The sequence below is a fragment of the Streptomyces sp. NPDC003379 genome (assembly GCF_053589195.1).
In genome coordinates, this window is the sequence record NZ_JBSFRK010000051.1 from 1 (window position 1) to 56,317 (window position 56,317).

General features: G+C 70.8%; 50 protein-coding genes and 2 pseudogenes. 26 read left to right on the plus strand and 26 right to left on the minus strand.

Annotated elements, in window-relative coordinates:
• The 3 genes from ACWDVB_RS33905 to glgB form a co-directional block, all read left to right on the plus strand.
• A partial coding sequence (locus tag ACWDVB_RS33905) for an alpha-glucosidase C-terminal domain-containing protein (protein ID WP_451512896.1) occupies positions 1–411 on the plus strand: 411 nt, incomplete at its 5' end.
• Between the two features lie 118 nt (positions 412–529).
• Positions 530–1,972, plus strand: coding sequence for a maltokinase N-terminal cap-like domain-containing protein (locus ACWDVB_RS33910; protein WP_451512895.1), 1,443 nt, complete (start codon positions 530–532; stop codon positions 1,970–1,972).
• A 29-nt stretch (positions 1,973–2,001) separates the two neighbouring features.
• Complete coding sequence (gene glgB / locus ACWDVB_RS33915) at positions 2,002–4,461, plus strand: 1,4-alpha-glucan branching enzyme (protein WP_451512894.1); 2,460 nt, start codon at positions 2,002–2,004, stop codon at positions 4,459–4,461.
• On the opposite strand, the gene ACWDVB_RS33920 is transcribed toward glgB, so the two are convergent.
• The 5 genes from ACWDVB_RS33920 to ACWDVB_RS33940 all read right to left on the minus strand — a co-directional run bounded on the left by ACWDVB_RS33920 (position 4,436) and on the right by ACWDVB_RS33940 (position 9,380).
• Complete coding sequence (locus ACWDVB_RS33920) at positions 4,436–6,700, minus strand: HelD family protein (RefSeq protein WP_451512893.1); 2,265 nt, start codon at positions 6,698–6,700, stop codon at positions 4,436–4,438. The two genes, glgB and ACWDVB_RS33920, sit on opposite strands and share 26 nt — an antisense overlap.
• Before the next feature lie 174 nt (positions 6,701–6,874).
• Positions 6,875–7,207: a thioredoxin gene (gene trxA / locus ACWDVB_RS33925; RefSeq protein WP_451512892.1), complete on the minus strand. Its 333-nt coding sequence runs from the start codon at positions 7,205–7,207 to the stop codon at positions 6,875–6,877.
• A gap of 49 nt (positions 7,208–7,256) precedes the next feature.
• Positions 7,257–7,649, minus strand: coding sequence for a MerR family transcriptional regulator (locus ACWDVB_RS33930; RefSeq protein ID WP_451512891.1), 393 nt, complete (start codon positions 7,647–7,649; stop codon positions 7,257–7,259).
• A gap of 72 nt (positions 7,650–7,721) precedes the next feature.
• A complete protein-coding gene (locus tag ACWDVB_RS33935; RefSeq protein WP_451512890.1) occupies positions 7,722–8,612 on the minus strand; it encodes an NAD(P)-dependent oxidoreductase in 891 nt (296 codons plus the stop codon).
• 141 nt (positions 8,613–8,753) lie between these two features.
• Positions 8,754–9,380 carry a mycothiol-dependent nitroreductase Rv2466c family protein gene (locus ACWDVB_RS33940; RefSeq protein ID WP_451512889.1) on the minus strand — a complete coding sequence of 209 codons (627 nt, stop codon included), beginning with the start codon at positions 9,378–9,380 and terminating at the stop codon, positions 8,754–8,756.
• Between the two features lie 134 nt (positions 9,381–9,514).
• Between ACWDVB_RS33940 and ACWDVB_RS33945 the strand changes: the two are divergent.
• Positions 9,515–10,471 (plus strand): annotated as a pseudogene (locus ACWDVB_RS33945) (glycoside hydrolase family 16 protein); the annotation flags it as partial.
• Positions 10,472–10,532: 61 nt separating this feature from the next.
• Here ACWDVB_RS33945 and ACWDVB_RS33950 read toward each other — a convergent pair.
• Positions 10,533–11,483 (minus strand): MerR family transcriptional regulator, encoded by a 951-nt coding sequence (locus ACWDVB_RS33950; protein ID WP_451512888.1) that lies wholly within the window; start codon positions 11,481–11,483, stop codon positions 10,533–10,535.
• Positions 11,484–11,568: 85 nt separating this feature from the next.
• Here ACWDVB_RS33950 and ACWDVB_RS33955 point away from each other — a divergent pair, with 85 nt between their 5' ends.
• Positions 11,569–12,474 (plus strand): alpha/beta fold hydrolase, encoded by a 906-nt coding sequence (locus ACWDVB_RS33955; protein ID WP_451512887.1) that lies wholly within the window; start codon positions 11,569–11,571, stop codon positions 12,472–12,474.
• On the opposite strand, the gene ACWDVB_RS33960 is transcribed toward ACWDVB_RS33955, so the two are convergent.
• On the minus strand, positions 12,376–12,978 hold the full coding sequence (locus ACWDVB_RS33960; RefSeq protein WP_451512886.1) for a dihydrofolate reductase family protein: 603 nt from the start codon (positions 12,976–12,978) through the stop codon (positions 12,376–12,378). The genes ACWDVB_RS33955 and ACWDVB_RS33960 overlap by 99 nt on opposite strands.
• Positions 12,979–13,294: 316 nt before the next feature.
• Complete coding sequence (locus tag ACWDVB_RS33965; protein ID WP_451512885.1) at positions 13,295–13,732, minus strand: ATP-binding protein; 438 nt, start codon at positions 13,730–13,732, stop codon at positions 13,295–13,297.
• Positions 13,733–14,054: 322 nt separating this feature from the next.
• Here ACWDVB_RS33965 and ACWDVB_RS33970 point away from each other — a divergent pair, with 322 nt between their 5' ends.
• The 3 genes from ACWDVB_RS33970 to ACWDVB_RS33980 all read left to right on the plus strand — a co-directional run bounded on the left by ACWDVB_RS33970 (position 14,055) and on the right by ACWDVB_RS33980 (position 15,516).
• Entirely contained in the window at positions 14,055–14,936 is an 882-nt protein-coding gene (locus ACWDVB_RS33970; RefSeq protein WP_451512884.1) for a helix-turn-helix domain-containing protein, read from the plus strand.
• Positions 14,937–14,940: 4 nt separating this feature from the next.
• Positions 14,941–15,168, plus strand: a complete 228-nt coding sequence (locus ACWDVB_RS33975; protein WP_451512883.1) for a DUF397 domain-containing protein — start codon at positions 14,941–14,943, stop codon at positions 15,166–15,168.
• 117 nt (positions 15,169–15,285) lie between these two features.
• Positions 15,286–15,516 carry a DUF397 domain-containing protein gene (locus tag ACWDVB_RS33980; RefSeq protein ID WP_451512882.1) on the plus strand — a complete coding sequence of 77 codons (231 nt, stop codon included), beginning with the start codon at positions 15,286–15,288 and terminating at the stop codon, positions 15,514–15,516.
• Between the two features lie 52 nt (positions 15,517–15,568).
• Here the strand turns inward: ACWDVB_RS33980 and ACWDVB_RS33985 are convergent, their stop codons facing one another.
• Positions 15,569–16,048 (minus strand): HIT family protein, encoded by a 480-nt coding sequence (locus ACWDVB_RS33985; RefSeq protein ID WP_451512881.1) that lies wholly within the window; start codon positions 16,046–16,048, stop codon positions 15,569–15,571.
• Positions 16,049–16,178: 130 nt separating this feature from the next.
• Entirely contained in the window at positions 16,179–17,855 is a 1,677-nt protein-coding gene (locus ACWDVB_RS33990) for an MFS transporter (RefSeq protein WP_451512923.1), read from the minus strand.
• A 167-nt stretch (positions 17,856–18,022) separates the two neighbouring features.
• Between ACWDVB_RS33990 and ACWDVB_RS33995 the strand changes: the two genes are divergently transcribed.
• On the plus strand, positions 18,023–18,622 hold the full coding sequence (locus ACWDVB_RS33995; RefSeq protein ID WP_451512880.1) for a TetR/AcrR family transcriptional regulator: 600 nt from the start codon (positions 18,023–18,025) through the stop codon (positions 18,620–18,622).
• A 73-nt stretch (positions 18,623–18,695) separates the two neighbouring features.
• Here ACWDVB_RS33995 and ACWDVB_RS34000 read toward each other — a convergent pair whose 3' ends face one another.
• Entirely contained in the window at positions 18,696–18,899 is a 204-nt protein-coding gene (locus tag ACWDVB_RS34000; protein WP_451512879.1) for a hypothetical protein, read from the minus strand.
• A 94-nt stretch (positions 18,900–18,993) separates the two neighbouring features.
• Positions 18,994–20,370, minus strand: a complete 1,377-nt coding sequence (locus tag ACWDVB_RS34005) for a cation:dicarboxylate symporter family transporter (protein WP_451512922.1) — start codon at positions 20,368–20,370, stop codon at positions 18,994–18,996.
• A gap of 375 nt (positions 20,371–20,745) precedes the next feature.
• On the opposite strand from ACWDVB_RS34005, the gene ACWDVB_RS34010 reads away from it, so the two are divergent.
• The 3 genes from ACWDVB_RS34010 (at position 20,746) to ACWDVB_RS34020 (ending at position 24,803) form a co-directional block, all read left to right on the plus strand.
• Positions 20,746–22,581 carry a sensor histidine kinase gene (locus tag ACWDVB_RS34010; RefSeq protein ID WP_451512878.1) on the plus strand — a complete coding sequence of 612 codons (1,836 nt, stop codon included), beginning with the start codon at positions 20,746–20,748 and terminating at the stop codon, positions 22,579–22,581.
• Positions 22,578–23,261 carry a response regulator gene (locus tag ACWDVB_RS34015; protein ID WP_451512877.1) on the plus strand — a complete coding sequence of 228 codons (684 nt, stop codon included), beginning with the start codon at positions 22,578–22,580 and terminating at the stop codon, positions 23,259–23,261. The genes ACWDVB_RS34010 and ACWDVB_RS34015 overlap by 4 nt, the downstream gene beginning before the upstream one ends.
• 168 nt (positions 23,262–23,429) lie before the next feature.
• Entirely contained in the window at positions 23,430–24,803 is a 1,374-nt protein-coding gene (locus tag ACWDVB_RS34020) for an extracellular solute-binding protein (protein WP_451512876.1), read from the plus strand.
• Here ACWDVB_RS34020 and ACWDVB_RS34025 read toward each other — a convergent pair.
• A complete protein-coding gene (locus tag ACWDVB_RS34025; RefSeq protein WP_451512875.1) occupies positions 24,752–24,991 on the minus strand; it encodes a hypothetical protein in 240 nt (79 codons plus the stop codon). The two genes, ACWDVB_RS34020 and ACWDVB_RS34025, sit on opposite strands and share 52 nt — an antisense overlap.
• 50 nt (positions 24,992–25,041) lie before the next feature.
• Between ACWDVB_RS34025 and ACWDVB_RS34030 the strand changes: the two genes are divergently transcribed.
• The 7 genes and pseudogenes from ACWDVB_RS34030 to ACWDVB_RS34060 all read left to right on the plus strand — a co-directional run bounded on the left by ACWDVB_RS34030 (position 25,042) and on the right by ACWDVB_RS34060 (position 30,673).
• Positions 25,042–26,013: a carbohydrate ABC transporter permease gene (locus tag ACWDVB_RS34030; protein WP_451512874.1), complete on the plus strand. Its 972-nt coding sequence runs from the start codon at positions 25,042–25,044 to the stop codon at positions 26,011–26,013.
• Positions 26,014–26,868 (plus strand): carbohydrate ABC transporter permease, encoded by an 855-nt coding sequence (locus tag ACWDVB_RS34035; protein ID WP_451512873.1) that lies wholly within the window; start codon positions 26,014–26,016, stop codon positions 26,866–26,868. It abuts the gene before it with no gap.
• Between the two features lie 137 nt (positions 26,869–27,005).
• Positions 27,006–27,665 carry a hypothetical protein gene (locus ACWDVB_RS34040; protein WP_451512872.1) on the plus strand — a complete coding sequence of 220 codons (660 nt, stop codon included), beginning with the start codon at positions 27,006–27,008 and terminating at the stop codon, positions 27,663–27,665.
• Positions 27,653–28,684, plus strand: coding sequence for a hypothetical protein (locus ACWDVB_RS34045; protein WP_451512871.1), 1,032 nt, complete (start codon positions 27,653–27,655; stop codon positions 28,682–28,684). The genes ACWDVB_RS34040 and ACWDVB_RS34045 overlap by 13 nt, the downstream gene beginning before the upstream one ends.
• Before the next feature lie 17 nt (positions 28,685–28,701).
• Positions 28,702–29,490, plus strand: a pseudogene (locus tag ACWDVB_RS34050) (putative T7SS-secreted protein); the annotation flags it as partial.
• Between the two features lie 118 nt (positions 29,491–29,608).
• Positions 29,609–29,890, plus strand: coding sequence for a hypothetical protein (locus ACWDVB_RS34055; RefSeq protein WP_451512870.1), 282 nt, complete (start codon positions 29,609–29,611; stop codon positions 29,888–29,890).
• Positions 29,891–29,929: 39 nt separating this feature from the next.
• On the plus strand, positions 29,930–30,673 hold the full coding sequence (locus ACWDVB_RS34060) for a helix-turn-helix domain-containing protein (protein ID WP_451512869.1): 744 nt from the start codon (positions 29,930–29,932) through the stop codon (positions 30,671–30,673).
• A gap of 32 nt (positions 30,674–30,705) precedes the next feature.
• On the opposite strand, the gene ACWDVB_RS34065 is transcribed toward ACWDVB_RS34060, so the two are convergent.
• Positions 30,706–31,731 (minus strand): 6-phosphofructokinase, encoded by a 1,026-nt coding sequence (locus tag ACWDVB_RS34065; protein ID WP_451512868.1) that lies wholly within the window; start codon positions 31,729–31,731, stop codon positions 30,706–30,708.
• 265 nt (positions 31,732–31,996) lie between these two features.
• Here ACWDVB_RS34065 and pta point away from each other — a divergent pair, with 265 nt between their 5' ends.
• The 3 genes from pta to pyk all read left to right on the plus strand — a co-directional run bounded on the left by pta (position 31,997) and on the right by pyk (position 36,905).
• Positions 31,997–34,096 carry a phosphate acetyltransferase gene (gene pta / locus ACWDVB_RS34070; RefSeq protein WP_451512867.1) on the plus strand — a complete coding sequence of 700 codons (2,100 nt, stop codon included), beginning with the start codon at positions 31,997–31,999 and terminating at the stop codon, positions 34,094–34,096.
• Positions 34,097–34,150: 54 nt separating this feature from the next.
• Positions 34,151–35,371, plus strand: coding sequence for an acetate kinase (locus tag ACWDVB_RS34075; protein ID WP_451512866.1), 1,221 nt, complete (start codon positions 34,151–34,153; stop codon positions 35,369–35,371).
• A 103-nt stretch (positions 35,372–35,474) separates the two neighbouring features.
• Positions 35,475–36,905: a pyruvate kinase gene (gene pyk / locus ACWDVB_RS34080; protein ID WP_451512865.1), complete on the plus strand. Its 1,431-nt coding sequence runs from the start codon at positions 35,475–35,477 to the stop codon at positions 36,903–36,905.
• Positions 36,906–36,997: 92 nt separating this feature from the next.
• On the opposite strand, the gene ACWDVB_RS34085 is transcribed toward pyk, so the two are convergent.
• The 4 genes from ACWDVB_RS34085 to ACWDVB_RS34100 all read right to left on the minus strand — a co-directional run bounded on the left by ACWDVB_RS34085 (position 36,998) and on the right by ACWDVB_RS34100 (position 41,257).
• On the minus strand, positions 36,998–38,290 hold the full coding sequence (locus tag ACWDVB_RS34085) for a hypothetical protein (protein WP_451512864.1): 1,293 nt from the start codon (positions 38,288–38,290) through the stop codon (positions 36,998–37,000).
• Entirely contained in the window at positions 38,280–38,849 is a 570-nt protein-coding gene (locus ACWDVB_RS34090) for a DUF6114 domain-containing protein (RefSeq protein WP_451512863.1), read from the minus strand. The genes ACWDVB_RS34085 and ACWDVB_RS34090 overlap by 11 nt, the downstream gene beginning before the upstream one ends.
• A 175-nt stretch (positions 38,850–39,024) precedes the next feature.
• Complete coding sequence (locus ACWDVB_RS34095) at positions 39,025–39,642, minus strand: DUF6230 family protein (protein WP_451512862.1); 618 nt, start codon at positions 39,640–39,642, stop codon at positions 39,025–39,027.
• A gap of 622 nt (positions 39,643–40,264) precedes the next feature.
• Positions 40,265–41,257 carry a tetratricopeptide repeat protein gene (locus tag ACWDVB_RS34100; protein WP_451512861.1) on the minus strand — a complete coding sequence of 331 codons (993 nt, stop codon included), beginning with the start codon at positions 41,255–41,257 and terminating at the stop codon, positions 40,265–40,267.
• Positions 41,258–41,558: 301 nt separating this feature from the next.
• Here ACWDVB_RS34100 and ACWDVB_RS34105 point away from each other — a divergent pair, with 301 nt between their 5' ends.
• Entirely contained in the window at positions 41,559–42,203 is a 645-nt protein-coding gene (locus ACWDVB_RS34105) for a TetR/AcrR family transcriptional regulator (protein ID WP_451512921.1), read from the plus strand.
• Position 42,204: 1 nt separating this feature from the next.
• On the opposite strand, the gene ACWDVB_RS34110 is transcribed toward ACWDVB_RS34105, so the two are convergent.
• Positions 42,205–43,203, minus strand: a complete 999-nt coding sequence (locus ACWDVB_RS34110) for an SDR family NAD(P)-dependent oxidoreductase (RefSeq protein ID WP_451512860.1) — start codon at positions 43,201–43,203, stop codon at positions 42,205–42,207.
• Entirely contained in the window at positions 43,200–44,369 is a 1,170-nt protein-coding gene (locus tag ACWDVB_RS34115) for a UDP-N-acetylglucosamine--N-acetylmuramyl-(pentapeptide) pyrophosphoryl-undecaprenol N-acetylglucosamine transferase (RefSeq protein WP_451512859.1), read from the minus strand. Before ACWDVB_RS34115 ends, ACWDVB_RS34110 begins: the two co-directional genes overlap by 4 nt.
• A 64-nt stretch (positions 44,370–44,433) precedes the next feature.
• Between ACWDVB_RS34115 and ACWDVB_RS34120 the strand changes: the two genes are divergently transcribed.
• Together ACWDVB_RS34120 and ACWDVB_RS34125 are read left to right on the plus strand one after the other, a co-directional pair.
• The gene (locus ACWDVB_RS34120; protein ID WP_451512858.1) at positions 44,434–45,186 is read left to right on the plus strand and encodes a response regulator transcription factor; all 753 of its coding nucleotides are present in this window, start codon (positions 44,434–44,436) and stop codon (positions 45,184–45,186) included.
• Positions 45,183–46,580: a sensor histidine kinase gene (locus ACWDVB_RS34125; protein WP_451512857.1), complete on the plus strand. Its 1,398-nt coding sequence runs from the start codon at positions 45,183–45,185 to the stop codon at positions 46,578–46,580. The genes ACWDVB_RS34120 and ACWDVB_RS34125 overlap by 4 nt, the downstream gene beginning before the upstream one ends.
• Here the strand turns inward: ACWDVB_RS34125 and ACWDVB_RS34130 are convergent.
• The 4 genes from ACWDVB_RS34130 to ACWDVB_RS34145 form a co-directional block, all read right to left on the minus strand.
• Positions 46,570–47,661: an alpha/beta fold hydrolase gene (locus tag ACWDVB_RS34130; protein ID WP_451512856.1), complete on the minus strand. Its 1,092-nt coding sequence runs from the start codon at positions 47,659–47,661 to the stop codon at positions 46,570–46,572. The genes ACWDVB_RS34125 and ACWDVB_RS34130 overlap by 11 nt on opposite strands.
• A 144-nt stretch (positions 47,662–47,805) precedes the next feature.
• Positions 47,806–49,506 (minus strand): acyl-CoA mutase large subunit family protein, encoded by a 1,701-nt coding sequence (locus ACWDVB_RS34135; RefSeq protein ID WP_451512855.1) that lies wholly within the window; start codon positions 49,504–49,506, stop codon positions 47,806–47,808.
• A 73-nt stretch (positions 49,507–49,579) separates the two neighbouring features.
• Positions 49,580–49,912, minus strand: coding sequence for a DUF3817 domain-containing protein (locus ACWDVB_RS34140; RefSeq protein ID WP_451512854.1), 333 nt, complete (start codon positions 49,910–49,912; stop codon positions 49,580–49,582).
• 51 nt (positions 49,913–49,963) lie between these two features.
• Positions 49,964–50,476, minus strand: coding sequence for a MarR family winged helix-turn-helix transcriptional regulator (locus ACWDVB_RS34145; RefSeq protein WP_451512853.1), 513 nt, complete (start codon positions 50,474–50,476; stop codon positions 49,964–49,966).
• A 184-nt stretch (positions 50,477–50,660) separates the two neighbouring features.
• Between ACWDVB_RS34145 and ACWDVB_RS34150 the strand changes: the two genes are divergently transcribed.
• On the plus strand, positions 50,661–51,701 hold the full coding sequence (locus tag ACWDVB_RS34150; RefSeq protein ID WP_451512852.1) for a glycoside hydrolase family 6 protein: 1,041 nt from the start codon (positions 50,661–50,663) through the stop codon (positions 51,699–51,701).
• Positions 51,702–51,738: 37 nt separating this feature from the next.
• Here ACWDVB_RS34150 and ACWDVB_RS34155 read toward each other — a convergent pair whose 3' ends face one another.
• Positions 51,739–53,706 (minus strand): galactose oxidase-like domain-containing protein, encoded by a 1,968-nt coding sequence (locus tag ACWDVB_RS34155; protein WP_451512920.1) that lies wholly within the window; start codon positions 53,704–53,706, stop codon positions 51,739–51,741.
• 12 nt (positions 53,707–53,718) lie between these two features.
• Positions 53,719–55,593 carry a glycosyltransferase family 2 protein gene (locus ACWDVB_RS34160; RefSeq protein WP_451512851.1) on the minus strand — a complete coding sequence of 625 codons (1,875 nt, stop codon included), beginning with the start codon at positions 55,591–55,593 and terminating at the stop codon, positions 53,719–53,721.
• Between the last annotated feature and the right edge of the window lie 724 nt (positions 55,594–56,317).

Sequence of the window (56,317 nt, forward strand, 5' to 3'; positions counted from 1 at the left end):
ACGATCATGGACCCCGTCTACGGCTACCAGGTCACCAACGTCGAAGCCTCCATGTCCTCCCCCTCCTCCCTCCTGCACTGGACCCGCAGGATGATCGAGATCCGCAAACAGAACCCCGCCTTCGGCCTCGGCACCTACACCGAACTCCCCTCTTCCAACCCCGCCGTCCTCGCCTTCCTCCGGGAAGCACCCCCGACGGAGAAGGACGCCGACGACGACCTCGTGCTGTGCGTGCACAACTTCTCGCGTTTCGCGCAGCCCACCGAACTCGATCTACAAGCCTTCAACGGACGCCATCCCGTGGAGCTGATCGGCGGGGTGCGTTTCCCGGCCATCGGCGAACTGCCCTACCTCCTCACCCTGGCGGGGCATGGCTTCTACTGGTTCCGGCTGCGCGAGGAACCGTCGTAGGATCCAGCCGCGCGACGCCCTCACGGGGCGGTTTCCGCCGCCCCGCCCTGGGCACTCCTACGCACAGCCGGCACTCCCGCACTCTGCCTTGTCCGCCCCGCGGAAAGGACGCGACGCCATGTCGGAAGCCGCCACCCGCCCCACCGCGCACGCCACGGCGCTGCTCGCCTCGCTGGACCCGCTGCTGCGCGAGTGGCTGCCCCGGCAGCGGTGGTTCGCCGGGAAGGGCCGCCCGATCGGCGCCTTCGAACCGGTGGCGGTTACCGAACTCCTGCCGCGCAGCTCCCCGGCGGGCCTGCTCCACCTGCTGCTGCGGGTCCGCCAGCCGATCGTCCCCGCGCAGGACGCCCCCCTGGGCGGCGCGGCGGCCGAACGGCCCGCCGACTGCTACCAGTTGCTGATCGGCGTACGCCGCACCCTCCCGCCGCAGCTGGCGCCCGCCCTCATCGGGCACGTCACCGAGGGCCCACTCGCCGGTCAGACGGTGTACGAGGCGCTGCACGACCCACGGCTCTCCGCGCTGCTCCTGGAGCGGCTGCGGATGCCGGGCCGGCACGGCCCACTCCGCTTCGAACGCGACATGAGCACGGGCATCCCCTCGGGCCTCGCCCCGCGCCTGCTGGCCTCCGAGCAGTCCAACTCCTCCGTCATATTCGGAGATACGTTCATCCTGAAGCTCTTCCGCCGCGTCGTGCCCGGCGTCAACCCCGACCTGGAACTCCCGCTCCAGCTCGCCCGGCAGGGCTGCGCACGCGTACCCGCCCCCGCCGCGTGGTTCCTCGCCGACCTGGCGTCCGGCGCGGCCACGGCGGACGAAGCCTGCGGTCTCGGCGTGCTCCAGCCCTATCTGGCCGCCGCGGAGGACGGCTGGGAGCTCGCCCTGCGCATGATCGACAAGGGCGAGTCCTTCACCGGCGAGGCGCGGGCGCTCGGCCGCGCCACGGCCGAGGTGCACGCGGCGCTCGCCGCCGCGCTGCCGACCGTCACCCTCGGCCGGGCCCAGGTCGAACTCATCGCCGACGGCATGGCCCAGCGCCTCGCGGCGGCGGCGCAGGCCGTCCCCGCGCTGCGGCCGTACGCCCCGGGGCTGCTCACCGCGTTCGAGGCGCTGGCCGACCTCGGCGGCGAAGGCCAGTCGTGGACCGCGCAGCGCGTCCACGGCGACCTGCACCTCGGGCAGTGCCTGCGCTCGCCCGACGGCCACTGGTCGCTCATCGACTTCGAGGGCGAGCCCGCGCGTCCGCTCGCCGAGCGCCGCCTGCCGCAGCCGCCGGTCCGCGATGTCGCGGGCATGCTGCGCTCCTTCGACTACGCGGCGTGCGCCACCGAACCGTGGGCCTCGCGGTGGGCCGCGGACTGCCGGGCCGCGTACTGCGTCGGGTACGCGGACGTCGCGGGCCGCGACCCGCGCACGGATCCGGTGCTGCTGCGCGCCCACGAGACGGACAAGGCGGTCTACGAGGTGCTCTACGAGGCCCGTCACCGCCCCGACTGGCTCCCCGTCCCCCTGGCCGCGGCCCGGCGTCTCGCCGGGGACGGCTCCGCCGACGCCGCCCACTGACCACCCTCTTCCGGAAGGAGGCCTCTCCTGTGGCCCCCCGTCCCCGCAAGCCGTCTGCCGAAGCCCCCGCCCCCTCCCCGCCCGCGCCCCGCACCCCGGAACCGGACCCCGCCGAACAGACGCCCGCCCCGACGGGCCCGCGGAAGACACCGGCCCAGAAGAAGACGACGGGCGGGACAGCCGAGGCGGCCAAGGCGGCAAAGGCGGCCAAGACCGCGAAGAGCCCGAGGACCACGCGGAAGGCGGCCGCGAAGACGGTCGCGAAAGCGGCCGTGAAGACACCTCCGGCCCCCGCCGTCGCCGCGTCCCCCGTGCCGGAAGAGGACCGCGTCCGCCTCCTGGACGGCACCCACCACGACCCGCACGGCGTCCTCGGCGCCCACCCCGTCCCGGGCGGCACGGCCTTCCGGGCGCTGCGGCCGTACGCCAAGGCGGTCGCCGTGGTCGCAGGGGACCTCCGCGCCGAGCTGCACGACGACGGCGACGGGTTCTTCTCCGCGGTGCTGCCGACGGGGATCGCGCCCGAGGACTACCGGCTCCACCTCACGTACGAGGAGGCGGAGCTGGAGATCCACGACGCGTACCGCTTCCTGCCCTCGCTCGGCGACTTGGACCTGCATCTGATCGGTGAGGGCCGGCACGAGCGGCTGTGGGACGCGCTCGGCGCCCGGCCGATGATCCACCAGGGCGCGACCGGCACCCGCTTCACCGTGTGGGCGCCGAACGCCCGCGGTGTGCGGGTCATCGGCGGCTTCAACTTCTGGGACGGCACCGGCTTCCCGATGCGTTCGCTCGGCGGAACCGGCGTCTGGGAGCTGTTCGCGCCGACCGTCGGCGAGGGCGAGCTGTACAAGTTCGAGATCACGCGGCCCGACGGTTCCAAGACGCTGCGCGCGGACCCGCTGGCCCGCCGCACGGAGGCCCCGCCCGCGAACTCCTCGGTCGTACACGAATCGCACCACGAGTGGCACGACGAGGAGTGGCTGACACGACGCGCCGAACGGCCCGCCCACGAGGCGCCGTTCTCGGTGTACGAGGTCCACCTCGCCTCCTGGCGACCCGGACTGACGTTCCGTCAACTTGCCGAGCAGCTGCCCGCCTACGTCTCCGACCTGGGCTTCACCCACGTCGAGCTGATGCCCGTGGCCGAGCACCCCTTCGGCGGCTCCTGGGGCTACCAGGTCACCGGCTTCTACGCGCCGACGGCCCGCCTCGGCACCCCCGACGACTTCAAGTACCTGGTGGACGCGCTGCACCGCGCCGGGATCGGCGTCCTGATGGACTGGGTGCCCGCGCACTTCCCGCGCGACGACTGGGCACTCGCCGAGTTCGACGGGCGGCCCCTGTACGAGCACGAGGACCCGGGCCGCGCGGCGCACCCCGACTGGGGCACCCTGGAATTCGACTACGGCCGCACGGAGGTACGCAACTTCCTCGTCGCCAACGCCAGTTACTGGTGCGAGGAGTTCCACATCGACGGCCTGCGCGTCGACGCGGTCGCCTCCATGCTCTACCTCGACTACTCCCGCGAGCACGGCCAGTGGACGCCGAACGTGCACGGCGGCCGCGAGAACCTCGACGCCGTCGCCTTCCTCCAGGAGATGAACGCCACCGTCTACCGGCGCAATCCCGGCGTCGTCACCATCGCCGAGGAGTCGACGGCCTGGGACGGCGTGACCCGGGCCACCCACCACGAGGGTCCGGGCGGCTTCGGCGGCCTCGGCTTCGGCCTGAAGTGGAACATGGGCTGGATGCACGACTCGCTCGGCTACGTCTCCAAGGAGCCGGTGCACCGCAAGCACCACCACAACGAGATGACGTTCTCGATGGTGTACGCGTACAGCGAGAACTACGTCCTGCCCATCTCGCACGACGAAGTCGTCCACGGCAAGCGGTCGCTGGTCTCCAAGATGCCCGGCGACTGGTGGCAGCAGCGCGCGAACCTCCGCGCCTATCTCGGCTTCATGTGGGCCCACCCCGGCAAGCAACTCCTCTTCATGGGCCAGGAGTTCGCGCAGGGCGCCGAGTGGTCGGAGGGGCACGGACCCGACTGGTGGCTGCTCGACCCGGCGTACGGCGCGGAGCCCGACCACCGGGGCGTACGGGATCTCGTCCGCGACCTGAACACCGTCTACCGGCGCGAGGGCGCCCTGTGGCAGCGCGACACGGACCCCGGCGGCTTCGCCTGGGTGGACGGCGACGCCGCCCAGGACAACGTCTTCGCCTTCCTGCGCTACGACACGCAAGGGGCCCCGCTGCTCGCCGTCTGCCACTTCTCACCGGTCGTCCGGCACGCCTACCGCCTCGGCGTGCCGGACGAGTTCGCGGCCTGGCAGGAGGTCCTGAACACGGACGAGGCCCGCTACGGCGGCAGCGACATCACCAACCCCGACCCCCTCAAGCCGGAGCCGGTGGCATCGCACGGCCGCCCCGCGTCCCTGCGCCTGACCCTGCCACCGCTGGCTACGGTGTGGCTGCGACCTGTCTGAGCGCGACCTGTTTGAGCGCGGCGGGCAGCTCCTCGGCGTACAGGACGCCGAGCCGCTGCGTGGCCCGGGTCAGGGCCACGTACAGGTCGCTCGCGCCGTAGCGCGCCGGTTCGACGACCAGGACCGTGTCGAACTCCAGGCCCTTCGCCTGACGCGGGTCGATCAGTACGACCGGCCGCGTCAGGTCCGGGGCCTCCCCGGCCGTCACTCCGGGGAGCTGTGCGGCGATCTCCTGGTGGAGGTCGCGCGGGGCGATCACCGCGAGGCGGCCCTCGTCCCGGGTCTCGGCCGCCACCGCGTCCGCCACGGCGGCGGCGAGGTCGTCGGCGCGGCGCCCCCAGGGACGTACGCCCGTGGACCGCACCGAGCTGGGCGGCCGGAAGTGGGGGTCCCCGGCGGCGCGCGGCACCTCGGCGGCCAGGTCCATGATCTCCACCGGGGTGCGGTAGTTGACGGCGAGGCGGGTGTACTCCCAGCGGTCCTCGACGTACGGCCGCAGGATGTTCTCCCACGAGCCGCAGCCGCCCGCCTCGGCGGTCTGCGCCGGGTCGCCGACGAGCGTCATGGAGCGGGTCGGGCAGCGCCGCATGAGCAGCCGCCACGCCATCGCGGAGAGCTCCTGCGCCTCGTCGACGATGATGTGCCCGAAGGCCCAGGTGCGGTCGGCCGCCGCGCGCTCGGCGGCGCTGCGGTGGTCGGCCTCCTCCTGCCGTTCGGCCATCCGCTCGGCGTCGATGATGTTGTGGGCGAGCAGGACCTCGGCGTCGTCCTCGTCCTTGTCCTCGAACTCGTACGTCCGTGAGGCGCGCGAGACGTCGAGGACGCCCTGCGCGTACGCGATCTGCCTGGCCCGCTCGGCCTCGGCCGCCGCCAGCTCGGCGCTGTCGTCGTGCCCGAGCAGTTCGGCCGCCTCGTCGAGCAGCGGGATGTCGGCGGGCGTCCAGGCCGCGCCGCGCGGGCGTCGGATCGTCTCCGCGTCCTCCTCGCTCAGCCGCGTCGGCTCCTGGAGGAAGTCGGTGACGAAGTCCTGCGGGGTCAGCGTCGGCCACAGCTCCTCGATGGCCGCGTGGACCTCGGGGCTGGCCGCGATGGCCTTGCCGAGCTGGGCGATGTCGTCGGGGCCCAGGAAGTTGGGGCCGCCGTAGGGGTCGGCGCCGATGCGCTCGGCTAGCTGACCGGTCAGCGCGTCGATGATCCGGAACGCGAAGTAGGGGCGTCCCAGGTTGTGCGGCACGTCCGCGTCGCGGGCGGCCTCCCGCGCCTCGTAGGCGATCGTCCAGTCCAGGATCAGGTCGCCGTCGTCGTGCGCGATGACCAGCGGCTCGCCCGGCTCGGGGATCTGCTGCCGGTCGCGCACGACATCGGCGAGCACCTCCGCCATCTCGGCGCGGCCCTTCACCTCGGCCGCCGCGGGGCTGTCGGTGCCGGTCGCCGTCACGCCGGGGAACAGCTCGCCGACCGTCGACAGCAGGACGCCCGTCTCGCCGAGCGCGGGCAGCACCTCGCCGATGTAACCGAGGAACGCCGGGTTCGGGCCGACGATCAGCACGGCCCGCTTGGCGAGCAGCTCGCGGTGCGCGTAGAGCAGGAACGCGGCGCGGTGCAGCGCCACGACCGTCTTGCCGGTGCCGGGGCCGCCCTCGACGACGAGGACGCCGCGGTGCGGGGCGCGGATGATGCGGTCCTGCTCGGCCTGGATGGTCCGCACGATGTCGTGCATGCGGCCGGTGCGCGCCGAGTCGAGCGCGGCGAGCAGCACCTCGTCGGCGTCGGCGCCCTCGTGGCCGGTGCGGGTCGTGTCGCCGAGGTCGAGGATCTCGTCGTGCAGATCGGTGACCTCGCGCCCCTTGGTGGTGATGTGCCGGCGCCGGCGAAGACCCATCGGCATATGGCCCGTCGCCAGATAGAAGGGGCGCGCGACATCGGCACGCCAGTCGATCACGAGCGGGGTGCGCTCGGCATCGGCGTCGCGGATTCCGATGCGGCCGATGTGGTGATCACGGCCGTCGCGGAATTCGAGTCTGCCGAAGCAGAGACCGTTCTCCCCCGTGTCGAAGGCGGCGAGCAGGCCGGACTGCTCCGCCACCAGCACATCACGCTCAAGGCGCGCCTGGAGACCGGTGCCCACCTGCGACAACGACGTCTGCACGGCCGCCTCGGCCTCCTCGCGCAGCGCGTCCAGGCGCGCGTACAGCCCGGAGACGAATTGCTGCTCTTCCCGCAATTCCTCGGTTGACAATTCAGCCCCTTGCCAGTTACAGTGCTCGTATAAAGCTTCTCGTGAACCGCCGCCCTGTCTGAATGGCTAAGCGGACAGCCTAAATGGACAAGGCTTCGCGAAAGAATCCAATATACGCAGAGAAATACCCCGGACGTCAATTCGCCCGGGGTATTTCTCTGTGCCGCGCCGGTCTCAGAGCACGTCGGCCAGTTCCGCGAGGAGCTTCCGCTTGGCCCGCGCGCCCACCATCTGCTTCACGGGCTCACCGCCCCGGAACACGATCATGGTCGGTGCGGAGAGCACCTGGTACGCGATGGCGGTCTCCGGGCTGCGGTCCACGTCCAGCTGTACGATCTTCAGCCGGTCCGCCTCCTCGCGGGCCAGCTCACTCAGGACCGGCGCCAGCTGCCGGCACGGGCCGCACCAGTCCGCCGTGAACTCCACGAGCACGGGGCGGTCCGCCTCGCGCAGCACCTCCCCCTCGAAGTCCGCGTCCGTCACCTCGGCCACACCTGCTGCCTTCACTTCACCACTCTCCTCATCCACGTCATCCGGGTCACCCGGTTCATCCAGGTCATCCCGTCATCTCGCAGCGCGGCTCGGGGCCGCCTTCGAGCGTCGCCTCGGCGCGTGTCAACTGCGCGCCGACCTGTGCGCGCACCGCGTTCAACTCGCCGATCAGCGCGTCGAGTTCGGTGAGCTTGCGGCGGTACACGGCGAGCGACGCGGGGCACGAGTCGCCCTCCGGATGGCCGGAGCGCAGACACTCCACGAAGGGCCGGGTCTCCTCCAGGTCGAACCCGAAGTCCTGGAGCGTCCTGATCTGCTCCAGGAGCCGCACGTCGTCCTCGTCGTACGTGCGGTAGCCGTTGCCGGTACGCCGCGCGGGGAGCAGCCCGCGGGACTCGTAGTAGCGCAGCGTCCGCGTGGTCGTCCCCGCGCGCGCCGCGAGCTCGCCGATTCGCATGCCTTGACGGTAATCCTTGACGTCGGCGTGAAGGCCAGGGGTTCTTGGGCGGGGGTTCTTCCGCGGGGGTGGTCAGGCCGGCTTGCGGATGCCCTCGATCGTCGAGGTCCAGGTGTCGGCGCCGTGCCCGAGGTCGACCGCCCTGCGGGCCGCCGTGAGGACCCCGCGCAGCGCGGAGGCGTCCAGGCCGCGGTGCTCGGCGGCGTGGACGATGTGCTCGATGCCCTCGGCCTCCATGGCGAGGTTGTCCAGGACCCCGGGGTAGGTGCCCGCGTCGACCTCGGCGGCCGTGGCCTCGACGACGCTCTCCAGGAGCGCCACGTTGGCCTTCAGGTAGGGGACGAGGGCGGCGGCCTTCACGCCGTCCTCGGCGGCGAGGGCGAACCCGTGCACCAGGCCGTGCATGGCGGTCCAGAAGAAGTCCAGGACGGAGTTGTCGTAGACGGCGGCGAGACCGTGGTCCTCGCCGACGTAGGCGCTCTGCCCGCCGAGCGCCTTGAGCGTCTCCTCGTACTTCTCGTACGCGGCCCGCGCACCGCTGTGGAAGATCAGCCCGTCCGGTGTGCCGATCATCGGCACCGGCACCATGACCGCGCCGTCCAGATAGTCGACGCCGAGGTCCGCGGCGCGGGCGGCTGCCTCTCGGGCGCGCTCCGGGGTGTCGGAGGTGAGGTTCACGAGCAGCCGTCCGGCGAGGTCGGCGGGGGCGACCTGGTCGAGGATCGCCTGGGCGGCGTCGTAATCGAGGACGCAGACGACGATGACCTCACCGGCGCGGACCGCGTCGGCGGGGGTGGCGGCGCGGACGGCCCCGCGGGCGACGAGCTCGTCGCCCTTGCCGGGCGAGCGGTTCCAGACGGTGGTGGGGTGTCCTGCGTTCAGGAAGGCGCCGGCGAGGGCCTGTCCCATGGAGCCGAGGCCGAGGACGGTGACGGAGGGGGGTGTGTGTCGATCAGTGGTCATGCTCCCCATCGTTGGGCCGGGGCCCAACTCCTCACAAGTACCGACTATTTAGTCAGGTACTCACCAGAAGGTAAGCAAGGCGGGCCGGGCGGTGCGGGTGGTGCGGGGTGTCCCGAGGGCGCGGTGACCACGTACGTGACGTCAGCCGAAGTCCAGATCTCCGTACGCCCGTTTGAACTCGTAGAAGCACTCCACTCCGGCCATCAGCACCACGCCGTCCCACAGCCGCCCCGCCGCCTCGCCCCGGGGAGCCGGTGACACGACGGGGCCGAACACCGCCCCGACGCCGTCGACGGCGAGCACCGGCGTGCCGACGTCCTCGCCGACCAGCGCGGTGCCCTCCTCGTGCGAGGCCCGTACCACCGCGTCGTACTCCGTGGTCATCGCCACGGCCTCCAGGTCCGCCGGGAGCCCCGCCTCGGCGAGCGCCGCCGTCATGCCCGTCCAGTCCTGCCGCTCGTGGACGCGCTGTCCGAGGGCGTCGAAGTACCGCCCGAGCGCGTCGTTCCCGTGCCGTTCGCGCACCGCGGCGCACACGCGGCCGTGCGCCTTCATGTACTCCCCGTACAGCCCCCCGGGGTCCTCCGGGTCGACCTCCAGCCCTTCGTTGAGGACGGCCAGGCTCATCACCCGCCACCGCACGGTGACGTCCCGCACCCGCTCCACCTCGCGGAGCCAGCGCGAGGTGATCCAGGTGTACGGACAGACGGGGTCGAACCAGAAGTCGACGCCCACTCCACGGATCCCGCGTTCCTCGGTGCCGGTCATTCAACCACCGTACGCCTTCAGGAAGTTGATGCGCCGATGCCATTGACGCGCTGCCCGGCCACAACTACAAAACCAGCAGCACCACTCTGAGAGCGCTCTCACCGCCACACTCCCGCCCCCCACGGAGGTGCCTGATGAGCACGGCCCGCACCCGTACGGCCCCCACCCGCACGGCCCCCCTCCTGGCCGCTCTGGCCGCTCTGGCCGCCGTCGGCCTGCTCGGGACGCTGATGCTGCCCGGTACGGCGCGCGGCGACGTGCCGCCGTCCGCGCCCGGCTGGTCACTGAAGTGGAGCGACGACTTCAACGGTCCCGCGGGCGCCGGGCCCTCCGCCGACGACTGGCAGGTCGACCTCGGGCACAACTACCCGGGCGGTCCGCCCGATTGGGGCACGGGCGAGATCCAGGAGTACACGAACTCCTCGGACAACCTGAGTACCGACGGAGCAGGCAACCTGAGGATCACCCCGCGCCGGGACGCGTCGGGCAAGTGGACCTCGGCCCGGATCGAGTCGAAGCGCACCGACTTCAAGGCCTCGGAGGGCGGCACGCTGGCCATCGAGGCGCGCATCCGGATGCCGGACGTCACCGGTGACGCGGCGCTCGGCTACTGGCCGGCGTTCTGGGCGCTCGGCTCGCCCTACCGCGGGAACTACCAGAACTGGCCCTCCGTCGGGGAGTTCGACGTCATGGAGAACGTGAACGGCGTCAACGCGGTCTGGGGTGTGCTGCACTGCGGCGTGAACCCGGGCGGCGACTGCGACGAGACCCAGGGCCTGGGCGCCAGCCGTCCCTGCCCGGGCGCAAGCTGCCAGTCGGCGTTCCACACGTACCGCTTCGAGTGGGACCGCTCGGTGACGCCGAACCAGCTGCGCTGGTATGTGGACGGTGAGCGGTTCCACACCCTCAGCCAGGACCGCTTCTCGGCGAGGACGTGGACCGACATCACCTCCCACGAGGGGTACTTCATCCTGCTGAACGTGGCGATGGGCGGCGCGTTCCCGAACGGCGTCGCGGGCCGCGCCACGCCGACGCCCGCGACGGAACCGGGCCACGCCATGGTGATCGACCGCGTGGCGGTGTGGACGCGGCCGTAGCGCGCGGTGCGCGGGCAGCCGGGGGTGGCGGGGGCCAGAGGGTGTCGTACGTGTTTTAAGAGCTGTTCCTGTGTTCGGTGGAGGTGAGCAGGGCTGCCCGGAGCCAGTTGTCCGCGGCGCCCGGCGTCGGCTCGGGCGGTCCCTGCGGTGGGCTGACGACCTCGGCGGTGAGCTGCCAGTAGTGGTCGATGCGGGGCTCGGCGGCGAGCATGCGGCCGAGTCCGCGGCGGAAGTCGGCGGTGTCGCGGGCGTTGAGGGCGGCGGCGTGGGCGGTGACGAAGCAGTCGAGCGCCTCGCCGCGGTGCGGCGCGCGGCCCGCCCGCAGCTGGGCCGAGGCGAGCACGAAGGCGTCGGGGAGACCTTCGTAGAGCACGGCGGGGCGGTACCCCTTGCCGGACAGGTGAACTTCGGGCTGGCCGTGGCGGGTTCCGGTCCGCGGGCCCGAGTCGAAGCAGGAGTCGGAGACGAACGCGTGCAGCCGTGCGAAGGCGAGCACCTGCGCCGGGGCCGGGTCGTCGGGCAGCTGCGGGACCGCCTGTTCGACGACCGCGGAGGCCACCCGGGCCGGCAGCCGCGCGGGCAGCCAGCGCCGCCAGAACCGTGCGAGCGCGGCCGTGCTGGGCGGCGCGGAGAGCGCCCCGACCAGGCGCAGCCGCTCGGCCCGCTCCTCGGCGGAACAGTCGCGCAGCAGGCGCAGCGCGGCCTCCCGCCAGCGCAGGGCGGTCAGCCGCGTACCGACGTCGCGCAACTGCCCCTCGACGACGTCCTCCAGCGCGTCCTGTTGGTCCAGGACCCGGCTGACGTCACGGACCGGCAGGTCGAGGCCGCGCAGGGAACGGATGAGGCGCAGCCGTTCGAGCGCCTCGGGTCCATAGCGGCGGTGCCCGCCGCCGCTGCGGGCGGCTTCGGGCAGCAGCCCGCGGTCGGAGTAGAAGCGGACGGTCTTGACGGTGACGCCGGCCTGCTCGGCGAGCTGCCCGATGCTCCACTTGCCGTCTTCCGGCACGACTTGAACCTCCCTCAGGGGGAGCTCCTAGCGTACGTGCGAGCGCGGCGGGGTGATCGGCCCGGCCTCTCGATCTGGAGGAATCATGGCGGTGTTCGTGCTGGTGTCGGGCGGTCACACGGGCGGCTGGATCTGGCGGGACGTGGCGGCCCGGCTGCGCGAGTCGGGGGCCGAGGTGCACACGGTGACGCTGACCGGCCTGGGGGACCGCCGCCATCTGGCGGGCCCGGGGACGGACCTGGAGACGCACATCGAGGACGTGGTCCAGGCGATCGACCACGTCGACGCGCCCGAGGTCGTCCTCGTCGGCTACTGCTACGGCATCTACCCTTCCGCGGGCGCCGCCGACCGGCGCCCTGAGCGGATCGCCCGCCTGGTCCACCTGGACTCGCCGCTGCCGCAGGACGGTTACTCCATGCTCGACCAGGTGCGGGAGCTGATGCCGGCCGGGGCGGCCCGCGAGCGGATGCTCGGCATGGTGGCGCGGGCCGAGGACGGCTGGCGGGTCCCCGCGCCGACCTCCGAGGAGTGGCGGGCGCACGGGAACCTCGCGGGGGTCTCCCCCGACGGGCTGGCCCGGATCGCCCGCCTGGCCTCGCCGATGCCGCTCGGCACGGCCACGCGGAAGCTGCGCGTCTCGGACGCGGTCGCCGCCCTTCCCACGACCGGCGTCTTCTGCACCACCGGCGGGACGACGGACATCGCCACGCTCGAAGCCCTCGTGGCGTCGGGGCTGCCGCTCGTCCAGCACCTCACCGACCCGAGGGCGACCTTCTTCGAACTGGCGACCGGGCACTGGCCGATGCTGTCCACCCCCGACGAACTGTCCGACGTACTGCTGAGGGCGGCGGCGGGAGAGGGCCGCCGCCTCGGCTCGGCCGACAGCCGTACGTCAGCTCTGCTTGTCGTAGGTGAGGAAGACGGTGCCGCTGTCGAGGAGGACGGCGTCCGTCCGCTCGTAGAGGACCGGGTCGAAGGTGGTCTTCTGTGAGAACAAGGGCGTGCCCGAGCCGAGCGTCAGCGGGCCGATCTTGACGACGAGACGATCGATCTCGTCCCGCAGCACGCCGGCCAGTTCGCCGCCACCGCAGAGCCAGATGTCCTTGCCGTCCTTGCCTTCCTCGCGCTTCAGCTCCCGCACCCTCTCGACCGGGTCGGAGGCGACGAGTTCGATGCCGGGGTCGGGGGCCTCGGTGAGGGTGCGGCTGAAGACCAGGTGCCGCAGGTGCGGGTAGCAGTTGGGCTGCCCGGCATCCACACCGATCATGTACGTCCTGCGGCCCTCCAGGATCGTGTCGAAGTGGGACCCTTCGGCGGTGATGCCGAGGGCCTGCCTGGCCGGGGCCGGCAGGGTCTCGGGGTACGTCTCCGCGAGGTGCTGGACGTAGTCCTGACCGATCGGCCAGAAGCCGTCGGGGCCGGTGGGGTCGGAGCCGTCGGGCCCGGCGATGAACCCGTCGAGGCTGACGGCGATGAAGTAGACGAGCTTTCGCATGGGGGCTCCTGGGAAGCGGTCGTGGTACCGGTTCTGGCGCTGCTTCTGGTTCTGGTTCTGGTTCTGGTCGATCGGGAGGCCTGGGTGGCCGCCGCGGCCGCTCAGCTGCGGCTGCCCGGCTTGGGAAGCGGCCGGGGCCGCGGCACGGAACGGGGCTTGGCGGGCTGCGGGAAGGGGCGGTGGGACGGAGCGTTTCGGGACTGAAGGGCGGCGGACCGGGTTCGCATTCCACTCCTCATCGGGTGCGCCGGGAAGCGCGTCACTCGTTGCACTCTGACTGAAGTGGTTAGAACGTAGTACTTCACCTGGAGTAGTGTCAACGATTTTCCGCAACTACTTCTCGCAGGGCGCGGCATGAAGCGGACGCCGGAGCGGACCCGCCCGCTTCGGCAAGCCGGGCACGCACGGTCTTGCCGCCATCCGCACGCGGAAACCACCCCAACTCCTCGGCGAGCCCCCGCACCACGATCAGGCCCCGCCCGCTCTCCCCGCCGCCATCGGCAGCAGCACCGACGCGCCGCTCGAACCCCGGGAACACCGGCACCGGATCAGAGACATCGACGACAAGTCCCGCCCCCTCGGCCACGGCGAGACGCAGCCATGCGTGGTGGCCGGCGACCCTGCCGTGGCGCACGGCGTTGGCGAGCAACTCGGAGGCGACGAGCACGGCGTCGTCGACATCGCCCGACCACCGCCAGGCCGTGAGCCTCCGACGGGCTTGGAGACGGGCGAGGCGGACGGAAGCGGGGGCCATGGGGTATCCCATGCACCAGTCATGGGTGGGGTGCTGACCGGTTGAGGTGGGATTGGGGGCGGGGGTGGGAGAAGCGTCTGCGTGGGGCATGAGCGGGACCCTCTCAGGGGGCGCGGGGTGGGCCCCTCGCCGGTGTGAGTGTTGCCCAATCACCGTGACGGAGGTCGCCGTTCGACTTCAATCGAAACCCAGCTGATTAATCAGCAAGCTAGAAAACGGACTATGCCCAGATCTGCACAAGGGGCTGCCGGAGCTGCACTCTTGATGCCAGACTCAGCACATGCCACCACGCAACCTGTACGACGGCACATAGGCGGTGCACATGGCGGCCAAACGTGGGCGGACAGCACAACGACTAGAACTCGGTCTCCAACTGCGCCAGTTGCGCGAGAACTGCGCGCTCGGTGACCGAGGGGGCGGCTTCACGCGCCGCCAGGCGGCGCAGGGCTTGCGCATCTCCGAAGCCTCGCTCCAGCGCATCGAGGCAGGCGCCCTGAACTTCCGGAACGTGGGAGACCTACGCAAGCTCCTGGACAGGTACGGAGTCACCGACGAGACCATCATCGAATCGCTGATCAGTCTCAACCGGGAATCCAGCACACAGGATTGGCTTACCCAGTACCGAGGCCTCATGCCAGCGGGGATGCCGGGCTTCGTTGGTCTCGAACCCGAGGCACGCGCCATGAAGGCGTACCACCCGACAGTGGTGTACGGCCTGCTGCAGACCGAGCGATACGCGCGCGCGACGCACGAGCTGCACAAGCCGATCGAGGAGTACACGACCGAGTTCATCCGAAGTAGCGTGGAGCTGCGGATGAAGCGCCAGGAGGTGCTCACCCGGAAGCATCCCGTCAAGCTCCATGTCATCCTCGGCGAGGCCGCACTGCGGTACGTGGTCGGCGACGCCGATGTGATGCGCGAACAGTACGGAAGGATCGAGGAGTTGTCGGGCTGGGACCACGTCACCATCCAAGTTCTGCCGTTCCGCCGGAGCTACCGCTCCACCAATGACTTCGCACTTCTCGACTTCGGCAACGCGCTGCCGCCACGCGTTCAGGCCGACAGCGCTTGGGGTTCTGTCTCCACCTCGGACAAGCCGCGTGAAGTCGACCGGTTCAACCGCCGATTCGACGCCATGGCAGCATCAGCGTTGCCTCCCGAGGACACACCTGAGTATCTGCATCGACTGGAACGAGAGCTGTAGGCCCATGAATACTCACCTCCCCATGGTCGGACTCGCCACCGAGGGCACCTGGTTCAAGTCCTCCTACAGCGACCCCGGCCAGAACTGCGTAGAGATCGCCGACCTCACCGCCACCCCCCACCCCTCCATAGCCGTACGCGACTCCAAAAACCCCCACGGCCCCGCACTGCTCCTCCACCCCTCAACCTGGTCATCATTCGTGACGCACATCAGCCACAACCAGACCACCTGACGACACACGACCGAAGACGACATCGGCAGACCCCCGACCTGGAGCTTCGAAAGGTTGAGGCCCTACCGCCCGAGACGCGCTGATTTCCTGAAGCGACCAGAACGAGAGCTGTAGTCCATGAAAGCTCGTCCCACAGCCTCCAAACTCGCCCCCGATGCCGGGTGGTTCAAGGCGTCGTACAGCGACGGCACCGGCCAGAACTGCGTAGAGGTCGCCGACCTCACCGCCACCCCCCACCCCTCCATAGCCGTACGCGACTCCAAAAACCCCCACGGTCCCGCGCTACTCCTCCACCCCTCGACCTGGTCATCATTCGTGACGCACGTCAGCCACAACCAGACCACCTGACGACCTGACGACACGCGCGACGCGACCGAAGGCGACCTCGACAGAGTGAAGGTCAGGCGAGGGCCTTCCGCACCCGCTCGCAGAACGCCTCCACCGCGTCCGGGTCAGGCCGCTCGCCCGCGTCGAACATCGCCGCCTGGAGCGCGGGCCCGTACGCGCCGCCGTGTCGGTCGATGTCGGCCGTACGGGCGGGCTGTACGACGAAGTGGAGGTGCCCGGGGGTGCGACCGGCGTGGGACCAGAGGCAGACGTACACCTGCTCGCAGTCCTCGACGCAGACGCGGACCGCGGCGGCCGCGCGGGCGAGCAGCGGTCCCGACTCGGCGGCCTCCTCGGGCGTCAGTTCATGCACGCCGGTGACATGCCGCAACGGCTTGACCAGCAACGTCCCGACTCCGAGCGGCCCTACGCAGTGCTCGACGGTCCAGTGGGCGGTACGCAGAAGGGTGCCACCCGGCAGGGGGAGGGAGCCGTCGGCCAGGGCGCAGGCCATGCAGTCGACGGCAGCGGTACGCACCGGCTCGCTCACCATGCCTCATCCCCTTCCTCGCCTCCATCAGCCTCACCGGCATGGGTGACGCCCCGAAGGCCCCGGCAACTTGGACGTTACCGGGGCCTTCGGGGGGTCAGGAAGGGGCAGGGGGCAGCACGACGCAGCGCCTCTACCGGCCGCCGGCCGCGGCCTCCTCGCGCTCAGGCTGCTCCATGGCGGCCGCAGGCTCCGCACCGCCCCGCCTCCTCGGCAGCAGCACCGCCACCAGGACCGTTCCCACGCCCAGGATCACCGCGCCGACCAGGCTCGTGTGGGACACCGCGTCGGAGAACGCGGAGCCCACCGAGTCGGCCATCTGGTGCGCACCCTGGGCGAGTTGCTCGGCCTGCCCCTTGAGCTGGGCCGCCTGCTGCTGCGAGCCCGCGTGGGCCGCCTTCTCCGCCGCCGCGTGCGCCTTGTCGCCGATGCCCTGGGCGACCGCGTAGCCCGCGCCGACCGAGTCCTGGGCGGTGGCCAGCGTGCCGTTCGGCAGTTTCGTCCCGGAGGAGGAAGCCGCGTCCGCGAGGTTCGAGGAGTACGAACTGGCCAGGACCGAGCCGAGGATGGCGATGCCGAGCGAGCCGCCGAGCTCCAGTGACGTGTCGTTGACCGCGCCGCCGACGCCCAGCTCCGACTCGGGGAACGCGCCCATGATCGCGTCGGTGCAGGGCGAGAGCGCGAGGCCGATGGCCAGGCCCAGGATGATCAGCGGGGCCACGAAGTCCGCGTACGAGGACGAGACGTCCACCCGCGTCAGGAGCGCCAGCGCCACCGTGCCCGCGACCATGCCCGCCGTCACAGTGATCTTCATGCCGATGCGCGGCGTCAGGAAACCCGTGAGCGCCGAGCCGACGAAGACGGCGCCGGCGAGCGGCAGCATGCGTACGCCCGTCTCCAGCGGGTTGTAGCCGAGCACGAACTGCAGGTGCTGCGTCAGGTAGTAGAACGCGCCGAAGACCGCGAGGAAGAACAGCGCCACCGCAAGGTTCGAACCGGCGAAGCGGCGGTCGAGGAAGCGGCGGACGTTCAGGATGGGGTGGGGGTGGCGCAGCTCCCAGGCGACGAAGGCCAGCAGGCCCACGCCCGCGACGACCGCCGCGGAGATCGCCTTGGCGTCCCAGCCGAAGTGCGGCCCCTGGATGATCATGTAGACCAGCGCGCCGGTCCAGACGACGGAGAGCAGCCCGCCGACGTAGTCGATCCGGTCGTGGTGCCCGGCCTTGGACGGCGGGATCAGCACGAAGGCGCCGACGATCGCGAGGGCGGCCACCGGCACGTTGATCAGGAAGGTCGACGCCCAGCCGTGGTCCTCCAGGAGCGCGCCCGCGACCAGCGGCCCCGCGGCGATCGCGAGCCCGGCGGTGGCGGTCCACAGCACGATGGCCTTGGCCCGCTCCCCCTTCGGGAACGTCGCGGCGAGCAGCGACAGCGTGGCCGGCATGATCATGGCCGCGCCGAAGCCCATCACGGCGCGGGCCGCGATGACGCCCGTAGAGCTGTCGACCAGGGAGCCCGCGACCGATCCGGCGCCGAAGACGACGAGGCCGAGGACGAGCGCGCCGCGCCGGCTGTACTTGTCGCCGATGGCACCGAGCAGCAGCATCAGCGCCGCGTACGGGACGGTGTAGCCGTCGATGACCCACTGGAGGTCGGAGCTGGAGAGGCCGAGGTCCTTGGTCATGTCGGGCGCGGCGACGGTCAGCGCCGTGTTCGCCATGACGATGATCAGCAGGCTCAGGCAGAGCACCCCCAGCGCCCACCAGCGGCGCGCGTACGGCTGCTTCATCTCCTCGACCGGTTGCTTCATGAGTAGAGCCACCGAAGTCTCACCCTTTCCCTGCTGCTGTACGTCCTGCTCCGCCAGTGCGATGACCATGCACAGCACTGTGCAATTACACACTCGTGTGCAATTTACGTCATTGCACACAGCTGTGCAAAACGGTCGCGGCCTGCCCCCCGTCGCGCGCGTGCAGAATGGAGCCCATGAGCCGAGCCGACGCCAACCGCCGCCGCATCCTGGAGGTCGCCCTCGCCGAGCTCCTCCGCGATCCGGACGCGTCCATGGACCAGATCGCGCGGGCCGCGGGAGTCGTGCGCAGGACCGTGTACGGGCACTTCCCCAGCCGGGAGGCCCTGATCGGCGCGCTCATCGACGGCGCGGTCGAGGCGGTCGCCGCCGCCCACGCCGCCGGGCGGGCGCAGTCGGACGACCCCGCCGAGTCGATCGCCCACTCGATGGTCGCCGTCTGGGAGATCGCCGACGGCTACCGCCTCCTCGTCGGCCTCGCGCAGCGCAGCGTCGCGATGGAGGGCATCAGACAGCGCCTCGCCCCGGTCCGCGAGGAGTGCGTGAATGTGCTGCGCGTCGGCTTGGCAGACGGTTCGTTCACGTCGTCACTGCCGCCCGCCGCCCTCGCGTACGTCCATGAGCAGCAGCTCTTCGGCCTGATGGAGGCCGTGAACGACGGCCTCCTGGACCCGGGGGACGCGGGCCGCGCCGCCGCGTCCACGGCACTGCTCTCGGCGGGCGTCCCCGTGGACCGGACCCGTCAGATCATCGCGGCTCTGCCGTAGCGCCGGTCCTGTCGTAGCACCGGTCCTGCCGTAGCGCCGGTTTGCCGTAGCACCGGCCCGGCCCCCTGTCGACTCAGTCGACGGACAGTCGCTCCGGTAGGAAGAGGTCGAGGCCGGAGACCTGCGGGCAGTTGTAGAGCTCGACGCGCACCCTCTCCAGAGGCGCCAGGGGTGTCAGGTCGAGCGGGCCGCAGGTCCCGAACGTGACTTCGTCCAGCAGCGGCAGCTCGGCGAGCGCCGCGATTCCGTCGGTCCGGTGGACATGACCGACGTACACCTTGGTCAGTCCCTGGTGTACCGCGAGGGCGGACAGCGAGCCGGATACGTCAACTTCGAGCGTAAGAGCAATGACCTGGGGCTGATGGAGTCGGCTAGTGCACCTTCGCCGGCTCCTTGCCGCCCTCGCTCCGCCGCTCCGGCACGGAAGCCGCAGCCTCCGGTGCCTCCGGGCCGTGCCCGTCATCGACCAACGTACGTTCGTCGAACGGAAGCTGACCGGCGAGGACCGCCGTGACCCGCTCCTTGTCGACCTCCTTGGTCCACGTGCCGATCAGCAACGTGGCCACCGCGTTGCCCGCGAAGTTGGTGAGGGCGCGGGCCTCGCTCATGAAGCGGTCGACGCCGATGATCAGGCCGACGCCGTCGACCAGGCCGGGCTTGTGCGACTGGAGGCCGCTCGCGAGGACCGCGATGCCCGAGCCGGAGACGCCCGCCGCGCCCTTGGACGCGATCATCATGAAGAGGAGCAGCGAGATCTGCTCGCCGATGCCGAGCGGCTGGTCCATGGCGTCGGCGATGAAGAGCGAGGCCATGGTCAGGTAGATCATCGTGCCGTCGAGGTTGAAGGAGTAGCCGGTCGGGACGGTGATGCCGACGACCGGGCGGCTGACCCCCAGGTGCTCCATCTTCGCGATGAGCCGCGGCAGCGCGGACTCCGAGGAGGAGGTGGAGAGGATCAGCAGGAACTCGCGGCCCAGGTACTTCAGGAGCTTGAAGAGGTTGACCCCGGCCACCACGCGCACCAGCGTGCCGAGCACGATCACGATGAACAGGGCGCAGGTGACGTAGAACCCGATCATGATCGTGGCGAGTGCCTTGAGCGCGTCGACGCCGGTCTCGCCGATGACGGCGGCCATCGCGCCGAACGCCCCCACGGGAGCGGCCCACATGATCATGCCGAGTACCCGGAAGACGAGCTTCTGGATGTGCTCGATGCCGCGCAGCACCGGCTCGCCGGAGCGCCCCATGGCCTGCAGTCCGAAGCCCACGAGCAGTGCGACGAGCAGCGTCTGCAGCACCTCGCCCTGGGTGAAGGCGGAGACGAGCGTGGTCGGGATGATGCCGAGCGCGAAGTCGACGAGGCCCTCGTCGGCCGAGTCGGCCGCGGTGTGGCCCGCGCCCTTCACCGACTCGGTGAGGTCCATGCCGGAACCCGGGTGGAGGATGTTGCCGACGAGGAGGCCGATGGCGAGCGCGACGACGGACATCGCGACGAAGTAGGCGAGCGCGAGCCCGCCCACCTTGCCGACCTTCGCGGCCTTGCGGACGGAGCCGACGCCGAGAACGATCGTGCAGAAGATGATCGGCGAGATCATCATCTTGATCAGGTTCACGAAGCCGGTGCCGACCGGCTTCAGCTCCTTGGCGAAGTCGGGCCAGATGAAGCCGACGGCGATGCCGAGCAGCACGGCGCCGATGACGGCGATGTAGAGGTAGTGCGTGCGGTCCCGCTTGGCTGCGGGTGCCATGTGCGGGTCGGCCGTGCTGGTCACGGGCCCTCCTTGAACGACGACGTCGGCGTTGTGGTTGTGGTGCCTGGCGGTGCGGTGCGGTGCGTGACGCGTTATGGGTGACGTGTGGTGCGTTACGCGTGGTGCGTTACGCGTGATGCGTTACGCGGGTGCGTCATGGGTGACGCGTGACGCGTGATGCCCGTGCCCGGCGGTGGCGCCTGCAGTGCGTGCGGCTCACGTCCTGGGCGATCCCGGCGACTATCTCCCGCTCTGTGAGGGCGGTCACCCTTACGTTCATTTCGTTCGCACTCATAGACCGCCGGTCCCGCGCCGAACCGGCCGCCAGTCCGCGCCGAGCTGGCCGCTTGTGCGAAGAGGCAGACTGGCACCATGTCCCGCACCCGCCCGCCCCGCCGTCGCCGTCTGCCGCGCAGCCTGGCGGGCCAGCTCTTCGCGATGCAGATCGTGCTGGTCACGGCCGTGGTCGCCGGGTGCGCGCTCTTCACGTATCTGAGCGACAAGCACCAGGCGGAGGACGGCGCGCGCCACCAGGCGACCGCGGCGGCGCGGGCGGTCGCGGACTCCCCCTCGGTACGAGACGCCATACGCCGCGACGACCCGTCGGAGGAGCTCCAGCCGTACGCGACCCGGGTGCAGCGGCACACCGGCGTCGACTTCGTCACGATCATGGACCCGCGCGGCATCCGCTGGACCCACCCCGACGAGCGGCGCATCGGCGAGCGCTTCCTCGGCCACACGGCGCAGGCCCTGCGCGGGAAGACCTTCGCGGAGACGTACACGGGGACGCTCGGCCCGTCCGTACGCGTGGTCACACCGATCCGGGCGGGCGAGGCGGGCGACGGCCGGATCGTCGGCCTGGTCAGCGCGGGCATCACCATCGAGGAGATCACCGCCAAGGCGCGCGGCCAGCTCCTCGCGCTGCTCGGTGTCGCCGCGGCGGCGCTCGTCCTCGGTGGCATCGGTACGTACGTCATCAACGCCCGCCTGCGCCGCAGCACCCACGGCATGAACGCGGCCGAGCTGAGCCGCATGCACGACTATCACGAGGCGGCGCTGCACGCGGTGCGCGAGGGACTGCTGATGCTCGACGGACAGCGGCGGATCGCGCTGATCAACGACGCGGGCCGGGAACTCCTCGGCGTCTCCGGTGACACGGTCGGGCACAACGTCGCGGAGCTGGGGCTGCCCGCGCCGCTCACAGGGGCGCTGCTCGCCTCCGAACCGCGGGTGGACGAGCTGCATCTGACGGCCGACCGCGTGGTCGTCGTCAACACCTCCCCCGTGACGGGCGGCGAGCGCAAGGGCACGGTGGTCACCCTGCGCGATCACACGGAACTCCAGGCGCTGGCAGGCGAGTTGGACTCGGAGCGGGGTTTCACGCGGGCGCTGCGCTCGCAGGCCCACGAGGCCGCGAACCGCCTCCACACGGTGGTCTCCCTCATCGAACTGGGCCGCGCGGACGAGGCCGTCGACTTCGCCACCGCCGAACTGGAGCTGGCCCAGGCGCTGACCGACCAGGTGGTGGCCGCCGTCAGCGAGCCGGTCCTCGCGGCGCTGCTCCTCGGCAAGGCGGCGCAGGCCAACGAGCACGGCGTGGAGCTCGTCGTCTCGGACGACAGCAGCATCGACGACGGCATGCTTCCGGCGTCCCTGTCCTCCCGTGACCTGGTGACCGTCCTCGGCAACCTCATCGACAACGCGGTCGACGCGGCACAGGGCTCACCGGCGGCGCGGGTCACGGTGACGGCACGGGCGGACGGGGCGGGCCTCCTCCTGCGCGTCTCGGACACGGGCCCCGGCGTCGACCCCGCGCTGCGGGACGCGGTCTTCGAACGGGGCTGGTCGACGAAGGCGTCCACGGGCCGCGGCCTCGGCCTGGCCCTGGTCCACCAGACGGTGACGAGGAACGGCGGCGTGCTCTCCGTACGGCAGTCGGCGGAGGGCGGCGCGGAGTTCGAGGTGACACTGACGACGAGGGGGGCTCCTCCGGCGGGGGGCGACGGTGCCGCTGCCGCTGCCGTTGCCGTTGCCGCTGTGTCCACGGTGCCGGATGCCGATCAAGAGGGTCCCGATCAAGAGGTCGTCGACCAAGAGGCCGTCGAGCAAGAGGGCGTCGCCCGAAGCACGGCAGGCCGAGTCCGGACCCGAAGCACGACAGGACGAGCCCCGACCCAGCGCACCGGCCAGAGAGACGGCACCCAGTGATCCGCGTACTCGTAGTCGAAGACGACCCCGTCGCGGCGGACGCCCACGTCCTCTACGTCAACCGCGTCCCCGGCTTCGAAGCCCTGGCCAAGCCCGCCCGCTCCGCCGCCGAGGCCCGCCGCGTCCTCGACCGCGGCCCCGTCGACCTCATCCTCCTGGATCTGCACCTGCCCGACGGGCACGGCCTCCAGCTGGCCCGCTCCCTGCGCGCCGCGGGCCACCCGACGGACGTGATCGCGGTGACGTCGGCCCGCGATCTGGCGGTGGTCCGCGAGGGCGTGTCCCTGGGTGTCGTCCAGTACGTCCTCAAGCCCTTCACCTTCGCCACCCTCCGCGACCGCCTGACCCGCTACGCCGAGTTCCGCACAGCCGCCGCCGAGGGCGAGGCCACCGGCCAGGACGAGGTGGACCGCGCGCTCGCCACACTGCGCGCGCCCGGCCCCGTCGTGCTACCGAAGGGCCTCAGCGGCCCCACCCTCGAACGTGTCATCCGCACCCTGCGGGCCGCCCCCGACGGCCTGACCGCCACCGCCGCCGCCCAGTCGGCGGGCCTGTCCCGCATCACCGCGCGCCGCTACCTGGAACACCTGGTCGACACGGCACGCGCGGCCCGCAGCCCCCAGTACGGCCATGTCGGGCGCCCCGAACTGGTCTACCGGTGGCTCACCGCGACGGAGTGACATCCCACGGGCGGCCCCCGATGGACGTACGTCCTATAACAACGTTGTCACGTTGACGACGAGCGCCAACGCCCATCCGTGGCAAGGGCATTGACCTTGCTCCGAGCACGCCCTTACGTTCACCGGGCAGCCCCGCGTCGCAACCCCGCGTTGTAGGAGGTCGTGCCCGTGCGTCCCACCACCACCCCGCTGCTCCTCACCGCCACCGCCACCGCCACCGCCCTGCTGGCCGCCGGCACCCTCACCGCGTGCGGCGGCGGCTCCGGCGACGACCCCGACACCGTGAAGATCTCGTTCAAGCAGTCCACGGACAACGAGATCAGGGTCATGGACACCTATCTGGCGGACATCAAGAAGCAGTTCGAGAAGGCGAACCCCGGCAAGAAGGTCAAGCTGGTGCCGATCAAGGCACCGGACTCCGAGTACTACACCAAGCTGCAGCAGATGCTGCGCTCCCCCAAGACCGCGCCCGACCTGGTGTACGAGGACACGTTCCTCATCAACTCGGACATCACCAGCGGGTACTTGAAGCCGCTCGACCCGTACCTGGACCAGTGGAAGGACTGGGATCAGTTCATCGACACGGCCAAGACGGCGGCGAAGGCGGCCGACGGCAAGACGTACGGCGTGCCGGACGGCACGGACACGCGCGGCCTCTGGTTCAGCAAGGCGATCTTCAAGAAGGCGGGCCTGTCGGCGGACTGGCAGCCGAAGAACTGGGACGAGGTCCTCGACGCGGCCCGCGCGATCAAGGAGAAGGTCCCGGGCGTCACCCCCCTGAACGTCTACACCGGAAAGCCGGCCGGTGAGGCGGCGGCGATGCAGGGTTTCCAGATGCTCGCGTACGGCACGGGCAAGGACCCCCTGTACGACCCGGAGGCGAAGAAATGGGTCACGGGCAGCAAGGGCTTCAAGGACTCCCTGAACTTCGTGGAGACGGTCTACGAGGAGAAGCTCGGCCCCGACGTCTCCGACGCGCTCGATCCCAACTTCGCGACGCGCGTACGCGGTGAGCTGCTGCCCGAGGGCAAGCTGGGCATCGCCCTCGACGGCTCCTGGCTCCCCCAGGACTGGGGCGAGGGCGCCGGCCACGAGTGGCCGGAGTGGTCGCGGAAGCTGGGCCTCGCCGCCATGCCGACGCAGCACGGCCAGGCGCCCGGCAAGGTGAGCATGTCCGGCGGCTGGACGTGGGCGATCCCCTCCAAGGCGGGCAACCCCGACCTGGCGTTCAAGTTCATCGAGACGATGCAGACCAAGGCCAACGCCAAAAAGTGGTACGTCGCCAACTCCGGCATCGCGGTCCGCGAGGACGTCGCGGCCGACCCCTCGTACGTGAAGGCACAGCCCGGCATCAAGTTCTTCACGGACCTGGTCGCCTCGACGCACTACCGGCCCGCGTACCCCGCGTACCCGAAGGTCTCCACGGCGATCCAGGAGGCGATGGAGTCGGTGACGACGGGCGACAGCTCGGTGGAGGAGGCGGCGCGCGCCTACGACGAGGAGGTCGAGTCGGCGACGGACGGCGAGGTCACGAAGAAGTAGGGGGCGAGGGCGAGAGCGAGGGCGAGGGCGAGGGCGAGGGCGAGGGCGAGGGCGAGGGCGAGGGCGAGGGCGAGGGCGAGGGCGAGGGCGAGGTTCGGGGCTGGAGCCGGGGGGAGCCCCGAGTCCCACACCGCCCGCACCTCCCGCACCGCCCGCACCTCCCGCACCCCGCCGTCACCCGCCCTCACCACCCCGCGTCCCCGCGCCCCGCGTCCCCGCAGAGAGTGAGTGCCCGTACGTGACTACCGCACCCGCCGCCGGGCCCCCGGCCGGTCCTCCCGCCGGGCCCGGCGTCGACAAGACCGCGCCGGGACCGGCCGCCCCACCGCCGGGCCCCCGCGCCAGTACCCGTGTCCGCCGGGGTCTGCTCAGGGCCCTGCCCGTCTCCCCCGCCGTCGTCCTCCTCGCGCTGTTCCTCGCGGGGCCGATCGGCTACTGCGGGTACATCGCCTTCACCGACCTCCAGTTGACCGGTCAGGCCGAGTCCAGCTTCATCGGGTTCGACAACTTCCGTGAGGCCTTCGGCGACGAGCGGTTCCTCAACGCGGTCTGGCTCACCCTGGTCTTCACGGTCGTCTCCTCCCTCATCGGCCAGAACACGCTGGGCCTGGCCCTCGCCTCCCTCATGCAGCGCGCGTCGAAGCCGGTCCGCACCCTCACGGGCGCCATCGTCATCACGGCCTGGGTCCTGCCGGAGGTCGTCGCGGGCTTCCTGCTCTACGCGTACTTCCGCCGCGAGGGCACCCTGAACGCGGTCCTGGACTTTCTCCATCTCCCCACGCAGAACTGGCTGTTCACACTCCCGATCCTGGCGGTCTCGTTCGCGAACGTATGGCGCGGCACGGCCTTCTCGATGCTGGTCTACTCCGCCGCCCTCAACGAGATCCCCAAGGAGATCACCGAGGCCGCCGAGGTCGACGGCGCGGGCGGCTGGCGCCGCATGTGGCACATCACGCTGCCGATGATCCGCCGCTCGATCGGCACGAACCTCATGCTCAACACCCTCCAGACGCTCTCCGTCTTCGGCCTGATCTGGGTGATGACGCGCGGCGGCCCCGGCAACCGCAGCCAGACCCTCCCCCTGTTCATGTACGAGCAGGCCTTCCAGAAGAGCATGATCGGCTACGGCACGGCGGTGGCCCTGCTCCTCCTCCTGGTCGGCTCGCTCTTCTCCCTCGTCTATATGCGCCTACTGCGTACGGAGGTCTGAGTGCCCGTCAACAAACGTCTTCACGGGCCGCGTTCGCGCCGCACGAAGCACCGCCTGGCAGCGGACGCGGGCCTGCTGGTCGTGGCGGCGGCGTTCGTCCTCCCCCTGGCCTGGGTGGTCCTGTCCTCCTTCGACCCGAAGGCGGACCTGCGGGTACGGCTCCCCGACAGCCTCACCCTGGACAACTACGACAAGGTCCTCACCCCCGAGATCACCTTCACCCCGCTCCTCAACAGCCTCCTGCTGTGCGGCGGCGGCACCCTGCTCACGGTGGTCTGCGCGGCCCTCGCCGCGTACCCCCTCTCCCGCTACCGGTCCCGCCTGAACCGCCCCTTCATGCTGACGATCCTCTTCGCGACGAGCCTGCCGATCACGGCGATCATGGTCCCGGTGTACGCGCTGTTCGTACAGGTCGACCTGATCGACACGATGCAGGGCACGATCTTCTTCTTCGCCGCGTCCCAACTGCCCTTCGCCATCTGGCTGATGAAGAACTTCATGGACGGTGTCCCGAAGGAACTGGAGGAGGCGGCGTGGACGGACGGCGCGTCGTCCTTCCAGTCCCTGCTCCGGATCGTCCTCCCTCTGATGGGCCCGGGAGTGGCGGTGGTGACGGTCTTCTCATTCGTCATGATGTGGGGCAACTTCTTCGTCCCCTTCATGCTCCTGCTCACCCCGGAGCAGATGCCGGCGTCGGTCAGCATCAACGACTTCTTCGGCAACAAGGGGACGGTGGTCTACGGCCAGCTCGCCGCGTTCTCCATCCTCTACTCGACCCCGGTGATCCTCTTGTACGTCCTGGTCTCGCGCCGCCTGGGCGGGGGCTTCGCGCTGGGCGGGGCGGTGAAGGGGTGAGGCACAGAACTGTGACATACGTTCGGGCCGATACGTCCCTCGCGCCCCATTCGTGACGGCACATCTCCCTGGTATCAGGCCCGGCGTCGCACTAGCGTGCTGAGCCCGCGCCCTCTCCCACCTGCCAGGAGCCGACAGTGAACCGCCCTCTCCGCCTCGCGACGGCCGCGCTCACCGCGTCCGCGGCCCTGCTGCTGACGTCGTGCGGCAGTGACGACAAGTCCTCCGGGGCCGATGACAAGATCGCCGGTGCGGAGCAGGGGGACGGCAAGTCCAAGAAGCCCTCGCCCACACCGCAGGAGAAGCGGGCCGAGCGCCCCGAGATCAAGCTGCCGTCGGACCTGTCGTACGAGTTCGAGTGGACCAAGACCGGCGACAAGGACAAGGACGCGGTCCTGGCCGACACAGAGCAGTACCTGAAAGCGGTCGACATGGCCATCGCCGAGCAGAAGCCCCTGCACGAGGCCTACCGCTTCTACTCCGAAGGCGACGCGGCGGCCGCCAGCCAGAAGTTCGTCCAGGAATACGTCGAGTACAAGGACCGGATCACCGGCGCCAAGCGGTACTACAACGCGCGGGTCGACGTGACGGGCGGCAAGACAGCAGGCCTCGTCTACTGCGAGGACCAGCGCAAGGCGCACAACAAGAGCCTCAAGACAGGGAAGACCGCCAAGGCCGCCGCGCCTTCGAAGGACGACTTCGTGCTGTACAGCAGCCGACTGCGCGTGAACGAGCAGGGCGTCTGGGTCACCGAGACGACCACATCCGACCGGGGGAACGCCACATGTCAGCCGTGAGAAGGAAACCGCTCATAGCCGCCGGGGCCGTGGCGATGGCCGCGACGCTGCTCCTGTCGACGCCCGTGTCGGCGCGCACCGGCCACGGCGGCAGCACGAACGGCGCCGCCGAAGGCCCCACCGAGGACGGCGGCGACGGCTCCCTGCTGGCCACCGCCGGCGGCATCCGCTACGACGACTCCAAGAACGGCACGGGCCCCAAGGCCGGCCCCATCGCCCCCACGGGCGACTACAGCCCGCCCCCCTGCTGGTACGGCCCGGCCTACACGCCCGCCCAGTTCAAGAAGGAACGTGAGGCGGTCTGGGCGGTGGACTCCACGGGCCACCAGTGGGACCTGGAGCAGCGCAAGCGTTACGTCGAGGGCGAGCCGTACAAGAACTTCAACCTCGACAAGGCCGGCAAGGGCTACTGGTGGACGTCGTACCCCAACAAGACCTACCCGCCCGGCTGGGACAAGTGCACGGAGGAAACCTTCTGGGTCGACGAGAACGAGCCTCCCCCCGCCGACATCCCCACCATCGACCCGGAGATCCTGGCGAAACTCGCCTACGCCAGAATCCGCGTCCCCGGCACGAAGGTGTCCCTGGCTCCCGAGGCCGAGACCAAGGTGAACCTGCCCACCTGGGCCTGGCTGGACGGCGCGGAGTTCAAGCCGGTGTCGGTCACGGCCAGGGTGGACGTGCTCGACATCGAGGCGACGACGACCGCCGAACCGATCTCCCTCAAGATCGACCCCGGAACGCCGGACGCCGAGACGTATCCCGCGTCCGGTGTCTGCGACCTCCGAGGGGACAAGATCGGCGAGCCGTACGCCAAGGGCAAGTCCAAGGAGACCCCGCCCTGTGGCGTGAAGTACCTGCGCTCCTCGGGCGACGGTTCGTTCCCGCTGAAGGCGACGGTCACCTGGAAGATCCACTGGACCGGCACAGGCGTACCCGACGACCAGCAGCTCCCCGACGGTGAGTTCGGCGCGGAACAGGACGTGGTGGTCCAGGAGATCCAGGCCATCAACCGCTAGGTGACGGGGGTCGCGGTATGGCAGGGCATCGTCCACGGGACTGGCATGTCCTGGATCTGGACAAGGACCCGACCCCCGGCGATCCGGACCGGGTGCGCAAGCTCGCCAAGGACCTGCATGACTTCTCCGACGATGTCGGCAAGGTGCTGCGGGACATCAAGGGGATGGCGGGCGAGGACGCCATCTTGCAGTGGGCGGGCAAGACCGCCGAGGCCTTCGCCGAGAAGTTCGAGAAGGCCCCGGACAAGCTGAAGAAGCTCAAGAAGTCCTACGGGATGGCGGGCGACGCCCTCGCCGCCTACTGGCCGGAACTGGAGCGCGCCCAGTCCCTCGCCGACAAGGCGCTCATCAAGGGCCGCGAGGCCCAGGCCGACCTGTCCTCCGCCAAGTCCCGCCTCACCTCGGCCGACTCGTGGATGGAGAAGGCGGGCAAGGAAGCCGACAAGTACAAGGAGGACGGCGGCAAGGGCTCGGGCGGCGGCAAGGACGTACCCAAGCCCGACCCGGACAAGGTCAGGGCGGCCACCCGCAACGCGACCTCCGCCGAGAACGCCCAGAAGTCCGCCCAATCCGACGTCACCTCCGCGCAGAGCGCGCTGGACGCGGCGAAGAAGATGGCCGCCGACGCCCGCAAGATGCGCGAGGAGGCCGCCGGAACGGCCAAGCGGAAGATCGACGAAGCGTCCGACGCGGGTATCCCGAACCGCAAGTGGTGGGAGGAGATCGGCGACTGGGTCACCGACAACTGGGACACCATCATCGCCGTCTGCAAGGTCGTCGTCGCCGTCGTGGGTGTGATCGCGATGCCTTTGGCACCGTCCTTCAGGGCGGTGCGGGCCGACTTGAACCCCTTCAGCCCGCCCTTATGACCCACTACTGGGCCGTCGCACCTCGAAACAACGCCTCGCCGAGGACGGCCGCACCGTGCTGGAACAGGTCACCTTCGCCTGGGACGGTTTCGCGCTGTGCGAGCAGACGACCACCGGGCGGGGCCTGCCGAACGCCATCTCCCTCACATGGGATCACCTCGGCCGGCAGCCAGTGGCTCAGCGGGAGCGCGTCACCTCGGTCAATTCTCCGCAGGACGAGATCGACTCCCGCTTCTTCGCCATCGTGACCGACCTGGTCGGCAGTCTCGAAGAACCCGTACGCGTAGGCGACGCTCCAACGCGCCCCGTAGCTTCCCACCAATCCGCAACCTCGTAGGAACACACCGTAGTCGCCACCCCCAGGGGCGCCTACCGTGTGCCCGTGCAACCGAGCCCCCCGAGCCAGCCCACGCCCCCCTTCAATTTCCCCGCCGCCCGTCGCCTGCGCGAAGCGCTCGGGATGGCGCACGGGCATGTCGCGTACGGGATGCGGGCCGGATACGGGCTCACGTACATCACCGCCGACACCGTCGCCGCCTGGGAGCGCGGGCTCGCCTCGCCCAGCTCCGCCGAGCTCGCCGCGCTGGCGGCCACGCTCTGGTGTTCGCCCGGGGAACTCATGGGCGCCGCGCGGACCCTGCGCGAGCACCGGATCGCCCGGGGGCTCGCCCCCGAGGACGTCGCGCGGCAGGCGGGCGTCGAGATCCAGGCGTATCTGCGGATGGAGGAGACCAACGGCTGGCGCGGCAACGAGCGGCAGTCCGCCGCCCTCTCCCGCACCCTCGGCCTGTCGCTGCCCGACTTCGTGACCGTGACCGGGCGGTCCGAGCCGCTCGCCGAGCTGTTGCGCAGCGCCGTCACCACCCGGTGGCAGGGATACGTGCGGTCCGTCGCCAAGCTGCTGCCCGTGGAGCGGCGGCACGTCGAGGACGTGCTGCGGCAGATGCACGAGGACTACCAGTCACGGATGGCACGGACGCTGAGCTGGGGCGGCGGTGCCAGTTCGGACGCGTCCGGCGAGGCCGGGCGGGACTATCTCGAAAAGATCCTCGACCATTTCTGGCCCCTCGTCCGGGGCGGAGAGGGCGGACAGGGCGGACAGGGCGGACAGGGCTTCTAGAGGCGTCAAGCCTCCTAGCAGCGTCAAGCCTCCTAGAACACCGACTCCGCCTCGTCCATCCGGTCCTTCGGCACCGTCTTCAGCTCCGTCACCGCCTCCGCCAACGGCACCATCGTGATGTCCGTCCCCCGCAGCGCCGTCATCCTGCCGTACTCCCCGCGGTGCACCGCCTCCACCGCGTGCCAGCCGAAGCGGGTCGCGAGGACGCGGTCGTACGCGGTGGGGGTGCCGCCGCGCTGGACGTGACCGAGGATGACCGGCTTGGCCTCCTTGCCGAGGCGGGCCTCCAGCTCGTACGCGAGTGCCGTGCCGATGCCCTGGAAGCGCTCGTGGCCGAACTGGTCGATCGCGCCCTTGCCGTAGTTCATCGTTCCGTCCTGCGGGTGCGCGCCCTCGGCCACGCAGATCACCGCGAACTTCTTGCCGCGCGAGAACCGCTCCTCGACCAGCGTGACCAGGTCGGCGGGGTCGAAGGGGCGTTCGGGCAGGCAGATGCCGTGCGCGCCGCCGGCCATGCCGGACTCCAGGGCGATCCAGCCCGCGTGGCGGCCCATGACCTCCACCACCATCACGCGCTGGTGCGACTCGGCGGTGGTCTTGAGGCGGTCCATCGCCTCCGTGGCCACGCCCACCGCCGTGTCGAAGCCGAAGGTGCGGTCCGTGGAGGAGATGTCGTTGTCGATCGTCTTCGGAACGCCGACGACCGGCACGCCCGCCTCGGAGAGCATGCCCGCCGCCGTCAGGGTGCCCTCGCCGCCGATCGGGATGAGCGCGTCGAAGCCGCTCTTCTCGATCAGCACCTTGGCGTCGTCGCAGGCGGCGCGGAAGCGGCCGCGCTCCAGGCGGGAGGAGCCGAGGATCGTTCCGCCGCGGGCCAGGATGCCGCTGACCGCGTTGAGGTCGAGGGGGCGGTAGCGCCCGTCGAGCAGGCCCGCGTAGCCGTCCTCGAAGCCGATGACCTCGTCGCCGTAATGCGTCACGGCACGGTGCACGACCGACCGGATCACTGCGTTGAGGCCGGGGCAGTCGCCGCCCGCGGTGAGAATTCCGATACGCATCGCGCTGTGTCTCCTGCTCGCTGTTGGTACTTGTGAGCCGGTCCGATTGTTCCACGGCCGGAAGGGGGGCGCCGCTCACACCTGTCCGACGGATGTGCGTCCGATATAGGGGCAGGGGCCTTGTGACCCCTCTTGCAGGGCCTTTCGTCGGCGGGCGGCCTAGCCAGCCGCAGAGGTATTGTCAAGAGGGCACAGCCGCGATATCGGGTCATTTGTCCAGCCCGGACCAGTAAGCGGGCAAGCAGCGAAGAAGGGAAGAGCACGCGTGACGCGCAGCGTGTACGTGACCGGGATCGACCGCGGCGACGGCCGCCAGGTCGTCGAGCTGGGAGTCATGGAGCTCCTGACCCGCCAGGTCGACCGGGTCGGCGTCTTCCGGCCGCTCGTCCACGACGGCCCCGACCGTCTCTTCGACCTGCTGCGGGCCCGCTACCGCCTCTCGCAGGACGCCGCGTCCGTGTACGGCATGGACTACCACGAGGCGTCCGCGCTCCAGGCCGAGCAGGGCACCGACGAGCTGGTCTCGCGGATCGTCGACCGCTTCCACCGGGTCGCCGGGGAGTACGAGGTGGTCCTCGTCCTGGGTACGGACTTCGCGGCCACCCAGCTGCCGGACGAGCTGGCGCTCAACGCACGCCTCGCCAATGAGTTCGGCGCCTCCGTGATCCCCGTGGTCGGCGGCAAGAACCAGACCGCCGAGTCGGTGCGCGCCGAGACGCGCAACGCCCACCGCGCGTACGAGAGCCTGGGCTGCGACATCCTCGCGATGATCACCAATCGGGTGGCGCCCGCCGACCGCGACGAGATCCGCGAGCTGCTCGCCCCCGACCTGCCCGTGCCCTGCTACGTCCTGCCTGACGAGCCCGCGCTCTCCGCGCCGACGGTCGCGCAGATCACCCACGCCCTCGGCGGCCGCGTCCTGCTCGGCGACGACGCGGGGCTCGCGCGCGACGCCCTCGACTTCGTCTTCGGCGGCGCCATGCTGCCGAACTTCCTGAACGCCCTGACCCCGGGCTGCCTCGTCGTCACCCCCGGCGACCGCGCCGACCTCGTGGTGGGCTCGCTGGCCGCGCACAGCGCCGGCACGCCGCCCATCGCGGGCGTCCTGCTGACCCTGAACGAGCAGCCTGGCCAGGAGATCCTCACCCTCGCCGACCGCCTCGCGCCCGGCACCCCCGTCGTCGCGGTCTCCGGCGGCTCCTTCCCCACGGCGGCGGAACTCTTCGCCCTGGAGGGGAAGCTGAACGCCGCGACACCCCGCAAGGCGGAGACCGCCCTCGGCCTCTTCGAGCGGTACGTCGACACCGCCGACCTGCTGAGCCGCGTCTCCGCGCCCAGCAGCGACCGCGTCACGCCGATGATGTTCGAGCACAAGCTCCTGGAGCGGGCCCGCTCCGACCGGCGCCGCGTCGTGCTGCCCGAGGGCACCGAGGAGCGCGTGCTGCGCGCCGCCGACGTGCTGCTGCGCCGGGGCGTCTGCGACCTGACGCTGCTCGGCCCGGTGGAGCTGATCCGCAAGAAGGCCGCCGACCTCGGCGTGGACCTCGCCGACTCCGAGCTGATCGACCCGCAGACCTCCGAGCTGCGGGACCGTTTCGCCGGGAAGTACGCGGAGCTGCGCGCCCACAAGGGCGTCACCGTCGAGCTGGCGTACGACGTGGTGGCGGACGTGAACTACTTCGGCACGCTGATGGTCCAGGAGGGCCTGGCCGACGGCATGGTGTCGGGCTCCGTGCACTCCACGGCCGCGACCATCCGGCCCGCTTTCGAGATCATCAAGACGAAGCCTGGGGGCACCTCCCGGGGCGAAGCCCCAGGGGGAGCCTCGATCGTGTCGTCGGTCTTCTTCATGTGCCTCGCCGACAAGGTCCTCGTGTACGGGGACTGCGCGGTGAACCCGGACCCGAACGCCGAGCAGCTCGCGGACATCGCCGTCCAGGCGGCCGCCACCGCCGAGCAGTTCGGTGTCGACCCGCGGATCGCGATGCTCTCGTACTCGACGGGTACGTCCGGTTCGGGCGCCGACGTCGACAAGGTGCGCGAGGCCACCGAGCTGGTGCGCGGCCAGCGGCCCGACCTGAAGATCGAGGGGCCGATCCAGTACGACGCCGCCGTGGAGCCCTCGGTCGCGGCGACCAAGCTGCCCGGCTCGGACGTCGCGGGCCAGGCCAGCGTGCTGATCTTCCCGGACCTCAACACCGGCAACAACACCTACAAGGCCGTGCAGCGCTCGGCCGGCGCGATCGCCGTCGGCCCGGTCCTCCAGGGCCTGCGCAAGCCGGTCAACGACCTGTCCCGGGGCGCCCTCGTCCAGGACATCGTCAACACCGTCGCCATCACGGCCATCCAGTCCCAGACGCCCTAGCCCGCGCCCTCGCCCTCGCCCTCCGCCTGCCCCCCACAGAAAGTGCCGCATTCCGTGACCGCCACTCGCGTACTCGTCCTCAACTCCGGCTCCTCCTCGGTCAAGTACCAGCTGCTCGACATGCGCGACAGCTCACGTCTGGCCGTCGGCCTGGTCGAGCGGATCGGCGAGGAGACCTCACGGCTCAAGCACACCCCGCTCGTCGGCGACGGCGCGGAGTCCCGCGAGCGCGAGGAGCCGATCGCCGACCACGAGGCGGCGCTCAAGGCCGTCGCCGAGGAGCTTGCCGCCGACGGCCTCGGCCTCGACTCCCCCGAGCTGGCCGCGATAGGCCACCGGGTGGTGCACGGCGGGCTGAGGTTCAGCGCGCCGACCGTGATCACCGATGAGGTGCTCAAGGAGATCGAGCGGCTGGTGCCGGTCGCCCCGCTGCACAACCCGGCCAACATCACCGGCATCCGCACCGCCCGGGCGCTGCGCCCCGACCTGCCGCAGGTCGCCGTCTTCGACACCGCGTTCCACACGACGATGCCGGAGTCCGCGGCGCGCTACGCGATCGACGTGAAGACCGCCGACGAGCACCGCGTGCGGCGCTACGGCTTCCACGGCACCTCGCACGCGTACGTCTCGCGGCAGACCGCGAAGCTGCTGGGCAAGGCGCCCGAGGACGTCAACGTCATCGTGCTGCACCTGGGCAACGGCGCCTCCGCGTCGGCCGTGCGGGGCGGAAAGTGCGTCGATACGTCGATGGGGCTCACCCCGCTTGAGGGGCTCGTAATGGGTACCCGCTCCGGTGACATGGACCCGGCGGTCATCTTCCACCTGGCGCGCGTCGGCGGGATGTCCATCGACGAGATCGACGCCCTGCTCAACAAGAAGAGCGGTCTGATCGGACTCTGCGGCGACAACGACATGCGGGAAATCCGGCGCCGGGTCGACGCGGGGGACGAGGAGGCCGCGCTCGCCTTCGACATCTACATCCACCGTTTGAAGAAGTACATCGGCGCCTATTACGCGGTGCTCGGCCGCGTGGACGCCATCGCGTTCACGGCGGGGGTCGGCGAGAACGCGGCGCCGGTGCGGGAGGCGGCCGTGGCGGGCCTGGAGGAGCTGGGTCTCGCGGTCGACGGCGCACTCAATTCCGTACGTTCCGACGAAGCGCGGCTCATTTCGCCGGAGTACGCGCGCGTGGCCGTCGCCGTGGTCCCCACGGATGAGGAACTGGAGATCGCGAACCAGACATACGCGCTGGTCGGGAACGTATCGGCGCCGTAATTCGATAATCGCGTCGGCACCGCAACTGAGCGCCCTTCCGCCCATTTGTAGATTCCACCAGACGGAATATTCCGAGCCGAAACAAACCGATAGGATCGCCCCCATGCGCCGTTCCAAAATCGTCTGCACGCTTGGCCCCGCCGTCGACTCCGAAGAGCAGCTCGTCTCGCTGATCGAGGCCGGCATGAACGTGGCCCGCTTCAACTTCAGCCACGGCACGCACGCCGAGCACCAGGGCCGGTACGACCGTGTCCGCTCGGCCGCCGCGAAGACCGGCCGCGCGATCGGCGTCCTCGCCGACCTGCAGGGCCCGAAGATCCGTCTGGAGACCTTCGCCGAGGGCCCCGTCGAGCTGGTACGCGGTGACGAGTTCACCATCACCACCGAGGACGTGCCCGGCGACAAGTCGATCTGCGGCACGACCTACAAGGGTCTGCCCGGTGACGTCTCCAAGGGCGACCAGGTCCTCATCAACGACGGCAACGTCGAGCTGCGCGTCGTCGAGGTGGACGGCCCCCGCGTGAAGACGATCGTCGTCGAGGGCGGTGTCATCTCCGACCACAAGGGCATCAACCTGCCCGGCGCGGCCGTCAACGTCCCCGCCCTGTCCGAGAAGGACATCGAGGACCTGCGCTTCGCCCTGAAGATGGGCTGCGACATGGTCGCCCTGTCCTTCGTGCGGGACGCGGGCGACGTCAAGGACGTCCACAAGGTGATGGACGAGGAGGGCCGCCGGGTCCCCGTCATCGCCAAGGTGGAGAAGCCGCAGGCCGTCGCCAACATGGAGGGCGTCGTCGCGGCGTTCGACGCCGTGATGGTGGCCCGTGGCGACCTGGCCGTCGAGTACCCGCTCGAAAAGGTCCCGATGGTGCAGAAGCGCCTCGTGGAGATGTGCCGCCGCAACGCCAAGCCGGTGATCGTCGCGACCCAGATGATGGAGTCGATGATCACCAACTCGCGCCCCACGCGCGCCGAGGCGTCCGATGTCGCCAACGCGATCCTGGACGGCGCCGACGCGGTCATGCTGTCGGCCGAGTCGAGCGTCGGCGCCTACCCGATCGAGACCGTCAAGACGATGTCGAAGATCGTCGCGGCGGCCGAGGAGGAGCTGCTCTCCAAGGGCCTGCAGCCGCTCGTGCCCGGCAAGAAGCCGCGTACGCAGGGCGGCTCGGTGGCCCGCGCCGCCGCCGAGATCGCGGACTTCCTGGGCGCCAAGGCCCTGGTCGCCTTCACCAAGTCCGGTGACACGGCCCGCCGCCTGTCCCGCTACCGCGCGGCCCAGCAGATCCTGGCCTTCACCACCGACGAGTCGACCCGCAACCAGCTCACGCTGAGCTGGGGCGTGGACACGTACGTCGTGCCGCACGTCGACAACACCGACGCGATGGTCGAGATCGTCGACGCCGAGCTGATCAAGCTCAACCGCTTCAACGACGGCGACACGGTCGTCATCACCGCGGGCTCGCCCCCCGGCGTCCCCGGCACCACCAACATGGTGCGGGTGCACCACCTCGGCGGCGTGGACCGCGACTGACGGTCCGCCTCCTCCGCACCCCCCTCGTACTCCTTCGTACGTACGCACTGAGGGCGCCCCCTGCTACAGGGGGCGCCCTCGGTGTCGTACGGTCAGTCGCTGATCGACTGGTGCAGGCCGGGGATCGTCAGGTCGCCGCCGAACTGGCCCGCCTGCTGCACCTTCACATCCGTGAAGTGGATCAGCGGGATGTTCAGCGGCGGCGGGTGCTCGGGGTCGAAGGTGATCGGGATGAGCCCGAACAGCTTGCCCGATATCCGCTCGGTGTACATCGTCGTCTCGCCGTTGCGGATGGTGGACGTGGAGCCCTTCGCGGCCTCGACGTGGTACTTCTTCCCGGCCGGTCCCTCGACGATCTGGTGCAGGTCGCCGATGTCCGTCTTCTGCACGACGTACTTCAGGGCCTGCTTGGTCCGGCCGCCCGGCATCGTGAGGTTCACGACGCCCTGGTAGTCGGCGCCCATGAGCGTCAGGGCGCTGGCCTCCAGGTGCCACGGCTGGTTCGGGATCGGCACGGGCGTCTGCTCGCCCTTGCCGTCGACCTTCTTCTCTACGACGCAGGGGAACGGCTTCTTGCCGTTCTCGTCGGGGGCGAGCGGGTCCTCGGCCTTGTCCGCCTCGCCGTCCGTGACCTCGTCGGCCTCGTCCTGGGCCTTGTCGACGCCGTCCTCGACCTTGTCGGCCGTGTCCTTGACGGGCTCGGTGGTCTTGTCCGTCGTGTCCTTGGCCGGGTCCTGGGGGGACTTGGTGTCCTTCGGGGCGGACGGGTCCGGGCTCTCGGGCTGCTTCTCGTCGGGCTTGTCGGACTCGGCGGGCTTGTCCGGCTCGGCGGGCTCGTCGGGCGTGAAGGCGTCCTTGAGGGCGTCGCCGAGACCCAGCGGGTCCCAGGGGTTCTTGGGCTCGGCCGGCTCGGGCTCCGGATCCGGCTTCGGGTCCGGCTTCGGCTCGGGCTCCGGCTTCGGGTCCGGGTCCGGCTTCGGCTTCGGCTTCGGGGCCTCGTCCTTGTCGCCCGCGGACGGCGCGGGATCCGGTTCGGGTTTGTCACCGGGGTCCTTGTCACCGGCGTCCTTGTCACCGGTGGAGGGCGACGTGGGCCCGGACGGCTCGTCGGCCTTCTCGTCCGCTTCCGCGTCCTTGTCCGGCGCCGTGACGCAGGGGCCGTCCTGGAAGGGGTTCTCGGGCACACCGGGCTTCGCCTGTGCGAGCGTCGGCGTCAGGCCCATGCCCATCAGGACCGCCGTGGGCATGGCGGCAAGGGCTATCGCCTTGCCCGCGGGCACCTGGAGCCGGGTCAGCAGCGGCTTTTTGGGTGCCGCGTGGCGCGGCCCGGTTCTCGCACGAGGCGCGCCCGCGGAGCTCTCGTGGTGCACCTCGTCAGCCGGCACGGTGCCTCCCGTTCGTCCCGTTCGTCGGGCTCGTTCCTGACAGATCGTCCTGCCCGCCGCTCACCCCACCCGCGGCCGCCGTGGTGGCGGGCTCGGGAGCCCCGTCGCGCACGGGGTCGCCGGGCCCCTGGGTCATACGCCTCTTCGCGGGCTCACCGGCGGGCCGTGCGGGCGCCCAGGAGACGCCGAGGGCGCCGCCGAGCAGGGCGAGCAGGAAGCCGATGACGAAGCCGCCGAAGTTGGAGACCACCAGGGAGACCAGGGCGAGCAGAATCGCCGCGACGCCCGCGAAGACCCGGGAGTGCGGCTGGAACCACATGGTCAGGCCGAGCACGACCAACAGCACGCCGATGATCAGGGATCCGGCGCCGGCGGTGGTCGCCATCCGGATCGTCATCGTGCCGAGCGTGAGGTTCGCATACGGGAAGTACATGATCGGGATGCCGCCGAGCATCGTCAGCAGACCACCCCAGAACGGGCGCTGACCGCGCCACCCCCGGAACGATCGGCGCATCCGGCCGAGCTTGTCGCCCAGTCCCACTTGCGCTTCGGCGCTCATGTCGTACAGCTCCTCGGGAACGGCGTTGGTTCTGTGTGTGGTGCGGAGTGGGTGTCGTGCGGATTCGGGCACGGGGACGGCTCCGTCATATGCCGGCGCGCCCCCGCGCCCGGCCGTTCACAGCGGCGAGTGCGTACCGAACTGCGTACGACCTACCGGGGCAGCGTCAACCGCCCTAGTAGCACTCGTGCTTGCCCTTCTTGACCGACATCGCGAGGCCGGAGAGCTTGAAGGTGCCGGCCGTGGTCGCCCACGCGCGCTGCTCGACGTCGGTGAACTTCACCGACTCCGCCTGCTGCGCGAACGAGTCCGGGACGTACTTGTCGTTCGTCGCCGGACCCGGCCCCTTGGTGGTCTGGTCGACCGAGACACCGATGTCGACCTTGTGGAAGGTCGCGTTGGCCCTCAGGTCGTCGGCGTCGATGTACAGCTTCTTGGCGATGACCTTGGGACCACCGGGCCGGCCCGCCTTGAGGGTCATCGACACATCGCCGAAGACCGGTACCGGGACGACCACGGACTGGCACAAGTTGGTGATCGTGGCCGACTCCAGGCCGACGACGGCGACCGGGTGGTTACCCGACTTGCCGTGGTCCAGGGCCCCGTACTGGATGAATCCCTTGCCCTTGAGTTCGTCGGCAGTCACCTTGAACTGCTGACCCGACACACTGAACGATGCCGCGAGCGCGCCCTGGGACAGGGCGACGCCTATCGCGGCAGTCGCCGCGACGCTCGGCACCATGACCACGGCGAACCGCTTCCATCTGGTTCCGCCACGAGCCACGGACTCCATGACTTTCCTCCTTCTCGGACGTACATCTCCGGCCCTGACTGCTCCCGCTCGGGCGGCTCAGCCGGGCAGGGATGGGAGAAGTGCTACGTCCTCGGGAAGGAGAGCGCCCGCATCGGAGGCGCGATCCGCACCACACATCACCGGCGATCACCCCCGAGCGACAACCACTGGTCGCGCCTGACGCATCACGCACAACCTCACGGACAGGCCCTGCCGGGGACGGCAGAGACCCCCCTGTCCAAGACCGGCGACGGCGTCACCGGTCTACTCGGTGGGGACCCGAAGCGCCCGCTCCCCGACTGGCTGTCGGACTGCGGGTCATCGGACCGAGCGTCGCCGATCGTGGTGCATTCTCGGCCGCCGCACAAGGGGGTTCATTACTGGCTAGTAACGGCCGGATAACCGAACCGCGACCACGCGGTATCGGTCGGCCACGGACGGTGGCTCAAGGGCCGGGCCCAGAACGGGATATGAGCGGGCGAAACCGCCCAGAGGGCGGCCCGCACCTTACTGCAAGTAACAGTGGCCGTGTTTGCCAATTTTTGGCAAATCACGGCCACTGTCGCGTCCTGGGAACAGAGTTTTCACTCGGGCATCACAAGCCCCGGCTTTTACGGACTGGTCAGAAAAGCACCCGGGCCAGCGCCGTGCGCGCGGTCATCACACGCGGGTCGTCCGCGCCCACCACCTCGAAGAGTTCGAGGAGCCGCACCCGCGCGGCGTCGCGGTCGTCGCCCGCCGTGCGGCGCACCGCGTCGATGAGCCGCCCGAAGGCGTCCTCGACATGACCGCCCACCAGGTCGAGGTCGGCCGCCGCGATCTGCGCCGACACGTCCGCGGGCCTGTCGGCCGCGTCCTTGCGGACCTGCTGCGCGTCAAGTCCCTGGACGCGCTGGAGCAGTTCGGCCTGGGCGAGACCGAGCTTGGCCTCGGTGTTGGCCGGATCGTCGCTGAGTACGTTCTTGTACGCCTGTACGGCACCGCCCAGATCACCGGCGTCCAGCGCCTGGACGGCCGCTTCGAGCAGGGCGTCGTAGGGACCGGCCGGCATTTCGGCCGGTGCGGGGGCCTGCTGCCCCGGGGCTCCCTGGGCGTCGGCGTCGACCACGAGGCCGGTCAGGCCGAAGCGCTCCTCGCCGACCTGGATGAGCTGGTCCAGGGTCTGGCGGATCTGCGCCTCGGGGGCGGCGCCCTGGAAGAGGGGCAGGGCCTGTCCCGCCACCACCGCGAAGACGGCCGGGATCCCCTGGACCCCGAACTGCTGCATCAGCATCTGGTTCGCGTCGACGTCGATCTTGGCGAGGAGGAAACGGCCGTTGTACTCCTGCGTGAGCCGCTCCAGGAGGGGGCTCAGCTGCTTGCACGGCTCGCACCACTCGGCCCAGAAGTCGATGACGACCGGGACCTCGGTGGACCGCTGCAGGACCTCGCGCTCGAAGCCCGCCTCGTCGACATCGATGACCAGGCTCGACGGGGACACCGCGGCGCCCGCCGCGCCCCCGCCCTGCCGGGCCGCTTCGGCGCGCGCCTGCTCCGCCTTCGCCTTGGCCTCCTGGGCCGCCTTCACGGCGGCGAGGTCGACGACTCCGCTCATGGACATGTTCCGTGGCTGCATGAGTACATCCTCCCCCAAGCCGTACGCGAACCGCGCCCGTCCGTGGCCCCCCGCCGGATTGCGGGGTCACAGGGGGGCACGGTCCAAGGTCCCGAGGGGGACCGTCGGTTGGCGCGGGGTCCCCACCCCGGGCCGGTCGTGCTGCGTGGTTGTCGTTCGTGGTTGTCGCTCGTGGCTTTCGCTACGGCTCGTAGCGTAACTGCCGTGTCCCGGGTGTGGACAGGTGCCGTCGGTGATCTCCCTCACTGTGGTGTCCGCGGGGCTCCCGGGACAGTCCGTACTGGCCGGTATGGTCGCGGCCATGCAGAGCCGTACGTCCACCACTGCTGCCGCCCACCGCACCGGTGGGCGCCCGCGCAGCGCCACCGCCGACGCCGCGATCCTGGAGGCGACCAGGCAGGGGCTCGTCGAGCTGGGCTGGTCCAAGCTGACGCTCGGCGCCGTCGCGACGCGGGCGGGGGTCGCCAAGACCACTCTGTACCGACGCTGGGCGGGCAAGAGCGAGCTGGTCGTGGACGCGGTGGCGGAACTCTTCGACGAGCTCGAACTGCCTGACCGGGGCAGCCTGGCCGCCGACATCGAGGGCGTGGTCCTGCAGTTCGCGGTGCTGCTCGGGCGGCCCGAGACGAAGACGGCGCTCATGGCGGTGGTCGCCGAGTCGACGAGGGACGAGCCGCTGCGGCACCGCATCCGCACGTCCATCGTCGACCGCCAGAAGCGGCTGGTCCTCGCGGGGCGGGAGCGGGCGCAGGAGCGGGGCGAACTCCCCGCCGAACCGGACCCCGCCGCCGCGGGCCGCACGGCCGACCTCATCTTCGACGTGATCGCCGGCGCGGTGGTCCACCGCGCGCTGGTCAGCGCGGAACCGGTGGACGAGGAGTGGGCCCGCCGCTTCACGCTGCTGCTGCTGGGGGGACTGGCCGCGGCGGCCTCGGCGACCGCATGACTCAGACCTGGTAGCGCTCCGGCGCGAAGAGCCGGAGGTTGTCCGCCACCCAGGCGGAGGTCAGTTCGAGGCCCGCCGTGAGGGAGACCTGAGGTTCCCAGCCCGCCCACTGCCGCGCCCGGGAGTTGTCCGACAGGAGCCGCTCCACCTCGCTGCCCGAGGGGCGGAGCCGCGCGGGGTCGACCACCACGGAGGCATCCCGGCCGGACGCCGCGATCAGCGCCTCCGCGAGGTCGCCGATGGAGATCTCCCGGCCCACGCCGAGATTCACCGCGTGGCCCAGCGCCCGGTCGCAGACCGCCATCGCCATGAAACCCCGCGCCGTGTCCGTCACGTACGTGAAGTCCCGCGTGGGCGTCAGCGACCCCAGCTTGATCTCCCGCGCCCCCGCGTGGAGTTGGGCGAGGATCGTGGGGATCACCGCACGGGCCGACTGCCGCGGCCCGTACGTGTTGAAGGGGCGGACGACCGTCACCGGCAGTTCGAAGGCGTGCCAGTGCGACAGCGCCAGCATGTCGGCGCCGATCTTCGATGCGGAGTACGGCGACTGCGGCTGGAGCGGGTGGGATTCGGCGATCGGCGCCGTCAGCGCGGTCCCGTACACCTCACTCGTGGAGGTGTGGACGAGCCGCCGCACGGAGTGCCGACGGCACGCCTCGGCGATGTTCTCGGTGCCGACGACGTTCGTCTGGACGTACGCGCCCGGGGAGTCGTACGAGTACGGAATGCCGATCAGCGCGGCCAGGTGGAAGACCGTGTCGCACCCGGCGACCGCGTCCATCACGCGCCCCGCGTCCCGCACGTCCCCCGCGATCGTCTCGACCCGCGGATCACCGAGGAGATGCGCGAGGTGCCCCTTCTCCGCGTACGGCTTGTAGTGCACGAGGGCACGGACCTTCGCGCCCTCCGCGAGCAGCAGGTCGACGAGCGTCGAACCGATGAAGCCCTCGGCTCCGGTGACGAGGACGGTGCGGTCCCGCCAAGAGAAAGACGTGTTCATGCGTACTCCAAGTGGGGTGAGGGGTGGGCGAGCCGGAGGACCCGCTCCGCCAGCAGGTCGGCGGCGCGGGCGTGCGGTCCCGGGTCCGCGGCGCCGCTCATGGCGGCGAGCCGCGCGGGGTCGGCGAGCAGCGGCCCGACCAGCTCCGCGAGGCGTTCCGCGGTGGTCTCGGCGTCGGGCAGCAGCAGGCCGGCGCCCGCGTCGGTGAGGACCCGGGCGTTGTGGGTCTGGTGGTCGCCGGGCGCGTGCGGGTAGGGCACGAGGACGGCGGGGACCCCGGTGGCGGCCAGTTCGGCGACGGTCGCGGAGCCGGCGCGGCAGACGACGAGGTCGGCGGCGGCGTAGGAGAGGTCCATGCGGTCGAGGTAGGGGACGGCGCGGGCGATCGCGTCGCCGCCCGCCGACGCGAGCCGCGCCCGTGTCTCCGCGAGGGCGGCCGGGCCGGTCTTGATGAGGAGGTGGACGTCCCCGCGCCCACGCCCCCGCCACCGCTCCGCGAGCCCGACCGCGGCCTCGGTGAGCCGGGCCGCCCCGAGGCTGCCGCCGTTGAAGAGGACGAGGCGGGCCCCGGCCGGTACGCCGAGCGCGCGCCGCGCCTCGTCGCGCAGCGCGGCCCGGTCGAGCGCGGCGAGCGGCGCGGCGATCGGCATCCCGGTGGTGTGCGCGCGTTCGCCGCCCGGCAGGTGCGCGCGGCTGCGGTCGAAGGCGACGGCGATGTGGGGGGTGAGCCGGGCGGCGAACCGGTTGGCGCGCCCCGGTACGGCGTTGGACTCGTGGATGAGGCTCGGCAGGCCGGCCATGCGGGCGCCGACGATGACGGGGGCGCTGGGGTAGCCGCCCATGCCGACGGCGACCTGCGCGCCCTGCTCGCGCAGGATGGCCCGGCACTGGGCGCCGGACCTCACCAGCGCGGCGGGCAGCAGATAGCGGCGGGCGCCGAGCGACGGGTCGAAGGGGATCATGTCGACGGTGTGCAGGCGGTACCCGGCGTCCGGTATCAGCCGGGTCTCCAGGCCCCGCTCGGTGCCGACGAAGGAGATCACCGCGCCCGGCACGGCGCGGCGCAGCGCGTCGGCGAGGGCGAGGCCGGGATAGATGTGCCCGCCGGTGCCGCCCGCGCCGATCACGACGGAGAGACCGGCGCCGCCGGAGTGAGAGGTTCGCATGGCAGGGAAGCCTCACGCGAGGGTCTAAGAGGGTTTTAAGAGCCGCGTTTGGCACCTTTGACCCATGAGCTTCACGAGCTTCACGAGCCCGACCGGCAGAGGCGGCCCGCCGGGCGCGGGCGAGGCGGCGGCGCACAAGATCCTCGTCGTCGACGACGACCCGGAGGTCCGTGCCGCCGTCGAGGACGCCCTGACCGTCGAGGGCCACCTGGTGCGCGGGGCGGCCGACGGCCACCGCGCGCTCACGGCGGTGGCCCGCTGGGAGCCGGATCTCGTGGTCCTGGATGTCCTGATGCCGGTCATGGACGGTCTCGCGGTCTGCCGTCAGCTGCGCGCGGCGGGCGACCGTACTCCCGTGCTCGTCCTGACCGCGCTGGACTCGGTGAGCGAGCGCGTGGACGGCCTGGACGCGGGCGCCGACGACTACCTGGTCAAGCCCTTCGCCCTGGACGAGCTGGTGGCCCGCGTGCGGGCGCTGCTGCGGCGCGCGACCCCGGAGCGGCCCGCGAGCGACGGCGACGACCTCTCGTACGGTGATCTCGTCCTGGACCCCGCGACCCGCACCGGGCGCCGCGGCGGGCGCCGGATCGAGTTCAGCCGCACGGAGGCCGTCCTCCTGGAACTGCTGCTGCGCAACGCCGGGCAGGTCCTGCCGCGCGAGCTGATCCAGCGGGCGGTGTGGGGCCGCGACTTCGGCCCCGACTCCAACTCCCTCGCCGTGTACGTCGGTTATCTGCGCCGCAAGCTGGAGTCGGGCGGCGAGCCACGCCTGGTCCACACCGTGCACGGCGTCGGCTACCGGCTGGGCTCGCCGTGAGCGCGCGGCGCAGGCTGGGCGCGCGCTGGCGGCGCCGCAGGCCGCTGCGGACCCGCCTCGCGCTGGCCGCGGCGGCGGCCGTGGCGCTGGTGGCGGTCGGGGTGTGCGCCGCCGCGTTCTTCGTGATCCGCTACAAGCTGTACCAGCAGCTCGACCAGAACCTCGCCCAGTCGGCGACGCTCATCGCCCAGCAGCACCGCGACGAGGGCCTTGGCGTGATGACGGGCGAGTGCCGGTTCCTCGGCGCGCCCGCCTGCTCGCAGATCGTCCCGGCGGCCACCGCCGAGGACCCCGCGGAGCCGTATCTGCTGCCGGTGACACGGGCGACGCGCGAGGTCGCCTCGGGCCGGCGGGCGCCGTACTACACGAACTTCACGCTGCCCGGCGGGAAACCGGGCCGGATGTACACCACCACCTTCGGCAGGAGCGAGGCCGTGCAGGTGGCCCTGCGCGCCGACATCGCCGAGCGCGGTGTGCGCCAGGCGGCGTCGCTGCTCCTCGCGGTGGGCGGCGCCGGCGTCCTGCTCTCCGCGGTCGGCGGCTACTGGGTCTCACGCACCGGCCTCGCCCCGATCACCCGGCTCACCGCCACGGCCGAACGCATCGCCGCCACGCGCGACGCCCGGCACCGCATCGAGCTGCCGACGGGCCCGCCGGGCCGCGAGGGCCATCAGGACGAGGTCACGCGGCTCGCCGCCACGTTCAACACGATGCTCGCCGAGCTGGAGGAGTCCGTCGCCGCCCGCCGCCGCCTGGTCGCCGACGCCTCCCACGAGCTGCGCACCCCGCTGACGGCGCTGCGTACGAACGCGGAACTCCTCGCCAAGGCGGACCGTCTGACGCCGGCCCAGCGCGAGCGAGCGGCGGGCGCCCTCGGACGCCAGCTGCGCGAGGTCACCGGCCTGGTCAACGACTTGATCGAGCTGGCCAGGGACGAGGAGCCGCGGCCCCTCCTTGAGGAGGTGCGGCTCGCTCCGCTGGCCGCCCACGCGGTGGAGGCGGCGCGCGGCCACTGGCCGGCGGTCCCCTTCACGCTCCAGGTCGCGCCCCAGGCTGCTGACCTCAGCATCCCCGGCGTACCGGCGCGGCTGTCCCGGCTGCTCACCAACCTCCTCGACAACGCGGCCAAGTTCAGCCCGCCCGGCACGCCCGTCGAGCTTTCCCTGACGGCGACCGAGCTGACCGTGCGCGACCACGGGCCGGGCATCGCGGAGGAGGACCTGCCGCATGTCTTCGACCGCTTCTACCGCGCCGAGAAGGCCCGCGCCCTGCCGGGCTCGGGCCTGGGCCTCGCGATGGCCCGCCAGATCGCGCACGCCCACGGGGCGGAGCTGACGGCGGAACGGGCACCGGGCACAGGCGCCCTGTTCCGTCTCGTCCTGCCTACTTCTTAGCCCAGGCGCAACTGCCGAGCGTGGCCCGGTCCTTCGCGACGAGGCGGTCCGCTTCCCGCGCCGCCAGCACCCGCGTGTGCTTGCCCTTGCACACGACCGTCCGCTCGCCGTGCCCCGCGAGGTCCACCAGGATCTGGTCCCAGTGGCGGTACTGCACGTCATGGCCCGAGTCGGCGTAGCTGCGCACCTTGGGGGTGCCGGGCAGCTCCTGCCGCCAGGTCTTCAGCGTCTCCGGGGGCACGGTGGTGTCCTTCTTGCCGCCGTAGAGGTAGACCGGTGCGTCCAGCTTCGACAGGTCGGGGCCGGGGCGCTCGCAGTACAGCCGCTGCTCGTGCACCTGGGGCGCCGGATCGGACTGCTGGCCGCGCTGGTTGTAGGTGCGCGCGCCTTCCTCGTACGCCGTGTCGGCGAAGCCCGGTATCGACTTCACGGGGCTGTCGTCGGGGAACGCCCACCACTTGCGGGGGTCCTTGATCTGGTCCTTCACGGCGGTGGCGAGCGCGTCGTCGGACAGACGGCAGAACGCGGGCCTGGTGCCGTAGGGCGGGAGCGCGGCGGCGAGGTGCAGCGCGGAGACCCGGCCCGGGGCCTTCGCGACGAGCTCGGCGGCGTAGGGGCCGCCGCCCGAGATCGCGACGACGGAGAAGTCCCGCACCTTCAGGCGGTCCATGACGGCCAGGGCGTCCTCGGCGAAGTCCTCCTTGCCGAGCCCCTTGTCGAACTCCGTGTCGCCGAAGCCGTTGCGCTCGACGGAGACGAGGCGCAGGCCCAGGTCCTCGCGCGTCGTGCGGAAGAAGTCCGTCATGTGCGCGGCCCGGGCGCTCGTACCGGTGCCGCCGACGTACAGGACGGGGCGGCCGTCGCGCGGCCCCTGGTCGATGTAGTGGGCGGTGCGGCCGCTGTCCAGCTTCGCGGCGCGCACCTCGGGCCCGAGCGAGTCGAAGTCGTCCTGCACCTTGGGCTCGGGCGGCGGGCTCGCACTCACCTCACCGGAACCGCCCACCAGCAGTGCACCGAGGACGGTGAGGGTGGCGGCTCCTATGGCGATGGCGGCGGTACGGGCGTGGCCGGTCGAGGTCACGGATGACTCCAGGGGCGGGGGTGGGGAACGGGGCGCGCCTACCCATCCTGGGGAACTTAAACCTGCTCCTTTCCGTGCGGGACACGGGGGCTGGGCGCGCGGCTCCCCGCGCCCCTTCGGGGCCCGGCCCCCGCGCCCCTCGCCCTAGAACCCCGGCGGCTCCACGTAAACGCCCCACTCGTCCCGCAGAACCCCGCAGATCTCCCCGAGGGTCGCCTCGGCCCGCACCGCCTCCAGCATGGGCACGATCATGTTCGACCCGTCCCGCGCGGCGGCGAGCATCGCGTCGAGCGAGGCACGAACCCGCGCGTCGTCCCGCCGCTCCTTGCGCCCCCCGAGCTCGCGGACCTGCTCCCGCTCGACCTCGTGACTGACCCGCAGGATCTCCAGGTCACCGGTGACGGAACCCTTGAGGCAGTTGACGCCGACGACCCGCTTGTCGCCCTTCTCCACGGACCGCTGGTACTGGAAGGCGGACTCGGCGATCTCGCCGGTGAACCAGCCGTCCTCTATGCCCCGCAGAATTCCGGAAGTGATCGGCCCCACGGGGTGCTGCCCGTCGGGGCAGGCCCGCCGTCCCCGCTCCCTGATCTGTTCGAAGATCTTCTCGGCGTCGGCCTCGATACGGTCGGTGAGCTGCTCGATGTACCAGGACCCGCCCAGCGGGTCCGCCACGTTGGCGACGCCGGTCTCCTCCATGAGGACCTGCTGGGTGCGCAGCGCGATCTCGGCGGCCTGCTCGCTGGGCAGCGCGAGGGTCTCGTCGAGGGCGTTGGTGTGCAGCGAGTTCGTGCCGCCGAGCACCGCCGCGAGGGCCTCGACTGCCGTGCGTACGACGTTGTTGTACGGCTGCTGGGCGGTGAGGGAGACACCGGCGGTCTGGGTGTGGAAGCGCAGCCACTGGGCCTTGTCGGTCCTGGCGCCGTAGACCTCCTTCAGCCAGCGGGCCCAGATGCGGCGCGCGGCGCGGAACTTGGCGATCTCCTCGAAGAAGTCGACGTGCGCGTCGAAGAAGAAGGAGAGGCCGGGCGCGAAGACGTCGACGTCGAGGCCGCGGCTGAGCCCCAGCTCCACGTACCCGAAGCCGTCCGCGAGGGTGTACGCCAGCTCCTGCGCGGCCGTCGCACCGGCCTCGCGGATGTGGTAGCCGGAGACGGAGAGGGGCTTGTACGCGGGGATGTCGCGCGCGCAGTGCTCCATCAGGTCGCCGATGAGGCGCAGATGCGGCTCGGGCTGGAAGAGCCACTCCTTCTGCGCGATGTATTCCTTGAAGATGTCGGTCTGGAGCGTGCCGTTGAGGACGCCCGGGTCGACGCCCTGGCGCTCGGCGGCGACCAGGTACATGCAGAAGACCGGCACGGCGGGCCCGCTGATGGTCATGGAGGTCGTCACGTCGCCGAGCGGGATGTCCTTGAAGAGGACCTCCATGTCGGCGGCGGAGTCGATGGCGACGCCGCAGTGCCCGACCTCGCCGAGGGAGCGGGGGTCGTCGGAGTCGCGGCCCATGAGGGTCGGCATGTCGAAGGCCACGGAGAGGCCGCCGCCTCCGTTGGCGAGGATCATCTTGTAGCGCTCGTTCGTCTGCTCGGCGTTGCCGAAGCCCGCGAACTGGCGGATGGTCCAGGTCCTGCCCCGGTACCCGGTGGCGTGGAGCCCGCGCGTGAAGGGGTACTCCCCGGGCCAGCCGATCCGCTCGAACCCGTCGTACGTGTCCCCGGGGCGCGGCCCGTAGACCGGGTCGACGGGGTCGCCGGAGAGCGTGGTGAAGTCCGCGTCGCGCTTGCGGGCCTTGTCGTAACGGGCCTGCCAGCGGCGGCGGCCTTCCTCGATCGCGTCAGCGTCCATACCCTCGAATTTACTAGGACGTCCTAGTAAAAGTCGATGCCTGACCGCCACGGGTTGCCCGTGGCGGTGGAGGTCACACCTTCGCGGTGACCGGCGAACCGTCGGTGATCAGCGGCTCGACCTCGCGGGCGATCTTGCGCTCGACGAAGAAGGCGGCGGTCGGAATCGTCCCGGAAACGAGCACCCACAGGAGCTTTCCGAACGGCCACTTCGCCTTCGAGCCGAGGTCGAAGGCGAAGATCAGGTAGATGATGTAGAGGACTCCGTGGACCTGGGAGACCACCAGGGTCAGACCCTCGCCCTTCTCGAAGCCGTACTTCGCCACCATGCAGGCGCACAGGATGAGAAGCATGACGGCGGTGACGTAGGCCATCACTCGATAGCGGGTCAGCACGCTGGATTTCATGGATACGAGCGTAACCGCCCGGCGAACCTTCCCGTCGGCGGGGCCCGGCCCTCAGCCCCTGTCCTCGAAGTCCTCCGCCGCCACCCGCAGGGGCCTGAGCATCGCGAAGATCTCCCCGCACTCCTCCGCGTCGTACACCCCGAGCCCGAAGTCCATCGCCATCAGCTCGCGCGTGGCGGCCTCGACGACCTCGCGGCCCTTCTCCGTGATGGACGCGAGGGTGCCCCGCCCGTCGTTGGGGTTCGGCCGCTTGTCGACGAGGCCGGACTTCACGAGGCGGTCGACGGTGTTCGTCACGGATGTGGGGTGCACCATGAGCCGCTCGCCGATCTTGGACATCGGCAACTCGCCGGCCTGCGAGAAGGTGAGCAGCACCAGCGCCTCGTAGCGCGCGAAGGTCAGCCCGTACGGCTTGACGACCGCGTCGACCTCGGCGAGCAGGATCTGGTGCGCACGCATGATCGAGGTGATCGCGCCCATCGCCGGGACCGATCCCCAGCGCTGCTTCCAGAGCTCGTCGGCGCGGGCGATGGGATCGAAGGGAAGGCTGAGCGGCTTCGGCACGCCAAAGACCTTACCCGCCGGTCACATGCTGGTCAGCCCCGTCTCGCAATTCGGGCGTACGTTCCCGGATTGCCCCCGGGCGACCCGCCGTACGCCACGCCGCGGTGTCGCGCGAGGGGATGATTCACCCCATATGTAACGATTGCGGAGCTGACTGTCCGTCACCGTAGCCCAAGGGGTCTGGATGCACCGGCTGCTCCGCACATTCACGGCACTCACGGCCCTCACCGCCATCGGGCTGACGGCGGGCTGCTCGTCGGGGTCCGGGTCCGAGGCCGGGCCCGCCAGGTCCAAGGGCGCGGGTGTCGCTTCCGGCCCCTCGACCGCCGCCGCGAAGGCCCCGCCGAGCACGTTCTGGGTCGACCCCGAGAGCCCCGCGGCCCGCCAGGTCGAGGAGTGGGAGCAGCAGGGCCGCGCCCGGGACGCCGAGGCGCTCAGGCGGATCTCCGAGCAGCCCGTGGCCGTCTGGCCCGCCGGGGACGATCCGGCGCCCGACATCAGGGCGGCGGCCGACGGCGCGGCGAAGGAGGGCCGTACGGCGGTGCTCGTCGCGTACAACATCCCGCACCGCGACTGCGGCCAGCACTCCGCGGGCGGCGCGAACAGCGCCGACTACTACCGGAACTGGGTGGACACCTTCGCCGACGCGATCGGCCCCGCCCCCGCCGTGGTCGTCCTCGAACCCGACGCCATCCCGCACATCGTGGACGGCTGCACCCCGGCCGAGTACCACGCCGACCGCTACCAGCTGCTCTCCGAGGCGATCCAGCGGCTCAAGCGGCAGCCGAAGGTGAAGGTGTACCTCGACGCCGGGAACCCCGGCTGGATCACCAACGCGCGCAAGCTCTCCGAGCCGCTCCTCAAGGCGGGCATCGCGCAGGCCGACGGCTTCTCGCTGAACGTCTCGAACTTCCAGAGCGACCAGGTCACCAAGGCGTACGGCCGCACGCTGTCGGCGGCGGTCGGCGGCAAGCACTTCGTCATGGACACCAGCCGCAACGGCAAGGGTCCGCTGTCGGGCGACCGGCAGGATGCCTGGTGCAACCCGCCGGGCCGCGGCCTCGGCACGCCGCCCACCGACCGTACGGGCGACCCGCTGCTCGACGCCGTCCTGTGGATCAAGCGTCCGGGCGACTCGGACGGCCCGTGCCGGGGCGGCCCGGCGGCGGGCCAGTGGTGGCCGGACTACGCCCTGGGCCTGGCGCACAACGCCAAGGCGGCGTGAGGCACGAGGTCAGGCGGTCAGGCGGTCAGGCGGTCAATCACTCCTCCTGGCCCACGTGGATCCACTTCGCCTCCGATGACGTGCCGTCCGTGTCCGTGACGAACAGCATGTACCAGCCCGGCGGGACCAGCGCCGCGTCGTCCCGGGGGACGTGCACCGTCACTGCCCCCCGGCCCTTGGCGAGCCCCAGCGCGACCGAGCGCTGTTCGACGTCCGTCGTGTGCGTCACGGCGCTCGGCCGCATCAGACGGGCGGAGGCGATCTTCTCGGGGTGGTCGGTCCGGAACGTCGCGCGGCCGTCCGCGGGCAGCTGCCGCGGGCCGTCGCCGAGCACCGGGCGGTTCGTGCCGCCCCGGTGCAGCGCCGGCGGCGTGAAGACCTCCATGCGCTGCTCGAAGTGGCCGAGCTTGGTGTTCTGCTCGTTGTCGAAGAGGGGGTCCGAGCCGAAGGTGACGACCCGGCCGTCGGGCAGGAGCAGCGCCTCGGAGTGGTAGTTGCGGCCCACCCTGGGCGACGCGGCCTCGCGGAAGGCGTTCGTCCTGGGGTCGTAGAACTGCGCCTTGAGGATGTTGCTGGCGCCGCGGCCCCGGTAGTCGGAGGAGCCGTTGGAGGTGAACACCGAGTCGTCCGGCATGATCACGCTGTTCAGATAGCGGGTGCCCCGCGGGAGCCGCGGTCCGGTCTTGAAGGACGGGTTCTCCTCCTTGAGGTCGATCACGGCCGTGCGGCGCGTCGCCCTGTCGGATTCACCCACTCCCCCGCCGCCCATGATCATCACTTTCTGGTCCTGCGCGGGCGGCAGCAGCACGGACGCCGACGTCTCGGTCTGGTCGAGGTCGGTCAGCCCGGGGACCTTCTCGAACTTGTTCGTCTCCAGGTCCCACAGACCCGGCTCACGGCCCTTCTCGGCGGGCCCGTAGCCCGCGTTGGAGGCCGGGTAGAAGAGCTTGCCGCCCTTGGTGAGGAAGAGCGCGGGGTAGGTCGGGAAGTACCGCTTGGGGCCGTCCGTCCACTTCTTCGTCCTCGGGTCGTAGATCTCGTTGTCGCCGGGGTCGACCACACCCACGTCGTCGAGTCCGGAGACCGCGAGCACCTTGCCGTCCTCCAGGCCGACCAGCGTCGGATACCAGCGGGCCTTCTTCATCGGGTCGACCTGGATGTACCGCTCGGCCCTCGGGTCGAACTCGTACGCGGCCTTGATCCCCTGGAAGTCCTGCTTCTCCATGTCGATCTTCTCGGCGATGCCGTACGTGTTGTCGGCCTCATCGCCGGTCAGGCCCTCGATCTCGTACTGCGCCGACCTGTCGTTGACCGACTGCTCGCCCGGTTCGAGCGCCTCGACGAAGACCCGCGCCTCGCTCGCCTTGATCTTCGTCTTCCAGGGCCGCATGGAGCCGGTCTTGGAGTACGTGATCTCGTAGTCCCGCTTGGCCTTCGGCACCTCGACGTCGAACTTGCTCTCGTACTCGATGCCGGAGGGTGAGCGGAACCTGGTGCCCTTCTTCAGGACCACCGGCCTGTCCGGGTTCTCGTTCTTCACCCGCATGCCGCCGCCGGCCCGCTCCACCTCGCCGTCGAGCAGTTCGTAGCGCGCGGTGCCGCCCGCCACCAGGAGGCGCCCGTCGGGCAGTTGGGCGTGCCCGGAGCAGAAGAAGTCCACGGGGGTGTCGATCTTCTTGAACGTGTTGTTCTTCGGGTCCCACAGGACCGTGTCGAACGACCCGGCGTCGAACTTCTTCTGCTCGTTGCCGGAGCCCGCGACGATCAGCACCTTGCCGGTGTGCAGGAGCGCGGCGTGGATGGCGTTGGTGCGGAACTCCTCGGGGATGTCGACCTGTTTCCAGGAGCCGTACCTCGCCTTGTAGCCGGGCCGGGAGATCTTGTACTCGTAGTACTGCTCCTCGGCGAAGGAGAGCGCGGCGGGGGCGTTCAGTCCGACGAGCAGCGCGCCCGCGCCGACTCCGATGAGTGTCTTTCTCGTACGCCTCGAGGGCCGGTAGGCCATGGGTGCCATGTGTCAGTTCCCTCCTGTCGTCGTGCCCGTGGCGAACGCCGGCTCGCCCTCCGCGTCCGGGGCGGGCTTCCCGGCCGGCTCCTCCCGCCGCTGCCTGACTTCCAGGGCCTCCCCGCGCTCCTTGCGCTCCCTGCGCTCCTTGGTGACGGTGAACGCCCATACCGCGACCGGCGCGAGGGAGATGGCCATCGCGAGGACCGCCCAGGTGCGCATCGCCACGTGCGTGTGGCCGAGCGCGAAGGAGGCGATCAGCGAACCGGCGAGGAGCGCCGCCCAGAAGAGGTGGATACGGAAGGTCAGCAGCCGGTCGGGGCTCGCGTCGCCGCCCTTCGGCGTGACCACGAAGCGGCTCGGGCGGCGCACGACGGCCGCGCCGAGCGACTTGGCGTAGATGGGCGCGGAGAGCGCCGACATCGCCATGCCGGCGAGGCCCCCCGAGCCTTCGGGCTCGTGCGGGGAGACGTTGTGGCGGCGGTTCCAGAGGTAGAGGCCGATCTGGAGGGCGGCCGCGTCGCTGTAGAGCATCAACCAGACGGAGGCCGCGACCTGGGTTCCGGAAGCGCCGAACCACAGGAAGAGGATGCAGCTCAATATTCCCAGCAGCCAGTTGACGGCCGTCATCGGGTAGTACACGAGCATCAGCGTGTACGAGAAGAGACGGCCGGGCGGCATCGAGAGCGGCGCCTTCCAGTACTGCTTGAACAGCGTCTCGTACGTGCCGCGCGACCAGCGCATCTGCTGGGTGAAGAAGTCCGTCCACGAGGCCGGGCCCTCGCCGACGGCCAGCACGTCCGGGGTGTAGACCGAGCGCCAGTGCCGCTTCGTGGCCGGGTTGCGGCGGCGGTGCAGTTCGAAGCCGGTCGCCATGTCCTCGGTGATCGAGTCGTACAGGCCGCCTATCTGGGTGAGCGCGCTGACGCGTACGACGTTGTTGGTGCCGACGAACATCGGCGCCCGGTAGCGGTTGCCCGCGCGCTGGATGAGCGCGTGGAAGAGGAACTGCTGGGACTCGGCGGCCTTGGTGACAGGCGTCTCGTAGTTCCCGTAGACCTGCGGTCCGACGACGAACGCGACGTCCGGATCCCGGAAGTAGCCCATCATCCGCTCCAGGAAGTTGGGGAGCGGTACGTGGTCCGTGTCGACGGAGGCGAAGAAGTCGTACTCCGTGTGGTGCATCGCGAGCCAGGCGTTGTAGTTGCCGTGCTTGGTGCGGGCCTTGTGGGGGCCCTTGGCGCGGTTCCACTCCGGTACGCCGAGCCGGGTGAAGTGCCGGACGCCGAGCTCTTCGCAGAGGGCTTTGGCGTCGGGGCTGTCCCCCTCGTCCAGGAGCCACACGTCGAGGGGGCCGGTGTGGTGTATCCGAACAGCCCCCTCAAGGGTGGCGCGGACCATGGACAGCGGCTCTTTGCCCGGGACGTATGTGGTGAGGAAGGCGACGCGGGTGCCCTCCTCGGGGACCACCGGTACGGGGTCCCGCGCGACCATCGTGGCGTGCGCGATCGATATGACGTTGATCAGCATGAAGAGCTCGATCAGGCCGATCGCCACGAGCATCGTGATGTCGAGCCCGATGAGCCAGCGTTCACCGCCCTCGCGTTCGGTCCAGTGCGTGGGCCATACGAGGTAGACGAGCAGGAGCCCGGTGAGCAGGGGCGCCAGCGTCATCAGGAGCACGGCCCGTATTCGGTGCGGCTCGGAGGCGAGAAGCTTGCGGTACCGGACCCGATAGCAGCCGTCGCCGTCTCCGCCGCCGTCCTCGCCGCCACGCGGCTCGGTGAGCGGCCCGGCCAGCGTGCTGTGGGTGTCGTAGTCGTAGCCCTCCGGCTGCCGCACAGCGCCCTCCAGTGTTCTGGTAATCGAACGAGCCGATACCCCCACAAAAGGGGAGTTTCGTCGGCGTGTCGAACCGGGTGCGTCCGTGTGAGGGGTTTTTGGGGCGGGGGGTGGGGGTGGGGTTGCGGTGCGGCTACTGGCGGGGGTAGAGGAGGGGCGGGGCCGTCGTTGGCTGGCGCCTGTCGGCGGGGGCTGGGGGGGGGACGTCGTCGGCTGCGCCTACCGGCGGGGGCTGGGCGGGGGACGTCGTCGGCTGCGGCTGCGGGCGTGGAGTGAGGCGAGGGCCGTCGTTGGCTGCGCCTGCCGGCCGGGGGGGCTGGGCCGGGGGGGCGTCGTCGGCTGCGGCTGCGGGCGTGAGGTGAGGCGGGGGCCGTCGTTGGCTGCGCCTGCCGGCCGGGGGGGCTGGGCCGGGGGGACGTCGTCGGCTGCGGCTGCGGGCGTGGAGTGAGGCGAGGGCCGTCGTCCGCTGCGCCTACCGACGCGGGTGGGGCGGGGGGCGTCGTCGGCTGCGGCTGCGGGCGTGGAGTGAGGCGAGGGCCGTCGTTGGCTGCGCCTGCCGACGGGGGTGGGGCGGGGCCGCGGCGGTATGTCCGTCCTCGCTATCTTGGCGCGGGCGCCTGTCTGCTGCGGCGCCCGGTGCTGCGTCACTGTGCTCCGGGCGGACATACCGCCACGTCCCCTCCGGTCTCGCCGGCGGCTGCGGACCGGCGGGGCGGGCGGGCTGCCCCTGCTCCTACGTCACCATGCCCATCGCCGGGCAAACGGGTGG

Bases quoted from the DNA above. Each gene is read 5' to 3' on its own strand.
- ACWDVB_RS33910 (WP_451512895.1), top strand. From the start codon at position 530: ATGTCGGAAGCCGCCACCCGCCCCACCGCGCACGCCACGGCGCTGCTC.
- ACWDVB_RS33930 (WP_451512891.1), bottom strand. From the start codon at position 7,649: ATGCGAATCGGCGAGCTCGCGGCGCGCGCGGGGACGACCACGCGGACG.
- ACWDVB_RS33935 (WP_451512890.1), bottom strand. From the start codon at position 8,612: ATGACCACTGATCGACACACACCCCCCTCCGTCACCGTCCTCGGCCTC.
- ACWDVB_RS33940 (WP_451512889.1), bottom strand. From the start codon at position 9,380: ATGACCGGCACCGAGGAACGCGGGATCCGTGGAGTGGGCGTCGACTTC.
- ACWDVB_RS33955 (WP_451512887.1), top strand. From the start codon at position 11,569: ATGGCGGTGTTCGTGCTGGTGTCGGGCGGTCACACGGGCGGCTGGATC.
- ACWDVB_RS33960 (WP_451512886.1), bottom strand. From the start codon at position 12,978: ATGCGAAAGCTCGTCTACTTCATCGCCGTCAGCCTCGACGGGTTCATC.
- ACWDVB_RS33965 (WP_451512885.1), bottom strand. From the start codon at position 13,732: ATGGCCCCCGCTTCCGTCCGCCTCGCCCGTCTCCAAGCCCGTCGGAGG.
- ACWDVB_RS33970 (WP_451512884.1), top strand. From the start codon at position 14,055: ATGGCGGCCAAACGTGGGCGGACAGCACAACGACTAGAACTCGGTCTC.
- ACWDVB_RS33975 (WP_451512883.1), top strand. From the start codon at position 14,941: ATGAATACTCACCTCCCCATGGTCGGACTCGCCACCGAGGGCACCTGG.
- ACWDVB_RS33980 (WP_451512882.1), top strand. From the start codon at position 15,286: ATGAAAGCTCGTCCCACAGCCTCCAAACTCGCCCCCGATGCCGGGTGG.
- ACWDVB_RS33985 (WP_451512881.1), bottom strand. From the start codon at position 16,048: ATGGTGAGCGAGCCGGTGCGTACCGCTGCCGTCGACTGCATGGCCTGC.
- ACWDVB_RS33990 (WP_451512923.1), bottom strand. From the start codon at position 17,855: ATGAAGCAACCGGTCGAGGAGATGAAGCAGCCGTACGCGCGCCGCTGG.
- ACWDVB_RS33995 (WP_451512880.1), top strand. From the start codon at position 18,023: ATGGAGCCCATGAGCCGAGCCGACGCCAACCGCCGCCGCATCCTGGAG.
- ACWDVB_RS34005 (WP_451512922.1), bottom strand. From the start codon at position 20,370: ATGGCACCCGCAGCCAAGCGGGACCGCACGCACTACCTCTACATCGCC.
- ACWDVB_RS34010 (WP_451512878.1), top strand. From the start codon at position 20,746: ATGTCCCGCACCCGCCCGCCCCGCCGTCGCCGTCTGCCGCGCAGCCTG.
- ACWDVB_RS34045 (WP_451512871.1), top strand. From the start codon at position 27,653: ATGTCAGCCGTGAGAAGGAAACCGCTCATAGCCGCCGGGGCCGTGGCG.
- ACWDVB_RS34065 (WP_451512868.1), bottom strand. From the start codon at position 31,731: ATGCGTATCGGAATTCTCACCGCGGGCGGCGACTGCCCCGGCCTCAAC.
- pyk (WP_451512865.1), top strand. From the start codon at position 35,475: ATGCGCCGTTCCAAAATCGTCTGCACGCTTGGCCCCGCCGTCGACTCC.
- ACWDVB_RS34090 (WP_451512863.1), bottom strand. From the start codon at position 38,849: ATGAGCGCCGAAGCGCAAGTGGGACTGGGCGACAAGCTCGGCCGGATG.
- ACWDVB_RS34095 (WP_451512862.1), bottom strand. From the start codon at position 39,642: ATGGAGTCCGTGGCTCGTGGCGGAACCAGATGGAAGCGGTTCGCCGTG.
- ACWDVB_RS34100 (WP_451512861.1), bottom strand. From the start codon at position 41,257: ATGCAGCCACGGAACATGTCCATGAGCGGAGTCGTCGACCTCGCCGCC.
- ACWDVB_RS34105 (WP_451512921.1), top strand. From the start codon at position 41,559: ATGCAGAGCCGTACGTCCACCACTGCTGCCGCCCACCGCACCGGTGGG.
- ACWDVB_RS34110 (WP_451512860.1), bottom strand. From the start codon at position 43,203: ATGAACACGTCTTTCTCTTGGCGGGACCGCACCGTCCTCGTCACCGGA.
- ACWDVB_RS34115 (WP_451512859.1), bottom strand. From the start codon at position 44,369: ATGCGAACCTCTCACTCCGGCGGCGCCGGTCTCTCCGTCGTGATCGGC.
- ACWDVB_RS34120 (WP_451512858.1), top strand. From the start codon at position 44,434: ATGAGCTTCACGAGCTTCACGAGCCCGACCGGCAGAGGCGGCCCGCCG.
- ACWDVB_RS34135 (WP_451512855.1), bottom strand. From the start codon at position 49,506: ATGGACGCTGACGCGATCGAGGAAGGCCGCCGCCGCTGGCAGGCCCGT.
- ACWDVB_RS34140 (WP_451512854.1), bottom strand. From the start codon at position 49,912: ATGAAATCCAGCGTGCTGACCCGCTATCGAGTGATGGCCTACGTCACC.
- ACWDVB_RS34150 (WP_451512852.1), top strand. From the start codon at position 50,661: ATGCACCGGCTGCTCCGCACATTCACGGCACTCACGGCCCTCACCGCC.
- ACWDVB_RS34155 (WP_451512920.1), bottom strand. From the start codon at position 53,706: ATGGCCTACCGGCCCTCGAGGCGTACGAGAAAGACACTCATCGGAGTC.